Genomic DNA, 46741 nt, shown 5'->3' with positions numbered 1-46741 from the left:
TCAATCTGGTAAAAGCCTTAGGGACCATTCCGGATTTCATGAGAGACTTTGAAACCGGGGAGGGGCTGATCCACTCCACCTATATTTATACGGATAAAGGGAGCTTTGATAATTTTGTCCGCATGAGAAACTGGGAATTTGATTTTAAAGAGTCTGTTTATTACAAAAGCTATCAGGCAGGCGGAGGCGATGCCATCCGCTGGTTCCCGATATGGAAAGATGAGATATTTCAGGACAATGACCAGGTGATTCCCTGTGTCTGGCAGTTCAGCGTTCAGGGCTATGTGGGAAAGGAATATCTGGTGATCCAGTTAAAGAAAACCGAACTGGAACGTCTTTTAGAAGGAAAATATGAATTTTTTGACAAAATACTTATTCTGGATGGGGCAGGAAATGTAATGATAGGTTCCCCTGATATGGATCCGGGAGAACTAAGGAAGCTTTCGGAGTCCAGGGAAGGGGGAAGCAATGTCATTACCAGCGACTTTCAGTATGAAGGAGATTCCTATCTGGTCACCTATGAACGTCTTAAGGAAAACGGCTGGCAGATCTATGGGCTGAAATCAAGGCAGAGCCTGCTGGGAAGTCTGATAATTCTCAGAAACATGATTTTTGAGATCATGGGCGTTGTTTTCCTGCTCGGAGTAGCGGTCATCCTGTTGTTGTCCCACCAGCTGACCAATTCTTTAAGGCGGTTGGAAAAGCGTATGAGCTGCGTGGAAAAAGGTGACCTGGGAGTTCGGTTTTTCTACCCCTATAAAGATGAAGTAGGCAGCCTTGCAAAATCTTTTAACTATATGATCGGAGAGATCCAGAGCCTGGTCCGGAAACAGGAGGAGACCATTGAGGAGCTGAAACGGGAGCGGGATTATGTGGCCGAGGTTCAGAAGCAGAAGCGGAAAGCGGAATTAAAGGCCCTGCAGGCTCAGATCAATCCTCATTTCCTCTATAATACCTTAAATGCCATCACCTGGCAGGCCGCCGATCAGGGAGCAGAAGAAATCAGCATCCTTTCTAATTCTCTTGGTAAGTTTTTCCGGATCGGCCTAAGCAAGGGAGCAGAGGTGATCACCCTTCGGGAAGAACTGGAACATGTGTCAAGCTATTTAGACATCCAGAGCATCCGCTATCATTCCCGTTTAAGCTATGAAATCCACGGGGATGACAAATGCCTGGATTTCCGGATGATCAAACTGATTCTGCAGCCTCTGGCTGAAAATTCCATTTATCATGGAATCAAAGAGAAACAGGGGGCAGGTATCATAAAGATCTCCGTCAGGGAAGATGGATCCGGCAAAGAAAAGATCACGGAGCTTGCAGTGTGGGATAATGGGGCAGGGATTCCAAAAGAAAAGCTTGCATTCATCAATGAAACCTTAAAAAAGGGCGGAACGGACTGTGAAGCAGGCTATGGCATTTACAATGTCAATGAACGGATCCGGCTGTTTTACGGAAAAGAATATGGGCTGTATTATGAAAGCAGCTTCGGCCATTGGACAAAAGCGGTTCTTAGGATTCCGGCAATGACAGAGGAGGTGGAATGATGTACCGCATATTGATCGTAGATGACGAAGACTATGTAAGAGACTTACTGGTCAGAAATATCCAAAATTCCGCCCTGGAAGTGGATGTGGTTGCGGTGGCAGGCGACGGAGAAGAAGGGCTTAGAGAAGCTCTGTTAAATAAGCCGGATATCATCATTACGGACATTGCCATGCCCTTTATGAATGGCCTGGAATTGATCCGCAGGATTCAGGAAGCCGGGCTTTGCAGTAAAAATGTGGTTATAAGCGGTTACGATGAATTTGACTATGCAAAGCAGGCCATTTCACTTGGAGTCAAGGATTATTTACTAAAGCCCTTTTTGCCCAGGGAAATGATTGATGTTTTAACAAAGGTGATACAGGAGCTGGACAGCCAGAAGGCGCTTTTGCAGAATATGAGCCTGTTAAAGGAACAGGCCGTGAGCAGAGCCGGACTTGCCAGGGAAAAGGCACTGAAGGCTCTCATAAGAGGGAAGGAGTGGGGAGAGGAACCGGACTTCATACTGGAAGGCAGTTTTTACGCGGCAGGAGTGATCCGCATGGAAGGCGGAGCTTGGGATTTTGGCAAGCAGGAGCATGTGGAGGAGTTTCTGATGCTGGTACGGAACGGTTATCTTTCTGCCGGGATCTGCCTGTATGCGGTCAGCTTTGACGGGATCCAGCTGGCGTCCATCTGGTGCGGTGACGGGGAAAACGAGGAAAACTTTCTTAAAAAGATTGGGGAAAGCCTGGAAAAAGTCAGCATGAGCCTGGAGAAATATTACCATATTCAGATGAACAGCGCCCTTGGCCGTGCTTACCCGAGTCAGACAAAGCTGGTGGATTCCTACCGGGAAGCTATGGCTGTGTGGCGGGGAAACTTAGACGCAGAAAAGCGATTCCTGATTTATGGAGAGGAAAGCAGCCGGAAAGAGGAAATCAGCAGCAGCCAGATCAGGGAGTGGAAAAACCAGATCCGGCTTTCTGTGCGTGCAGGACAGGAGGCAGGGGCTCTTGCTGGGCTGTCGGGCCTGATGAAGTGCTATGCCTCCATGTCCAACAGGAAGAATGATTATGTGGGCGTATCTGTGGGGGAACTGGTTTATGCCATTCAGAATGATATGGAGCAGGATGGATATGACCGGGCGGATACGGAGCCTCTATCCTTCATGCAGGATCGGATCAATTACGGAAGCCTGATGGATATGAACCATATGCTGGCTGCCTATATTGAAAAGTGCTGCCGGGTGGTACGGGAAAATTCAGAGGAAACCAGGGCAGATGCAGTGGTGAAGCAAATGAAACAGATCATTGAAAATGATCTGCATAAGACGGAGCTGGACTTAGAGGGAGTGGCTTTAAAGGTGCATTTCAGCTCCAGCTATGTCAGGCAGATTTTCAAACAGTACACAGGTGAGTGTTTTGGTGAATATTTAATCCGAAAGCGCATGGAAAGGGCCGGGAGCCTGCTCCAGAAAACAAGCATGAAAATCCAGGAGGTGGCAGACCAATGCGGGTATGAAAACCAGCGATACTTTGCCAGCAGCTTTAAGAAATTTTATGGCTGCACTCCCACGGAATTTAAAAAATTGGTGGAAGAAGAGAATTTATATTAGGAGGGTTAGGAGAAATGATTCAATTTACAGAACAGGAAGTCCGGCGTTTGAGAGAAAAATTCCAAAGGCAGCCGGGAGCTGTTAATCGTATCATGGAAGATGTGAAAGAAATCATGGCAGAGCCTGTTTTGGTTCCGCAAACAGGGATCGCCAACTGGGCCCTTTATTATTACTGCCCGGATTGTTCTGTGCGGCTTACTTTTGACAGGAGCGATAAGTATCATCACAGCTGCCCCTCCTGTGGCCGGGTGTATTCCGGTGAGCCATATGACAGTACCTGGTGGGGGCTTATTAACAGCAGAAATTACACGGCGGCATTTCAGATGGGACTGATCCATCTGATCACTGGGGAAACAGACTATGCCAGAAAGGCCGTAGATATCATGATGGAATATTCCAGATACTATAAGGGCTATGAGGTCCACGGCAATATTCCTTATAATGGTCCCGGTAAGTCAGGCGCTCAGACTCTTGATGAGGCGAATTTCCTCAGAAGCTTTGCCATGAGCTATGATCTTCTGTCTGATTTCATGACGGAGGAGGAAAAAGAGTTTATTGGAAAGGAAATGCTCATCCCCGGAGCTGAATTTTTGATGGAACACCGCCATAACCAGCTGCACAATCATGAAGTGATCATAAGCTCAGCCATTGCGGTCATTGGACTGATCTTTGGCATTGACCGGTATATCCAGTTTGCCGTTTATGAGCCTTATGGGATTCTATATCAGCTGGAGAATGGGGTACTCCCGGATCACATGTGGTTCGAAGGAGCACTGGGCTATCACTTTTATGCCCTTACCAGTTTCTTTGCCTATGAAAAGTTTGCCCTTCATACGCCTCACAGCCATATGAAGTCTCCAAATTATAAAGCCATGATGGAGCTGCTGGCATCCTATCTGGAACCGGGATTCCGTATTCCCATGTTAAACGATACCAATTACGGCCATACATCCTCAAGCCTTTATTTATATGAATTTGCTTACCGGGAACTGGGAGGAGAAAAGCTTCTTTTTATACTGAACCAGCTGTATGAAGAAGAAAAGAGAGACAATCTGGAAGCCTTTATTTATGGGGCTGATGAGCTGCCTGAGTGCAGCATGGAGCCAGGGAATTACCATGTGGAAGCAGGACAGTCAGGGAGCACGGTCTTAAGAGGGAAGGATGAAAGATATCTGCTGATAAAGCATGACCGTTATGGAGGGGAGCATGATCATTATGATCGTCTTGGCATCAGTTATCTGGCTTATGGAAAAAGGATTTCTCCCGATCTTGGAACTACCGGATACGGTGCGGTAATGCACTATGATTTTTATAAGAATACAGGTTCCCACAATACAGTGAACATCGGAGGAGATAATCAGGCGCCGGTCAATGCAAGGCTTACCCGTTACGAAGAAAGAGATGGGGGCATCTATGTGGAAACGGAAGCGGACTGGACCGTACCCTATGAAATGCCGGACAGCTTTACCATCGTTCAGTGGAAGGAAGAAACTTACCGGCCTGTAAAGATGGTGAGAAAGATCGCATGGGAGGAAGATTATTTTGCGGAAGTATTCCAGGTAAAGGGGGCAGGGAAGGATCTGCCTGTGGACTGGGTCATGCATTTTTCCGGAAACCGGATCATACAGCCTGAAGGAATGGAAATAGAAAAGTTTTCTGACAGAAAGCCATATAGCTATCTTCATCATATGAAAAAGGCGGTTCTGTCAGAAGATCAAACCAGTGTGATCCATGATTATGAGGATGGAGGCATACATACGCGGGTATTTACCTGGAACCAGGGGCTGGAATTGTATGATGGAATGGGGCCGGATAACCCCTCAATATCCGATATCAATTACCAGATCGAACGCGGGTATGGACCGGATCTTATATTTGCCCATGTGATTGCCAGCAGCAATGGGCCTTGCCTGATCAGGAATGTAAACTTTTCTGCAGATGGGGACTGCATCGTGATTGAGGTGGAAGGAGAAAAGGACGCAAGGAAATGGAGCAAGATCCATAAGATGTAAAGGATAGAAACAGGGAGGCCCAAAAGTTGGCAATCGACTTTTGGGCCTCCCTGTTTAGAAGGACAAAAACATTGTAAAAAGTGGAACCTGATATTTATTTCCTGCATATGTTAGGATATGGAAACTTTTAAAGATGAATGGAGGCAGAAGTATGTCAGAAAATATTTTTTTAGCAGATTTAAAGAGGGGTCAGAAAGCAGTGATTGCAAAGCTGGCTGCCTATGATGATATGAGAAGGCGTTTACAGGATATCGGCATTATAGAGGGGACTACTGTGGAGTGCCTGGGAAAGAGCCCTTTGGGAGATCCTACGGCATTTTTAATACGGGGTGCGGTGATCGCTCTTAGAAGCGAGGATTCCGGCCGCGTTCTGGTGCAGTCAAATATAGAGGAAAAAGCAAACCGCCATTATGGTGAAGAAATGGTGGCTGCTAACTTTTCGCTGGAGGATTAGGTATGGGATTAAGCAGGGAATCAATGGGAATTAAGTCTGTGGACTGCGGTCTGGAAATTAAGAAACGGAAGGAAGAAGATAAGGTCATTGCACTGGCCGGAAATCCCAATGTAGGTAAGAGTACGGTATTTAATCAGCTTACTGGGATGAATCAGCATACTGGAAATTGGCCGGGAAAAACCGTAGCCAACGCCCAGGGCTGGTGTACGGATGGTCAGCAGGGATATGTTATGGTGGATATTCCCGGCTGCTATTCCCTGATGGCCCATTCCACGGAAGAAGAGGTTGCCAGAGACTTTATTTGCTTTGAAAACCCGGATGCAGTAGTCGTAGTCTGTGATGCCACATGCTTGGAGAGAAACTTAAACCTGGTGCTGCAGATCATGGAGGCCACGACCAATGTGGTGGTATGTGTAAACCTTATGGATGAGGCTAAAAAGAAGAAGATCTTCTTACACCTTGATAAGCTGGAACAGCGCCTTGGGGTCCCGGTTGCAGGAACTGCAGCAAGGAGCAATAAGGGGCTGGATCAGATCTACGCCGGCTTAAAACGCTGCCTGGAACAAATAGAGGAGGAAGAGGAAAAGCCTGTTCTCATCCAATACCCCCAATATATTGAAGATGCCATTGCCAGGCTCCTTCCTGCAGTGGAACAATTGGCTAAGGGAAAAGCAGAGGCCCGCTGGCTGTGTGCCAGACTGTTGGATGCCAATGAGAATTTGATGGAAGCCGTAAGAAAATACCGAAAGCCGGTGGCTGATTCCGAAGTAGTGGCCTCCTGCCTTGCTGAAATCTGGGAAGAATGGAAGACTGCCGGGATCAGCCAGGAGCAGGTAAGTGACGATATGGCTACTGTTTTCATTAATAAGGCGGAAAATTTATGCATGGATATCGTGGAATATGAAAACCAGACCTATAATCGGAAGGACCGGAAGCTGGATTGGGTTTTTACCAGTAAGGCTACGGGTTTTCCCATTATGTTCCTGGTTTTACTTGGAATCTTCTGGATTACCATAACAGGAGCCAATTATCCGTCAGAGTTAATAAGCACCGTGCTGTTTAAAATAGAAGCGTGGCTGATCGGGCTGGCTGATGCCGCCGGTGTGCCGGTGATCATCACTGAACTGCTGTTTCATGGCGTTTACCGGGTTCTGGCCTGGGTAGTAGCGGTTATGCTGCCTCCTATGGCAATATTTTTCCCATTGTTCACTCTTCTGGAGGATTTTGGATACCTTCCCAGAGTGGCTTTTAATTTAGACCGATGCTTTAAAAAGTGTTCTGCCTGCGGAAAGCAGGCGCTTACCATGTGACAAAGGAAATCTATGCTTTTTTTGATACTTACCTATGCAAATTGCAGATTTTCTGATCAGTTCAGAGTTATAAGCCTGGCTAGACAATTTAAAACAACGAAAGTTTGAAAGTGTGCCAATAGTTAGTCATAATAACATTTTTGCCCCTTATCATGTTGAAAATTTTAGCATTTATGAATATAGATAAAAAAGAATTTGTCAGTTATTATATTAGTATACCTGCGAAGGCGCAAATCAAATTGATTTGCGCCTGTTTTTTGTACATTTTATCAGAGGAGGATACAATTATGAGAAAATCAGTGACAGTAATTTTAGCAATGGCAGCAGCAGCGATCATGACAGGCTGCTCCGGCGCAGCACCGAAAGACACGCAGACAGTTGCAGCCACAACTGTCCAGGAAGCGTCAGCAGATGGAAAGACATCATCAGCTGAAGAAGTTTCAGGCATCGGTAATTTGGCGGAAGCTTCTGAGGACGGCCCTGCAATCCGGGCGATTAAGGAGAAGGGTGTTATTACAGTGGCTACAGGTACATATGTACCCTTTGAGTACAGAGATGAAAACAACAATATTGTAGGTTTTGACATTGATTTTGCGCAGTACATTGCAGATAAGCTGGGTGTTAAACTTCAGGTAACAGATATGGAATTCCAGTCTATTGTACCAGCCATCCAGAATGGGGAATATGACTTTTCCATTGCGGCCATGTATAAGACAGAGGCAAGAAGCGAAGTGGTGGACATGTCAAAATCCTACTGCGATTCAGGTATGATTCTGGCGGTAAAGGAAGGCAGTGAATATGAGAAAAGTGTGAAGGGCCTGGCAGACTGCAATGGCCTTAAGGTGGCAGTTAAGGAAGGGGCTACCTCATATAATGAAGCCCAGAAATTTTTGGATGAAAATCCTGATGTAAAATATGAAATTGTACAGTATAAGGATACGGTGGGCTGTGTATCCGATCTGCTGGCGGGCCGTGTGAACGTAGTTGTGAATGACCTTTTAAACCAGAAGGAGCTTTCAAAGGAGTATAAAGGCACACTTATTGTGGGTGAACCTTTTACCCATGCGGAAAATGCAATTGCGGTACAAAAGGGGAAAGATGATCTGCTGGAGTTCATCAACGGCTGCATTGACGATTATTTTGAAGACGGAACCTATGATGAGCTCTGGAATAAGTGGATTGAAGGATAAAATGAACAGGTAAATTTATTCTGAGAAAGGACTGGACACCAATGACTCTAAAATGGTCCCTTGTATTTGACAAAATACCGGCCCTTCTTTATGGCTGTTTTGTCACCATGGAAATATCGGTATTAACCCTGATTTTTGGCACGGTTCTTGGAGTGATCCTTGCACTGATGAGAGACAGCAGGTTTAAGGCAGTTGCCTGGACCGCTCAATTTTACATTTGGATATGGCGTGGAACTCCTCTGTTGGTCCAGGCTTTCCTGATTTACTTTGGCCTGCCTAATCTTGGAATAACCCTTGGAGCCATGACCGCAGGTGTTCTCTCCATGTCCTTAAATACCGGAGCCTATATAGCCGAAATCGTGCGTTCCGGCATTCATGCAATTGATCCGGGACAGAGGGAAGCCGCAAAAGCCTTGGGAATGAGCTTTTTTCTGGAAATGCGCAGAATCGTGGCTCCCCAGGCTATGAAGATCTGTATCCTGCCCTTGGTTAACCAATTTATTGCTACCATAAAAAACACATCTATCCTTTCCGCCATAACACTGACAGAGCTTACCAGACAGGGAACACTGATTGCATATAATTCTTTCCACTATTTTGAACCTTATATTGCAGTGGCAGTACTGTATTTGTTTCTGACTACTATTTTCACATTTCTTGCTGGAGTATTGGAAAGGAGGCTGGCCTGATGTCTGAGCCAATTTTGTCCATTAAGGATATACATAAAAAATTTGGGGATCTGGAAGTGCTAAAGGGAATTTCCTTTGATATCCACAAGGGAGAGAAGATCGCTATTCTGGGTCCCAGCGGTTCGGGAAAATCAACGGTTTTGCGTTGTATCAATCAATTGGAAAAGTATGACAGGGGAGAGATTGCATATATGGGGAAACCTGTAGATTCCGGACATCGTCTCCATGAACTGCGCCAGCATATTGGCATGGTATTTCAGCGGTTTAATGTATTTAATCATATGAATGTGCTGGAGAATATAATTGAAGCTCCTGTTCACGTTAAGAAACTTTCCAGAACAGAGGCCGTCAAAAAAGCAAGGGATTTATTAAACTTGGTAGGCTTATCTGACAAGGAGACAGTTATGGCCAGAAACCTTTCCGGAGGGCAGCAGCAGCGCGTGGCCATTGCCAGAGCCATGGCCATGGACCCTGATGTTATTCTTTTTGATGAACCTACCAGCGCTCTTGATCCTGAGTTGGTGGGAGAGGTGCTGAATGTAATCCGTAAGGTGGCGGAGGATGGCGTTTCCATGGTAATTGTTACTCATGAGATGGATTTTGCCAGAGAAGTGTCAGACAGAATTCTGTTCATGGATGGAGGAGTGATCTTGGAAGACGCACCTCCCCGTGAGTTTTTTGAACAACCCAGAAATGACAGAATCCGGCAGTTTATCCGGAAAATTGAACGCAAGGATTAGATCGCTGCTATTGATTGAGAAAATAAGTATAGAGAATAGGAATTGCGTATGCGTTCCTGTTCTTTTTTTGCTTCAGCTGGTTCTTTTCCATTGCAGTCATGGCATGATTCTTTCATCAGCCAAATCACAACCAATCTATTTTCAGTGATTCTTCCATTTTGACTTGACACTTTTTCTTAGAAATGGTATATTACTTACACGTAAACTGTAACTGAAAATGATACAGAATCACAACTAAAAATGCCGGAAATCAGTAACATATGGCACAACCAAAAAGGAGGTACAGTATTTGGGCTTTTCTATCGACGTAAGCATTCCAGTTATGACCGTGTTTCTTCAGGGGATTATCAGCTTCTTTTCTCCCTGTGTGCTGCCTCTCATCCCGCTTTACATAGGGTATCTGTCGGGAGGGACAGGAGTCCGCGGGGAAGACGGGCGGATTTATTATAAACGCAGCAAGGTTATGGTTCACACTGTCTGCTTTGTTATCGGGGTCAGCTTCGCATTTTTCCTGCTGGGGCTGGGATTCTCAGCTCTTGGAAGCTTTTTTAAATCAAACCAGCTTCTTTTTGCAAGAGTGGGAGGTATCCTGGTAGTTTTATTCGGTTTATACCAGCTGGGAGTTTTTGGAACCTCTTCTGTATTGGGAAGGGAACGCAGACTGCCATTTTCCCTTAATACCCTTGCCATGTCTCCCTTAACTGCATTAATCATGGGCTTCACCTTCAGCTTTGCCTGGACGCCCTGTGTGGGACCGGCCCTTGCCAGTGTCCTGCTTATGGCTGCCTCAGCCTCCACAAAGTCAATGGGTTTTGTCCTGATCGGAGTATATACACTGGGGTTTGTTCTGCCGTTTCTGGCGGTGGGATTCTTTACCACCACAGTGCTTGAATTTTTTAAGGCTCACGGCAATATTGCAAAGAATGGGGTAAAAGCCGGGGGAGTTCTCATGGTATTTATGGGAATTTTAATGTTCACCGGGAAGATGAATGCGGTGACCGGATACCTTTCAGCCATTCCGTCTCCTACAGTCACAGAATCAAGAGAGACGCCGCAGCCGGAAACGACTGCAGATGTATCAGAAGAAGAACCTGCATCGGTAGAAGAATCTGCATCGGAGCCGGGGAATACTGGTGAGTCAGATGAAGCGAATCAGCCTCTTCCGGCAGTTGATTTTACTTTAACCGATCAGTACGGCAATACCCATTCTCTTTCTGATTATAAGGGAAAGACGATCTTTTTAAACTTCTGGGCGACCTGGTGTCCCCCATGCAGGGCAGAGATGCCGGACATCCAGAAAATATATGAAACCGCCGATACAGAAGGGGATAATGCACTGATCGTTCTGGGTGTGGCAGCACCTAATTATGGAAATGAAAAAGACGAAGAGGGAATTAAACAATTCCTGAATGAAAACGGATACACCTATCCGGTTCTGATGGACATGAATGCGGATCTGTTTGAAGCTTATGGCGTATTCTCTTATCCGACTACATTTATGATTGATAAGGATGGCAATGTATTTGGTTATGCAAGCGGCCAGCTTTCGGAAGATACGATGCGCAGTATTATAGAACAGACCATGAAGGGGCAGCGGAAATAATCCGCCGATATCGTTAATAATAAACAGAGCAATTATGGCATTCCAAAGGGAAAAAGGGTCTTTGGAATGCCATTTTTATTGGTTGGAATTACTGGAGTTCTTTTTTTCATGAGCCTTGCGCAAACGATCCCGGTTGTAAATGAGATGAAGAGTCATGGCATCCTGTGCGGCAATGGCATCGTTTCTCTGTATGGCATTTACAATTGCCATATGTGTTCTTATGGTTTCTTCTTTTAACTCGGAATGGGTTATGTCAATAAGCATATCAATAGCATGCATAATAAGAGGCTCAAGCTGGGGTACGATGACATTGCCGCTGATCTCTGCAATCTTAGCATGGAAATTGGCGTCGGCTTCTGAGTGGGATTTTCCTAAGTCGTAGCATTCCGTCACCCGTTCCGCCAGGTGGAGAAGCTCCCCGGCCTGTTCCGGGGTAGCCTTTGAGGCAGCCATAGCGGCGACCCTTGGCTCGATCATCATACGGAATTCTAAAAGATCAGTCACCAGTTTTTCTTTATTTTCTATAAATGTGAATCCAAGTGGATCATCAGCCACACCTGTATTGTGGCAGACGTAGATTCCGGACCCCTGCTGAACTGTCAGAATATTACGTGAAACAAGAGCCCGTATGGCTTCCCGCAGAGTGCTCCGCCCAACGCCCATAAGAGAGGAAAGCGTGGTTTCGTTGGGGAGTTGTGCACCTTCTTTTAATTTATTATCAATGATATATTTAATGATTCCTTCCGCTGTTGTATCGGCAAGAGATTTATGTGATGGTGTCATGGTAAATTCCTTTCAGGTGAACAATAGTCTTATCTGATTATAAATGCAATTTCTGATTCCTTCAAGTGCAAATGAATCGGATGTGTCATGAGTACATGAAAATTGGTCTGATGAATATACAAAGGAAATAGATAACATATGATAGTATGTATGAAAAAATTAGGAAAATACATGAAATAATGAAATGAATCATGAAGAATAGTTGACAATCATATGATGAATTATTATAATCAAGATATAAATACAAAATAAAAAATTCAAGATAAATAGGAAAGGAGCATTATTATGGTTAGTCAGGAAATTCGGAAATTGGCTCCGGAAATGGACCCGCTTCGGATGGGTATGGGCTGGAAGGTAGAGGACCTTTCTAAAATGCAGATCATGGTGGAGAGCACCTTTGGAGACAGCCATCCGGGAAGCGCACATCTGATGGAGCTGGTAGATAAGACAGTGGATGGGGTAAGAGAAAAGGGAGGAAAGGCGGCCAGATATTTCACAACGGATATTTGTGATGGAATGGCCCAGGGCCACGACGGCATTAACTATTCTCTGGTTTCCCGTGACACGATCTGCAATATGATTGAAATTCATGCGGGCGCAACTCCATTTGACGGCGGTGTATATATTTCAAGCTGTGATAAAGCGGTGCCTGCTCATCTTATGGCAATCGGCCGGGTGAATATGCCTTCCATCCTGGTAACCGGCGGTGTTATGGATGCCGGCCCGGATCTTCTTACCCTGGAACAGATTGGTAAGTACAGCGCCATGTGCCAGAGAGGGGAACTGGAACCGGAAAAGCTGGAATATTATAAGCAGCATGCCTGTCCATCCTGCGGAGCCTGTTCTTTTATGGGAACGGCATCAACCATGCAGGTCATGGGCGAGGCCCTTGGCCTTATGCTCCCAGGATCCGCTCTTATGCCGGCAACCTGCCCGGATTTAAAGGATATGGCTGAAAGAGCCGGACATCAGATCATAGAGCTTGTAAAAAAAGGATTAAAACCAAGAGATTTTGTTACCATGGAATCCTTTGAAAATGCGATCATGGTGCATGCTGCCATATCAGGATCAACCAATTCCCTGATCCATATGCCTGCTATTGCCCATGAATTTGGTCTGGAAATAGATTCTGAGATGTTTGACCGGCTGCACAGAGGCGCCCATTATCTTCTTGATATCCGGCCCGCAGGAAAATGGCCGGCCCAGTACTTCTACTATGCAGGCGGAGTGCCCAGGATCATGGAAGAGATCAGATCCGTGCTTCACTTGGATGCAATGACAGTGACAGGAAAAACTCTGGGTGAAAATCTCGATATGCTGAGACAAAATGGCTTTTATGATAAATGCGATGAATATTGTGCAAACGTCGGTGTGAAAAAAGAAGAGATAATCCGGCCGTTTCATGATGCCATCGGAACAGATGGGGCAATTGCCATCTTAAAAGGAAATCTGGCACCGGAAGGCGCGGTCATTAAGCATACGGCATGTCCAAAGGAGATGTTTGAGGCGGTGTTAAATGCACGCCCCTTCGACAGCGAGGAAGAGGCGATTGATGCGGTTTTAAAACACCGTGTAAAACCTGGAGATGCTGTATTCATCCGGTATGAAGGTCCTAAGGGAAGCGGAATGCCGGAAATGTTCTACACCTCTGAGGCGATCTCATCGGATAAAGAGCTTGGAAGCACCATTGCCCTGATCACAGACGGACGTTTTTCCGGAGCTTCTACCGGTCCTTCCATCGGACATGTTTCACCGGAAGCGGCGGAAGGCGGACCGATTGCACTGGTGGAGGAAGGGGATATGATCCAAATTGATATTCCTAACCGGATCCTTGCAATTGTAGGCGTAAAGGGCCAGCGAAAGACAGAAGATGAGATGGAAAAGATTCTTAAGGAACGGCGGGAGCAATGGCAGCCAAGACCTTCAAAATACCAGTCGGGAGTATTGAAAATATTCAGTGAACGTGCAGTATCGCCAATGAAGGGCGGATATATGGAGTAATGAAAGGATAAGGAAAAAGGTATGGCAGGGGAGCTGCCATACCTTTTTCTATTTCTGTGATACAGTTTGAGATTAACATGTGGCGGAGGGGCGCTGCATATGGTACAAACCTGCCTGAATAGGATTTCTCAGGAGGTGGTTGAAATGGATTTATCAGATCAGGTAACTTATGAGGAAAAAAACATGACCATAAAGGTGGAGAGGGTTTTTATTGGTGAAAAAGCAGTGAAGGAGCTGGTCTTGGAATTATTGAAAAAACGTCGGGATGCCGGGGAGTTTCGGACATGAGAAAAGCCAGTCATGATCGCTTCGGAGCCTGGCTCAGGAGGCTTTGCACCTCTGAAAGGGAAAGCCGCTTTGAATATTACTGGAAGTATGTGTGTGATGGTGTTAAACAGGACTTAATCAGCCCCATAATAGAGGAGGGGGACTGGTTAAGTCCTGTTTTGTATTCCCGATCTTGCATACAAAGTCTAAATCATCTTTAATATTTAAGAAGATTTTTTGATGGATTGTTCCGTTGGGTTTTCAATGAAAAAAACTTATGCTAATAAGAAACAAATGAAAACGAAAAAGAAAGGAATCAGAACATGGGATATGAACCGGTAAAGGTGAAAGGAGAGCGGGTCTGGAGAACCTACAATGGAGGGGGAATGATCGGCTGTCTGCATGGGAAGGAAATGACGGAAGACGGCCATTTTCCGGAAGAATGGATGTATTCGGTGACAAGGGCCATAAACGCAGGAAGAGAGGAGCTGACAGAGGGCTTATGCCTGATTGATGATGATTCAGGAACCGCATTGAAACAGCTGATAGAAAAAGAGCCAAGGGCTATGCTGGGAAAGGATCATGTGGAGAAATGGGGTATGACTCCCGGTGTTCTGATAAAAATTATAGACAGTCTGGAGCGGCTTACAGTACAGGTTCATCCGGATAAGCAGATGGCTGAAAAGTTGTTTCACAGCCGGTTTGGAAAAACAGAATGCTGGCATATCCTGGGAACCAGAAAAGGATTAAAAGATACGCCCTGCATTTATCTGGGATTTAAGGAGGGAATCACGAAGCAGGACTGGATTTCCTGCTTTGAGTCCCAGGATTATGACCGGATGCTGTCCTTGTTAAACCGCATCGAGGTGGAGGAAGGGGAAACCTACCTGGTAAGGGGCGGAGTGCCTCATGCCATTGGTCCGGGCTGTATGATGATTGAGATACAGGAACCTACGGATTTTACAATCCGTGTGGAAAAGGTGACGCCATCCGGTTTTGAAATTGATGACAGGATGTGCCACCAGGGCCTTGGCTTTCAGAAGATGTTCGACTGCTTCACCTATACGGGCAAAAATGAGGAACAGATGCGCAAGGAGTCCTGTATCCGGGCAGAGGAGCTGGCGTGGAGCGGCGGGAAACGGTACAGGCTTGTGGGGTATAAAAATACTCCGTGTTTTCAGATGGAAAAGCTGGAGATTGATTCCTCCTGTGAAATGGAAGGAGAAGGAGTTTTCTGCTGTCTTTATGTGCTTTCCGGTAAGGGAACCTTAAGAACAGATACCGGGAATTACCGGATCGGAGCAGGGGCCCAGTTCTTTGTTCCGGCAGAATCCGGTAAGTATCGGATCGGTACAGAGGATTTTAGGCCTGTGATACTGTTAAAATTATATGGGCCGGAATGAATCAAACGAGATTGTGCCATATGTACATAAAAAGTTAAAAATGAAGAGTAAAACTGGAAAAATTGTTGAAAAAGAAGAAAAAGTGTGGTTTTGTTATGTTGAGAGAAAGCGGAATTTCCAATAAGATAAATATAGAAAGAAACAAGAGAGGGATGAAGGTATATGAGCAAAAAAAGGATTAAATCCAGAGAAAACTTAATCGGTTACACCCTTATTGCACCCTGGATTGTGGGAATTTTATGCTTTCAGCTATGGCCCATATTACATAGCTTTCTGATGTCCTTTACCAATTATAATCTTCTAAACACGCCGGTATTCATTGGTATGGAAAATTATCAGAAGATGTTTGAGGACGAGGTGTTTTACCAGGCTGTAAAGGTGACTTTCAAATATGTATTTATTGCAGTACCGGCTAAAATCGTTTTTGCGCTGTGTATTGCCATGATACTGAATATGAAGATCAGGGGGATCGGTATCTTCCGTACGATTTATTATATCCCGTCGATCTTAGGTTCCAGTATTGCTGTTGCGATTCTGTGGAAGGCCCTTTTTGTAAAAGACGGTGTGATTAATGCGCTGCTGTCGGTAATAGGAATCGAAGGAGTTTCATGGCTTGGCAATCCCAAGTACACATTGTTTACCATTTCGCTGCTGACGGTCTGGCAGTTTGGGTCCTCCATGGTAGTATTCTTAGCCGGCTTAAAACAGATACCCTCATCCCTTTATGAAGCAGCCAGCGTGGATGGGGCGGGAAAAGTGGCAAAGTTTATCCACATCACAATCCCAGGCATCATGCCTATGATGTCATTTAATATCCTGATGCAGACCATTAATGCATTCCAGATGTTTGCCGCACCTTATACCATATTTAATGGAAAGGGAGGTCCTTTAAACTCATGCATGCTTTATGTAATCTATTTATACCAGAACGCTTTTAAGTATTTTAAGGTGGGATATGCTTCCTCCTTATCCTGGGCCCTGTTAATCATGATTGCAGGAACAGCGCTGATTCTGCATCTTTTGGAGAAGAAATTCTTGAATTTCGACGATTAAGGAGGACGGAACGTGAAAGGGAATAAAACCGTAAGCAGCCTTATCATCTATCTCTTAATCAGCCTTCTGGGGCTTGTGATGCTGTATCCTCTGATATGGATGATATTTGCTGCATTGAAGCCATCGAAAGAAGTGCTGTCAAGCCCTAGCCTGCTTCCAAGCGAGTTTCGGTTTGATAACTTCGCAGCGGGCTGGAAGTTGGTCAGGCCTTATACCTTTGATAAATTCTTTATGAATACCTTTGTCCTGGTCATCACCTGCGTGATCTGCAGCCTGGTCATCAGCCTGTTTGTGGGCTATGCGTTTGCCAGGGTGAATTTTCGTTTCAAAGCTATTTGGTATAGTGTGTTATTCTTAACCATCATGCTTCCGGCTACTGCCACCCTGGTATCCAGATATGTTATTTTCAGCAAGATCGGCTGGCTGAACACCTATCTGCCATTTATCATTCCAACCGCCTTGGGCGTTGGAAATGGAGGTGGATTTTTCACCTATCTGGTCGCCCAGTTCATACGCGGAATTCCAAAGGAACTGGATGAGGCGGCGAAAATTGATGGCTGTCCTACCTTGGGCATCATCCTGAGAATCATATTTCCGCTTTGCAAGCCGTCCCTGTTTTCCGTCGCCATCTTTTCGTTTATGTGGAATTGGGATGATTTCCAGAACCAGCTGATTTATCTTACAAAGGTTGATTTGTATACGGTTGCACTGGCCATGAGAACTACCATTGATGCCACCGGCGCGGATAACTGGGGCGCAGTGATGGCTATGGCGTTATGTTCAGTATTACCTGCCATCGTGATGTTTTTCTGTCTGCAGAAATATTTTGTAGATGGGGTCAGCACGTCAGGTCTGAAAGGATAAAAGGAGGGGGATTTTATGTTAACGATTGAAAAAAAGATTCAGTCAGAATTAAACCGTCTGGAGGGGCTTCTGTATTATCACAGGACACCGGTGGAGTGCTGGCTGGCGAAACGGGGGTTTTATAAGGGGCCAGGCGAGTATGAAATGCTTGATGAGGAGTGGTTTTCTCTTCCAAAAGGGGAGCATATTGGGGGAAAGGATTACACAGTATTCTTAAAGAACCGGGTGCTCCTCGATAAGAGCTATGAAGGGCAGACGGCGGTACTGTTGCTGAAGGTGGGAGGCGAGGGCTGTATCTCTGTCAATGGAAAGCATTATAACGGCCTTGACTTCAACCGGAATATGGTCATGTTAAGCCCCTGCGCCCAAGGAAGCGAGGAATATGAGCTGGAAATTGAAAGCTACTGCAAGGACTTGATTTTAGACAGTGACAATGTGTTTAAAAGCGATGTGGCTATCACCCAGTCCGAAATAGCAGCTGTCAACCGTCCTGCCTGGGAGTATTATTTTGAGATAAAAACAGGTTTTGAATTCATCTTGGGATGTACGGAGGAATATACAAGGCAGCGAACCCTTCATGTGCTGTATGATTCCCTGCTGAAGCTGGACTATTCGGATGAGGAAGCGCTGTCGGCCAGCCTATTAAAGGCCATGGATGCCTATCTGGATGGAATTGCTGAATATAAAGACTTAAAAATGCCTGTGAAAATGCTTTTTGCAGGCCATTCCCACATTGATGTGGCATGGCACTGGCCGTTAAAGGAAACTGTCAGAAAGGTAAGCCGGACATTTTCCAGCATGCTGCGGCTGATGGAACAGTATGAGGATTTCAAATTCTGCCAGAGCATGCCCGTTCTTTATGAAATGGCTAAGGAATATTACCCGGAATTGTTTGACCAGGTGAAAAAAAGGGTGGAAGAAGGCAGATGGGAAACCCTGGGAAGCATGTATTTAGAGCCTGACTGCAACTTAATAAACGGGGAATCTTTTGTCAGACAGATTATGTACGGAAAAAAATTCTATAACGAGGAGCTGGGTTCTGATTCCAATATCTGTTTCCTTCCTGATGTATTCGGATATTCCTCTGCCATGCCTCAGATTTTAAAGAAGGCGGGCACTGATTATTTCTTTACTACGAAGCTGACCTGGAATGAAACCAATGAGTTCCCTTACAGTGTGTTTAAGTGGAGAGGATTGGATGGAACAGAAATCTTATCCGGCATGATGTCCATGTGCACGGACAAAGGTCTGGGCCTTTACAATGGGGATTTGTCCGCCTCCGGCGTCCGGTTATCCATGGACCATTTCAAGAATAAAGGAAACGGCGACCCGCTCCTTTATCTCTATGGACATGGAGACGGGGGCGGCGGCGTTACAAAGGAGATGTTAGAAGCAGTTACAAGGCTTCAAAAGGTACCCATGACGCCCAAGGTGGAAATCGGAACCGTGAAGCAGTATTTTGAGGAGCTGGATAAAGAAAAGGATTATCCGGTATGGGCTGGAGAACTGTACTTTGAAAAACACAGAGGCACTTACACAACCGCGGCCAGGAATAAAAAGAACAACAGGAAGAGTGAATTTTTATTCCGGGATGCGGAAATCGTTTCCGTATTCCAGTACCTGGAAAATGGAGGCTTTCAGGGAACGGATTTGGAGAAGGGCTGGAAATTGATTTTGCTGAACCAGTTCCATGACATCCTTCCAGGCACCTGCATCGGAGAGGTTTACGAGGAATGTGACCGGGATTATGAGGAAATAAGCAGGATCGGACAGCAAAGCATCCGTCAGAATCTGGATTCCATGGCCTGTCTGCCGGAAGAAGGGGTAACTGTTTATAATTCTCTGTCATGGAGCCGGAGCCAGGTGGTATCCATAGACGGGCGGGGAAAGCAGGGGGTTAGGGATTTAAACGGAAACTACCCCAAGCAGTCTAAAAAAGCGGATGGAACCATTGTGTTCCTGGCGGAAGATGTGCCGGCTTTGGGATACCGGACTTATGAACGGACGGATGAGTTGCAGGAGATCTGTGAACCCATGGCTGCATTCTGCGAAGCAGGGGAAAACAGCGTAAAAATAAGCAATGAATGGCTGGATGTGGCTCTGGATGGGGACGGAACCGTGATTTCCCTATATGATAAGACTGCCCGCCGCCAGATATTAAAGGAAGGCCGGAGGGGAAATTTCTTAAAGCTTTTGGAGGATATTCCGGTGGAATGGGGATCGGCGTGGGAAACCACCAGAAAACGGGAGGATAAGCCTTCCATGCCTTTCCATATTGTGAGTCAAAAGGTGACGGAGCATAATTGTCTCTACACAGAGATTTCCATAGAATCCGAGGTGCATCATTCCAGGGTGAAGCAGGAGATCATCGTGTACCACCATGGACCTTATATTGAATTTAAGACAGAAGTTGACTGGGATGAAAAGCATAAGATGCTCCGGGTGGAGTTCCCCGTGGATGTCCATGCGCTGAACGCCAGATATGATGTGGCATTCGGCAATGCAGAGCATCCAAATCATTTCACTACCAGCCAGGATGAAGCCAGATTTGAGGTGTGCGGACATAAATGGGGAGATATTTCCGACGGCGGCTTCGGCGTGTCATTGCTAAATGATTGTAAATATGGTTATTCCATCCAGGATTCCAATATGGAGCTGAGCCTGTTAAGAAGCGCTGACCATCCTTCCGATACCTGTGACAAAGGCATTCACAGCTTTTCTTACTGGATTTATCCCCATAGGGGCGGCGTCAAAGAGGGAAAAGTGGCCCAGGCCGGTTATGAGGTGAATGTTCCCCTGATTGTAACAGAAGGAAAGAAGAAAGCGAAAGAAGGTTCTTACCTGTATACGGATTGTGACAACATCATCATTGACACGGTTAAGAAATCAGAAGACGGAGAAGACATTATCATCCGAATCTTTGAAACCTATAATACGGTAAGTGAGGCAGGGCTTTACTTTAATTTCCCGGTGGAAGCATGTGAGGAAGCAGACTTGCTGGAAAGGCACATGACAGATGTTCCGGTTACAGAGCAAAGGGTATCATTTAAAATAAATCCTTATGAGATCAAAACGTTTAGAATTCATTGTAAAAAATAAAAAGGAGGAAGCGAAAATGAAAAAAATGTCCAGGTTACAGGCAGCAGTTGCGGCGGCAGGTACGGTTTTCTTTCTGGCGGCGTGCAGCTCCGGTGGGGGAGGAACCGCCGTACCAAGCGCGCAGGCGGACTCAGCAGGCGCGGATGCGAAAGGCGCAGAGTCTTCCGGCGCTGAAACGGAAAAGGCAGGGGACGGGAAACAGGTGGAGCTTCGTATTTCCTGGTGGGGAAGCGATGCCAGACATGAGGCAACCTTAAAAGCCCTGGATTTATTTATGGAAAAGCATCCCAATATTAAAGTCACCGCGGAATATCAGGGCTGGGATGGCTACCATGATAAGCTGATGACCCAGATTTCATCGGGAACAGAGCCGGATGTGTACCAGCTGGACAACAATGTGTATTTTGCCAGCCTTGCAGCAAATGACAAACTGGGGGATTTAACCCCATACATTGGAAAACAGCTGAAGCTGGACGATTATCCGGACAGCGCATTGACATGGGCCCGTTACAATGGCGTTCAGTACGGCGTGCCCAGCGGACTTAACGGCCCCCTGTTCATCTGGAACAAAAAGATATTTGACGAAGCAGGTGTGGCGTATCCCACCAATGAATGGTCCTGGGAGGATTTTGAAAAGGCCTGTCAGGAAATCTATGATAAGACAGGAAAATATGGCATGAAGGAACCTTCCTACTTCCTGACCATGACCATGGTAAGGCAGGCGGGACAGTGGTTTGCATCAGAAGATGGAGAGCTTTTAGACTTTACACAGGCTCTTTCCGGAGTTTATGAGCAGTATAATAAATGGAGGGAAACAGGAGTATTTCCGCCTCTGGACTTAACTGTGGGACAGGAATCCCAGCAGGACAATCTGTTTTTAAGCTGTGATGCGGCCTGTGAAGTAAACCACATCGCAACCATGCCTCAGGACCATGCGGCCATGGCAGAGGAAGTGGAACTGGGTGTTTCCTTAGTGCCGGGCACAGCCCAGAACGGCGGAGCTTACATGCTGGCTTCTATGCCATGGACCCTGGGAAAGGGCTCCAAGCATCCGGAGGAAGCGGCAACCCTGATTGATTTCCTGATCAATGACAAAGAAGCGGCCAAGATTTTAATGACTGTCCGCGGAGTACCGGCTCCGGAATCCATCCGTGAAATCATTTCCCCAATGCTGGAAGGAGATGCGCTTCTGGTAGTGGATGGAGTGAACTTACTGGTGGAGAACACAGAGCGGATTGATTATGAATGGCTGGTGCCAGGAAGCGCAGTGATCGAAAACACCATTATGGATGAACAGTACGCCACAGGATATGGACAGAAAACGCCCCTTGAGGCAGCTGCCAATGCCTTTAAAATTATTTCTGAATCAGTGGATAATTCAAAATAATGGGGTTGGTACGGATTTATAAAATATGATATAATGAGTGAAACAGGGCTGTTGTAAAATGAATGAACCATAGTTTATTTTGCAGCGGCCCTTACTCGATAAAGAACCTTTGGATCCGGAGGGAGGCTGCCATGAAAGGTCAGGGCCAGGTGTTTAAAATTTCGATCAGCAAATTACTGATACTCAGCAACTGTCTGATTATGGCGGCCTTTTTCTGTATCAGTTCATTTTTCAGCCAGAGAAGTTATCAGAAGGTTTTAGACCAGGAATTTGAGGTGAAGCAGTACCAGATGCTGGTCTATATCAGCGATACTCTGGATAAAAGCATGAATTCCATTGAACTGCTGGCCAGGTCAACGGCCAACAATTATAATATCATCAATAATATCCTAAACTATAAGAAAAACAGCAATTCCTACGAACAGATGATATTTCAGAACAACATGAACCAGAATCTTTCCTCCCTGGCTTATACCATGGGGGATATTGTGTCTGTGAATATCCTGATGGAGGATGAGACTTTAAAGACAACCAGAATCAACGGCGTCTATCATTATGAAAATTATACTGGCGAAGAAAGCTGTGAGAGGATACAGAATATGTCCTCCGGCTGGATTACCACCCGGGAAAACGACTTGTTAAACCAGGCCAATACCCCGTATATCAATACATATGTCATGAGGATTTATTCAGGGCTTTACTATGGGGAGGGGATCGGCCATCTTGTCATTAATCTCAATGAAAACCTGTTTTATAATCAGATGAAGGAATACTGCCAGGATGAGGAATCAATTATCTTGTTTATGGATGACCAGGACAACATCATAAGCAGCACCGACAGAAGCGTGATCGGAAGGCGCCTGCCGGAAACCGTCTATAACAAATACCAGAAGATTTTAACAGGAGAACAGAATCCCGATGCGGATTCTGGGCTTAAGATTTTTAACAAAAAGCAGTTGAAAGAGCACAAGTATTATGTCATGGCAGTGACTGACTATGACAAAACCGTGGCGGCATTTAAGCAGACCCAGAAGATGGTATTTGTATCCTCCATCGGCCTTCTCTGCCTGTTTGTGGCCTTCAGTGCCCTTCTGGCTTATAAGATATCAAAACCCATTCTGATGCTGTCCAAAGAAGTTACCAATTTTAAGGGCCGGGGCTGGAGCCGCAGGACAGGAAAGAGCAGCAGGATTTATGAGATTGATGTGCTGTGCACTGAGTTTGACCATATGACCACACAGATCGACGATCTGATAAAAAGCCTGTTAAAGCAGGAAAAACTGAAACAGAAAAAAGAGCTGGAGATCCTACAAGCTCAGATCAACCCCCATTTTTTATACAATACCCTGGAAGCCATTAACTGGATGGCCCTCAGCATGAAACAGAAGGAAATCAGCAATATGGTGATTCTTTTAGGAAATTTCTTAAGACTCAGCTTAAATAAGGGGAAGAATGTTTATTTTGTAAGCGATGAGCTGAACCATTTAAAAAGCTACATGGACATCCAAAACATTCGTTGCAAAGGAAAAATTGAGTTTTCCCTGGATGCGGATTCCCAGGTGTTAAAATTTCGTATGATCAAGCTGTTGCTTCAGCCTTTGGTGGAGAATTCCATCCTACATGGCTTTGATTTCCGGGGAGGCGCCGGGCAGATATGGGTGAAGGCCTTTACGGAAGAAGACTATATCTATTTCACGGTTACTGATGATGGCTGCGGCATGGAGCCGGAGCTAGTAGAGGCTGTCTGCGATATGAAATCCGACGTGGGGCATGGACTGAAAAATGTGATGAAGCGGATTGGCCTTTACTACGGGGAGGGGTGCGGGCTCACCATTCAATCCACCGTGGAAATCGGCACGACCATAGAGATAAAAATTTTAAACGAAGTACCGAATCAGCAGACATAATTACAACAAGGAGGGGACATCTATGTTGTACAATCTGGTTTTGGTGGATGATGAAGATTGGATTTTAGCGGGGATACAGAACGCGATCAAATGGGAGGAAATAGGATTTCGGATAGCAGGGACTTATACCAATGGAAGGGAAGCCATGGCAGCCATGAAGAACCAGCCGCCGGAGGCTATACTTACTGATATCAAGATGCCCATTCAGGATGGAATTTCCCTGGTACGGGAGCTTAGGGAGGCCGGGTTCAGCCAGATCGAGGTGGTGTTTCTCAGCGGTTATGATGATTTTGAACTGGCCCAATCTTCACTTCGTTTAGGAGCGGTGGATTATGTCTTAAAACCCTCCGCCCCGGAACAGATCATAGAAGTATTTAACAGGATTAAGAAACGGCTGGATGAACGGCGGATAAACGAAGAGGAACGGAAAGCGGATGCGGAGCTGGTCATGGCTGGCATGAAGGTTTTTAAAGACGCGGTTTATAACAGCATCATGAGCGGAAACAGGCCTTTATATGACAGGCTGCTGGAACTGTACGCGGAGCTTGTGGAACGGGAAAGGGGCTGTTCCTTTTCCGTAGTATCGGTGGCCTTGAGGAGTACGGTTGAAGAGCAGCCGCCTTCAGAAGAAGAGGTTCAGGGAATCGAATGCTTAAAGGAGCTGGCAAGGGAACTTGGGGAAGTCCGGAAATACAGCCTGCGGCTGCTTGAAAACCAGTTTTCCTTTTCCTTTGTTTTTTCAGGTTCTAATGAAGCTGAGATAGATGCAGCCATGGAAGATTTAAAGCGGAAACTCAGAAAACAGACCGGAAAGGAGCTGTTTCGTTCCAAAATCAAGGCGTATAAGGAGTTTGGCATGATACAAACGGCTTACGAAACTTCTCTGGAAAGCTTGTTTTCCCTGGATATGCCCGCCTCGGCCCAGCACTTATACAGGACCCTTGGCAATGATACTGTGTTAAAGGCCGCTGTTAAGGACAGGGATCAGCAGATTGTGCTGTGGAGTTTAAAAAATTGGATGTTAAAGATTGATAAAACAGAAGCGGAGTACCGTCTGAGGCTCATGAAGCGCCTGGTTTACAGCCTGGGAATCTATTTTCTGCGCTATGGCATTGCAGCCCGGACTGTGGCAAGTCTTTATGAGCCCCTGAAGGCAGGGGATTACCAGGGAGGGAAGGAAGTCGTCATATCCTTTGTGAAGTCAGAACTTTGGCAGGAAAGCAAAGGAGGGGGAAAAAACGCCAATCTCTGCAAAGAGGTGTCAAAGTATATCAGTGAAAATTATACAGACGATATTACGTTAAATGAGCTGGCGGATAAGTTCTACATTTCCCCTAATTATCTGGGAACTCTCTTTAAAAAAAATCTGGGCATCGGGGTCAGGGAATATCAGACCACCATACGCTTAGAGCAGGCAGACTCCCTGATTACCAGCGGAAAGTTTAAATTGTATCAGGTCGCCCAGATGGTAGGGTATCCGAATTATGAGTATTTCAGGAAAATTTATTGTAAATACAGGGGAAAAAATCCGTCAGAGTAAAAGGGAATTCTTCTAATATAAAAATTAAATGGTGCAAAATAGGAGGACACGCAGAGAGATTTCGGATATATTAGTAATAGAAAAGGAGGCAAACCTTATGAAACATACAGCATATATTAAAACTGCCTTAGGTCCGATTGAAATATCCGAAGTGGATGGTTTTATTACTGAGTTGCTTTTTATAAAAGATACCCCTGAAATCCCAGAAGAGCAGAAAACTCCTTTATTGGAGAAGGCGGAAAAACAGATAAAGGAATATCTGGATGGGACGAGCAAGGGATTTGATTTGCCGATTGCTGCAAAAGGGACGGAGTTTCAAAGGACCGTATGGGAAGTTCTGCATAAAATTCCTTATGGAGAAACGCGAAGCTACAAGCAGGTTGCGGAAATGATAGGAAGACCGGAAGCATCCCGGGCGGTTGGTATGGCAAATGGTAAAAATCCCATACTGATCCTGACACCGTGTCACCGTGTAGTGGGTTCAGATGGCAAGCTGACAGGCTATGCGGCAGGCCTGGAAATCAAGGAACAACTACTGGAATTGGAACTGACATATGGCGGCCGTTGAGACGAAGTTCTTTGATTACGGCAGAAAGGAGATCGAATACCTCTCCAATTCAGACCCGGTGCTTGGTGATGCGATGGCACGGTTCGGACGGGTGGAAAGGGAAGTGATTCCTGATCCCTTTGCTGCTCTGGTCAATGCGATTATAGGCCAGCTAATATCTGTAAGTTCTGCCAAAACCGTATGGAAGCGAATGCAGGAAAGTCTCGGTGATATTACCCCGGAAAACTTATCAGCCGTTTCAGCGGATGATATTCAGCGCTGCGGCATGATCATGAAAAAGGCTATAACCATCTCTGAACTTTCAAAGGACATTTTACAGGGCAAGGTTTGTCTGAATGATTTGCGGCAACTGCCGGACCAGGAGGTCATCCGGTACTTGACGACGATAAAAGGGGTTGGGCTTTGGACGGCTGAGATGCTTCTCATTAATTGCCTGGAACGTCCCGATGTGGTTAGCTGGGGGGACATCGCCATTCGCAGGGGAATGGAAAAACTGTATGGCATTCCTAAGCTGACAAAGGACCAATTTGAAGTGTGCAAGAGCCGGTATTCTCCCTATGGTTCGGTGGCTTCCATTTATTTGTGGAAGATTTCCTTTTTATAGGGTAGGATAACATGGCATTGAAACGGAAACATACCTATCGTGCGGGAAATAAATGAAAGGAGGTGTACTGCCATGCTGACAGAGGCGGAAAAATGGAAGGCGGCACTGGAATGTGATGCGTCCTATGACGGCAGATTTTATTATGGAGTAAAAACAACAGGAATTTTCTGCCGTCCTTCCTGTAAATCAAAAAGCCCTAAACGTGAAAACGTTGTATTCTTTGATACGGCGGAGCAGGCGCGTGAAAGCGGGCTTCGCCCCTGTAAGCGCTGCCGGCCTGATTTGCTGGAATTTCACCCGCAGAGAGAGAATGCGGAAAAGATTAAACTGGTTTATGACCTTTATTTTTCAGACAATGACCGCTTAAGGGAGGAATTGAAAAATCTTGGGCTCAGCAGAAACAGAATCCTCCAGCTGTTTCAAAATCAATATGAAAAGACCCCGGCGGAGTATTTAAATGGTTTACGCATAGACAATGCAAAAAAGCTTCTGGCAAATACCCCGGATAATATTCTGCAGATTGCTTTACAAAGCGGCTTTGGGAGTCTTTCATCTTTTTACACACAGTTTAAGCGCGTAACGGGTGTTTCTCCCAATGAATACCGGGAGAACCTCACAGGAAAGAATGCTGATTAGAAGCAAGGGGAACTGTAGGAAGCAGCTCCCGTAGTATATGGTACAAACCTGCTGGAATAAGATTTTCCAGGAGGTGTAAGAGATGGATCGATTAACTCAGGCAGCTTATGAGAAGAACGTCTATGCAAAGGCGCCAGCCTGCTGCAAGGCGGCGCTTTACATGCGCCTGTCAAAAGACGACGATGGTACAGGGGAAAGCTCCAGCATTGGCACTCAGCGGAAAATGCTTCGTTCCTATGCGGTAGAAAATGATTTTGAAATTTACGGGGAATATGTGGATGACGGCTACAGCGGAACCAATTTTGACCGTCCGGCCTGGAAAAGGCTGTTGAAAGATATAGAAGCAAGAAAGGTAAACCTTGTGATTACCAAGGATTTATCCCGCCTTGGAAGGGATTATATCATGACAGGGCAGCTTACTGAAATTTATTTCCCCTCCAGAGGGATCCGATACATAGCGGTCAATGACGGGTATGATTCCGATAGTCCGTGGAGTGATATTGCACCGTTTAAGAACATTGTAAATGAGATGTATGCCAGAGATACTTCAAAAAAGATCCGCAGTGCATTCCAGACCAAAATAAAAGAGGGGGCATTTATCGGAAATTTTGCCCCCTACGGCTACCAGAAGGATCCTCAAAATAAAAACCACCTTCTCGTTGATCCTGTGGCAGCTTCCATTGTCCGGAAGATATTTGAATGGGCGGAGCAGGGAGCGGCTCCAGCCCGGATCGCTGAGATTTTAAATGAGAGAAAGGTGCTGACACCGGCCATGTACCGATGCGCCGGGCGGCCTTATTTGAACCTGGATGATTATTCCAGGAGAAAGGAATGGACATCAGGCACGGTCTGCAAGCTGTTAAGCAATCCCGTGTATTTAGGCCACATCGTTCAGGGAAAGACCGTAAAGGTTTCCTTTAAAAGCAGTATGACCCTTCGGAAGCCCAGGAACGAGTGGGTGGTCGTTGAGGATAAGCATGAGCCGCTCATTTCCGGAGAGACTTATGAACGGGTAAGAAGGCGGAGCATTTCCCGCAAAAGTACAGCGGTAACCGGTTTTACCAATATTTTTTCCGGGCTTGCCAAGTGTGGGGACTGCAGCAGAAACATGTCGTCCACAGGAGCCGGTGGAAAAGTGGGATCCCGCAAGCTGGTATGCGGAGGGTATAAGCTTTACGGAAGGAAAGAGTGTACGAATCACTTTATGGATTACGAACTTCTTTATCATGTAGTGTTTCAGGAAATCCGCAGCCTGCTTTCATTTACGGAAAGGGAAAAGGAAGAAATTGAAGAAGCCCTTCGGGAGTCTGCGTGCCCTGGAGAAATGCAAGGGGAAGAAAAGGCAGTGTTTTCACTGAAAAAAAGGGAAAAAGAGCTTGGCTGCATAATCGAAAAGCTCTATGAAGACCGGGTAAATGAAAGGATCAGTGAGGACCGGTTTTATAAAATGCTGGATTCCTGTGAAAAAGAGGAAAAGAAGGTTGCAGAAAGCCTGGCTTTGATGGAAATGCCCTGTTCTTTGGATCAGGAAAGAGAGCCTGCTTTTGACCGCCTGCTATCCAGTCTGTTAGAGGATATAAACCAGGAAAAAGGGCTTTCCTCCGATTTGCTGGGAAAGTTTATAGACAGAATTGAGATTTTCCAAAGCTGTGAAGGGGAAGAAGGGAAAATAGGCTGTAAATGCCAGACGATCCGAATCTACTACAAGGTAATGGCTCCTGCTGAAGAAGGGAATGGTTTAGCATAAGTTTCCGCTGTCATGTGCATGGGGTTTGGATGCAATGCGGCAGGAATTATCGGCTGCAGGATCATCGATTCTCCGAGAGAGCGGCTGATTGCCATGATCACCAATAATTTTGTGCCGTGCAACGGACGATTCCCCACCATGATCGCCATTATAACCATGTTCTTCGTGGGAGGGGCCACGGGCGCTTTTTCCTCTATATTATCGGCGGCTATCCTGTCAGGTGTGATTATCCTTGGGATAATTATGACGCTCGTCATATCAAAGCTGTTATCAGCCACCATATTAAAGGGGGTTCCCTCCTCCTTTACCTTGGAGCTGCCGCCATACCGGAGGCCACAGATCGGCAAGGTTATCGTGCGTTCTATATTTGACCGTACCTTATTTGTATTAGGCCGTGCTGTTTCCGTAGCGGCTCCGGCCGGGCTGGTCATCTGGCTTCTGGCCAATATAACGGTTGGTAATGTGACCCTGCTGGCCCACTGTTCCGGCTTTCTGGATCCTTTAGCCAGGCTCATGGGCTTAGACGGTGTTATCCTTCTGGCTTTTATCCTGGGTTTCCCGGCCAATGAAATCGTGGTTCCCATCATCATCATGTCTTATATGGCAGAGGGAAGTATTCGGGATATCAGCGATCTGTCCGTCTTAAAAGAGCTTCTTGTAGCTAATGGCTGGACCTGGATTACTGCAATAAGTACCATGCTGTTCTCCCTGATGCACTGGCCTTGCTCCACCACCTGCCTTACCATCCGGAAAGAGACACAGAGCATAAAATGGACGGCTGTTTCCTGGTTAGTACCAACTCTAACCGGATTTGTGGTATGCTTTTTATTCACGACCGTTGCAAGGGTTTTCCTCTGATGTTTAAATTTCCCTGTGGTTGTCTACAATAGGAGTAGAATACCGAATGGGAAAGGAGGGCGAAGCGTGAGCAGGTTCTACCACGTTTACTCCCTGTCAGACCGGTTGAAAGCCAGAAAAATCGAGGGCGAGATTGCCAAGGTTGACGGGGTGAAAGATATCAGAATCTCGGAAGACTTAAAAGAAATGAAAATTGATGTGGACAAAGGAAAAATATCCGCTGTCATGGAGCGGGTGGTAAACATCTGCAGCCGGATATCCTACGGATGTGAAGTAAAATATAAGTTCATATAGGCGGTGTTTATTGTAATTTATCAAACGTCATGGTGTACTGAAATTCAGTATTTCCGTGGCGTTTTGTATTGTCTTAGGTTATTGCAGTTTATCTTTGTGTGGGTATAGAGTGGGTGCGGATTAAAGTATCCTATGAGTGGCAAGAGGCGCTAAAACGGATATTGGACAGGCTACTTTGAAAAGAAAAGCAATGCAACCTGGACGATTTTACAGCTAATGCTGGAAGTCAAATTTATTACCTGTTTTACCAGAGATTATATAGCACATATAGGTTATAACCTTTAGGGCCAGCGGCGTGATTAAAAACGACGGCGGTGTCTGCCAAAAGTCCTATAATTTGTCAGAGAGTAAAATCATGAGGTATGGGCGGCCAGATTGGAGCATTGTCCAAGCAATGAAGTCCGGCTGGCTCCAGGAGGATGGCGACTGGAGATATTATCTGGGGAGTACTGGTCAGACCGTCCGAAGTGATTGGATTCAGAAGTAGGACAAGTAGTACTGGTTTGATGACGCCGGAATGATGGTCACAAGCACATGGTATCAATACAAGGGTGGCTGGTATTACCTCAACGCAGATGGCGTCATGCTCAAAGGTACTCTGATCGCGGAGTCCGGAAAGGTTTACTGTCTGGACAGTGAAGGTAAAATGATTGTGGAGCCGGTGACGCTCACGCCAGATCAGGATGGAGCATTGCGGTATCCGGGATTAGTGGGATAATCCATATACTTTATAAATATGAACAACTGGTTATTGAAATAATTATATCATAAGACAGGTGGATATACGGTATTTTAGTCCGCCTGTCTTATAGAATATGGTAAGTTTGATAGCCTGAACAGTAAAAGCATATTAGACATAGATCAGGTAATGGTAGATTGTTGCACTTAAAATTATTTCACAATTGATATTTTCTTATATTGTCATTTAATTTAAGTATATTGGCTATATAAACAGTCGGTAAACATCAGTCCCTTATTAATCTTCTGTTTTTTCATAACGCAGGTCAACAACATCTTTATCATTAATTTCATATAAGCTAATATTTTCTAACAATCTTTCTCCGTTTATGTAACAAGTCCAATATTGTCCATAATCATAAGAGATATCCATAATTGAAACGATAAACTTACCCCCCTCACTGTCTTCCGTTTTAATCTTTAGGGTGTCAATATTACTCATTATTTCAAGCAAATTTGTCTTTTCGGTATTTACTTTCTCGTTGTAAATAACTTCTTCATTTATGTTATAAATACTCAATGTTATTTCAATGCCATCATCTTTCTGTTTTTCAGAAGAATTTGAAGTAGCTTGCCCCACAGTCTGAGAGGTGGCTGGTTCACTTGTTTTATCAGGAATTGATTGTACATTGTTACAAGCAATAAGGCTAAATAAACTAAAGATTAATACAATTAATAGTAATAAACTCTTTATACTTTTTTTCATGGTATTTCCCTCCAAATTTTCTAATGCGGATTAACGGGGGTTAACATTGGGTTCAAGTTCTCTTTGAAAAGAACAAGCATTCAATAATTTGAAATTTACTCTTTTTTCATTTTACCAAACAAGTAAGCATTTGTCTTCTGTGTTTCTTCTTACCCTGCTTTTTGCCTGAATTTTTCAAATGCTTGGATTTTTGAAGCACCCTCATCATTACTTCAAACTTAACATCTGTCAGCTTGGTATAGTCAATCCCCTGCCGACGACAATACGGGGCAACCTGTTTTTTCTGTGCGTTACCCTCAAGGTTGGAAACAAACTCAATGTCCTGCTACAATTCCCGCACGAAATCGGTTTCCGGGGCGCAGGTGCTGTCCTGCCTGTGGGCTTTCTTTATGTCCCTGATGATACTGGCAATTCCGTCCACATAAATCTCAATGTCAGCCAGTAGCTTCACAAAATCCCTGTGTGCCGCCATTTCAAATAGAAGCCGGGTATTGATTGCCCCGCTTTTTAATAGCTCTATCATAGTATCACTCAAATGCAGTTTCGCAAGGTCTGGGTTTGGGTGATTTTTTGATTCGGTCAGGCCCAGCAGATAATCAGCGGACACGTCATAGAATTTCATCAGCGTCAGGTCCCGTTCCACCTGCAAATCCTTTAACCGTTCCTGTTTGGTCAAGGCCACATTCATAGCCATATCCCCTTTTTCCGTTTCGGTTTTCTCCCTGTTCCCATTATACCATACCTTTCCACAAGCGTGGAATTTTTTCGTTTTCAGGCTGTTTTCCAACCTTGTGGATATATGGGAGGGGCGGTCAAAAAGTATACACTTGGAGTAGTTCATCGATGGACAGCCGCAAGCAAGCCCTTGTCAAAGAGATAGCGGAACTGACGGTGGACACTATATCCCCTGAACAGGTATAGCAGATTTCCGGCTACCTGGCTACATGGAAAATCTGACGGGCAGAACACCACCCGTCAGACCGTTACCCTGTGTAGTCCCTTGTAAACTGTAGTAAGCGCTGAAATGCTTGCGCCTGTTTCCAACTTGATTTCAGTTCCATCATTAAGAACCATTTTTCCTTGTTCATATAATTTTCCTGCCCGTTTCTAGGCAATAATAGAAAATCAACTTGAATCCGTATCGTATACCGCCGAAAACCGCATCACACCTATACTCATTAACCTGCTCACCGTCTTATCGTCTGTAAAATTCCGTCCTCTCCCTCAAACTTAAAAAGCAGCGGATACGGTAGACAGCCGGGCACATACCAAGCCATGCAGGCTATGGGGTATGGTTTGCCTCTTATTACACCGCTATTTATCTTTCGCACATTTGTGCCGATCCCAAATACTCCCATATAAATTCCTACCTATCATAGTATCGCTCAAACCATTTTGGCTGTATTTAAAGAATATATAAGTTTATTTAAACAGAACATTGAAAAAGGCGGCCAACGGAGCCGCCCTTTTTCATCTGAAAGGATTAGTGAGCATTCTTTGCATAATCACCAATTTTTTTATCCATGTTAGAAATATGTTTTGTGAGCCAATCCACTACCATTTGATTTGCGTTTAAAATCACCAAAAGATTGCCCCCGGAAGATTTATATTCATTCCTTAATTTCTCCAGTTGTGCAATAAAAGCGGTATGAGCCTGCTTTTGCTCCACATAACCGGGATAATGAATGCTCATCATGTATTTTTCTTCGTCTGCAAAATGCTTTTTTGTATAATCATCCAGAAAATCAAGAAGCTCTCCAACGTATTCCTTTGCGCGGTTGTTTTTTCCAGCTTCAAACAGCGCTTCTGCTTTTTCAAACCACATTTTATGCTGATCGTCAATCATTGATATCCCTACGGATAAATTCGGTGTCCACGGCATAACAATTCCTCCTAAAGTTTTTAGAAATTTACATCTTCTTCCATCTTATAACAAAATTTCCAAAAGTTCAACCGTAGATATAGGCAGAAAGGATATTTCAGATCAAATGCGGACATTTTTAATATAAAATAAGAATTCAAAGGCAGCAGGGGAAAACCATGTTCAAAATAAGCAGATGAATTGACGTACCTTCCTGGTAATGCTATAATTTTTATTTAGTAAGTAGTAAAAAAACAGAACCCTATGGGGATGCCATTATGTCCAAAAGTATGGGCAGGAAAGAGGAAACATGGAGACAGAAGGAATCCGTCTGAATAAATTTTTAAGTGAAGCCGGGGTATGTTCCCGAAGGGAGGCGGATCGCTTCATTGAGGCTGGGAAAGTCTGTATAAACGGACAGGCAGCAAAGCCTGGTCAGAGAGTTTTATCCGGTCAGTCAGTTATAGTAAACGGACGCACCATTCACGCAGGAAAAGGAGATAATAGCCATAAGGAAGAACCGGTCTTTCTTGCAGTTCATAAACCAAAAGGTATCGTATGCACCACATCGGATAAGGACCGTGCCCCCAACATTGTGGATATGGTGGATTATCCTGTAAGAATTTACCCCATCGGCCGCCTGGACAAGGATTCCGAGGGGCTGATCCTCATGACCAACCAGGGCACTCTGGTGAATAAGATGATGCGCAGCGGAAATGCTCATGAAAAAGAATATCTGGTGAAGGTCAACCGCCCGATAACCGATGAATTTATCCGGAAAATGAAAAAGGGAGTATTCCTGCCGGAGTTAAATGTGACCACCAGGCCCTGCGTTGTAAAGAAGGCCGGTGAAAAAGCGTTCCGAATCATCCTGACCCAGGGGTTAAACCGCCAGATCCGCCGGATGTGCGGACAGCTGGGATTTGAAGTACGGATGCTAAAACGATTGCGAATTATGAATGTTGAACTGGGAGAGTTAAAGCCCGGAGCTTACCGGAAGCTTTCGAAAAAGGAGTACCACCAGATGAAAGAGGCCTTAAAAGGCTCGACGAATCGTTCCTATAAAGAGCAGAAAAAGGAGATATCTGATGGACGCTAACATAAGCAGAATGAAAGAATTGATTGCCGTTCTGACGGCAGCAGGAAAGGCTTACTATCAGGAAAGCCGGGAAATCATGAGCAATTTTGAATATGACAGGCTCTATGATGAGTTAAAAGAGCTGGAAGAGGAGACTGGAATCATACTTTCCCAAAGCCCCACGCAGTATGTAGGGTACCAGGCTTTGAGCGAGCTTCCCAAAGAGGCCCACGAAACTCCAATGCTTTCCCTGGATAAGACCAAGAGCACGGAAAGCCTTAAGGAATGGCTGGGCGGCCAGACCGGAGTGCTGTCCTGGAAGCTTGACGGTCTGACGGTAGTTCTTTCCTATAACCACGGAACCCTTCAAAAGGCTGTGACCCGGGGAAACGGGGAGATCGGTGAAGTTATCACAAATAATGCAAAAGTATTTTCTAACATTCCTTTAAATATATCCCATCAGGGAGAGCTGGTGTTACGCGGAGAGGCAGTGATTAAGTATTCGGATTTTAACCGGATCAATGAAGAGATCGGAGAAGTTGCTGCCAAATACAAGAATCCAAGGAATTTATGCAGCGGATCCGTAAGGCAGCTGAACAACCAGATCACAGCTAAGAGAAATGTGAATTTTAAAGCATTTGGCCTTGTAACGGCTGAGGGCGTAGACTTTAAAAACTCCAGAAAAGAGCAGTTTGAATGGTTAAAGAGGCAGGGCTTTGATGTGGTGGATTTTAAAATGGTGACCGGAGATACTCTGCCTGAGGCGGTAGAAGAGTTTTCCAAAGCCATTTCCAGCTATGATATTCCTTCAGACGGTCTGGTACTTTTGTTAGACGATATCGCTTACGGAGAATCTCTTGGCCGCACATCCAAATTTCCCCGTAATGCCATTGCCTTTAAATGGGCCGTTGAAATCAAAGAGACAAAACTTGACCACATCGAATGGAGCCCATCAAGAACCGGGCTCATCAACCCGGTGGCAATCTTTGACCCGGTGGAACTGGAAGGAACTACGGTGAGCCGGGCCAGCGTTCACAATCTAAGCATTATGGAGGCATTGGAGCTGGGAGAGGGAGATGAAATTACGGTTTATAAGGCTAATATGATCATTCCCCAGATCGCCGATAATCTGACAAGAAGCAAAAAAATACAGATCCCCGAACAATGTCCAGTCTGCGGCGGAGAGACGGAGATCCGAAAGGTGAATGATGTCAAAAGCTTATACTGTACCAACCCGGACTGCCAGGCCAAACGGCTGAAAGGCTTTACCCTTTTTACGAGCAGGGATGCATTAAACATTGACGGATTATCAGAGGCGACCCTGGAAAAATTTATCGGAGCCGGGTTCATACGGGAATATGCGGATATTTTCCATCTGGAGCAGCATGAGGAAGTCATCACCCAGATGGAAGGCTTTGGAAAAAAGTCCTACGACAACCTGATAAAAGCGGTTGAAAAAGCTTCCCATACCACGCTTCCAAGGCTGATATATGGACTGGGGATCGCGGGAATCGGATTGGCAAATGCCAAGATGCTGTGTCAGGAATTTAAGTTTGATTTTGAGAAGATGCGTGCCGCAGGGGAAGAGGAACTGACTGCAGTCCCAGGAATCGGCAAGGTGTTAGCGGATGCCTGGATCACTTATTTTAAGGAAGAGAAGAATAATGAGATGGTGGACCGTCTGCTGTCTGAAGTAACCATCGAGAGCGATATGGGGGCCAGTGGGGATGGAATCTTTGAAGGTATGGTATTTGTCATTACCGGTTCTGTGAACCACTATGAAAACCGGAAAGCCCTTCAGGAGGCCATTGAAGCCCATGGAGGAAAGGCTACCGGTTCTGTGACCTCTAAGACCACCTATTTGATCAACAATGATACTACGTCCAATTCTTCCAAGAATAAAAAGGCAAAGGAACTTGGAGTGCCCATTATTTCAGAAGAGGATTTCATAAAAATGCTGGAGGAATAAAATATGCCGATTAAAGTACAAAAGGATTTACCTGCAAAAGTCATACTGGAAAAAGAGAACATTTTTATGATGGATGAGGACCGTGCTCTAAGCCAGGACATCCGTCCTCTTCAGATCTTGATCATTAATCTCATGCCTGTAAAGGAAGAGACCGAGACTCAGCTTCTCCGGGCCCTATCCAACACTCCGCTGCAGGTGGACTGTACCTTTTTGATGCTGGAGAGCCATACCTCCAAGAATACGTCTGCCAGCCACTTAAATAAATTTTACGTTTATTTCGAGGAGGTAAAGAAAAGAAAATTCGACGGTATGATCATCACCGGTGCGCCGGTGGAGAACATGGAATTCGAAGAGGTGAACTACTGGGAAGAGTTAAAGAAGATCATGGAATGGAGCAAAAATCATGTGACCAGTACCCTCCACATCTGCTGGGGGGCCCAGGCAGGGCTTTATTACCATTATGGCATACAGAAATACAAGAGAGAGAGTAAGCTGTCAGGAATCTACCGGCATAAGGTTTTGGACCGGAAAGTCCCCCTTGTCCGCAGTCTGGATGATTATGTGATGGCTCCTCATTCCCGTTACACAGAGGTAAGAAGAGAGGATATTGAAAAGCAGCCGGAGCTGGTGATTCTTGCGGAATCAAAAGAGGCCGGAATTCTTCTGGTGATGAGCCGGGACGGAAAGCAGGTATTTGTCCAGGGTCATCCGGAATACGACCGTATGACTTTAGACGGGGAATATCACCGAGATTTGGATAAGGGATTGGAGCCTGAGATTCCATGCAATTATTATGAGGATGATGATCCCGATACGGTGCCTGTGCTTAATTGGAGGAATGGGGCGAACACCATGTATGGGAACTGGCTGAATTTCTATGTATATCAGATCACGCCTTATTTGCTGGAGGCCGAGGAATAAAAACCCTTTATTCTATAAGGTTTTCATTAAAAATTAGTAAATGATGATGTATCGTAAACTATCGCATAATAGCGCCCTTTATTGTGGAAATGGGAGTAGATTCCCATGTAAAATGGGGGTAGATTTTCAAGACCAATTCAGTAATGTTTTTATCATATAAATAGACCCTTTATTAATTGTAATGGCACAATTGATGGAGGGTTTATTTATATGATAATGGAATACAGCTATGATGTGGATGGGAACATTCTAAGTAAGATTAACAAAGCTGGTTCTTCCCCAGTCACCATATCCTATCAATATGACCGACTGGGTCGTCTGACAGAAGAAGATTATTCCGGCTGGAAGCGGACTCTTTATACTTATGACGCCTATTCTAACTGTATGAAAATGATGGTGGAAGGAAGAACAAAGGATGAACTGGTCAGTGTTACTAGCTATGAGTATGGTTTGAACAATAGGCTGGAAAAGGAGACAAAAAAGCAGGGGAATACAACGGAAACGTATAGGTACCGCTATGATGATAATGGGAATGAAACCTTCCGGATTTGGGAGAAAACAGCGCCAACCCCAGACTATCCGGGAAATGTCAAGTTATCGGGGCATTATCAAAGGGAGACACCGACTGTTTATTAGTGGAGAAATTATGATGGATTCAACCAATTGATCCAGATCAATCAGGACGAGAAAGAGATTACATATCAGTACCGTGGAGATGGCCTGCGTCACAGTGCCCAGGTTAGGAAACTGATCGAAAGCCAGGGGAAAACGAACTTGTATTGCTGGACTGGAACCGATATCGTAGCGGAACAGACTGATGGAGAAAAGATTAAAACCTATTTAAGAGGAATCAATTTGATTGCCAGAGAAATAGATGGTATATTACTATATATTGAATGAACATGGGGATGTAATCCAACTGTGGGGCCAAAGTGGAACGTGCAAAGCCTCGTATGAGTATGATGCTTTTGGAGTTGAGAGAAATCCAGATAAGGAGGATGTGAATCCGTTCCGGTATTGTGGGGAGTATCTGGATTTGAGCAGTAATGTGTATTACTTGCGAGCCAGAAACTATCGATCAACAACAGGCCGTTTCTTGACAGAAGATACTCACTGGAATCCACAAAATATGCTTTACGGGGATAACCCTATAAAATGGAATGAGCGAGAGCCGGACGAAAAAGACCCGCTTGGTTTGAATGTCTACACATAAAAACCGGATATAAACGCCATTATGCAGAGTGGAAACCTTTATGTATATTGTATGGGCAATCCGCTTATGTACTTGGATTCAAATGGTAATATGGCTGAACTCGCACTTGCTGGAGCTCATGTGGGAAATCTCGGCGCAGGAGCAGCTTTTGGAGTAGTGAATTTTTGGAACCCTGTAGGATGGGTAGTCTTGGTAGTAGTTGGAGTTGCCGCAATAGCAGGGATATACTATGGAGTTCAATACGCTAATGACAAAGCAACGCAAAAAGCTGTGTCAATGCTTAATTTTGCTTCAACAGCAGCCACCCCACCACCTCCAAATGACCCTAATGGCAAAGGTACTCAAACAAGTTCAAAAACGCTCTACAACAAGAATGGCACTCGTATTGATGTAGAAAACCCCGGTAATAGACCTGGACAAATTCATGTTCAGCAAGGAAATAGCAAATATATCTATGATGTTGCAAATAAAAATTTCCTCACGACAAACGGACAAATGGCACCAAAAGCAATACAGGAATTGCTTAAATCGCCAGACATCATAAAAGTTATTGTTAAAGGGCTTACCTATCTGGGATATTAAAAGGAGGGAACAGTATGAACATTTACGCAACAATGCTTAACTTAATGCCAATAGTATATCCACAATTTTATACATTACATGATACAGCAAAAAATGAACTAGTTTTTCTAAAAACTGGAGAAACGGAAGCCGGTGAACTCAATGTTACTGACAAAACGCAATGTGAGGCGGTAAACAACCACTTTCATCTATTTGAAAAAGTGGGTGAAAGAAATTACGAAAGTGTTGTTGAGATTGGGAAGAATATTGCAAATAATCTCTTTATTTCACTCAACCAATCATTTCCAACCAAAAGTTTTGTTGTATACTTGGAGGTGAATGTAAAGGATTCGGTAATAATTCGCTTTCATCAAAAGTGGGAAAATGAACCGCCCTACTTTGATATGACGCAAAGCTATAAAGATGTTAAAATATTTGAGTTAAAGAACTAAGTCAAATATCGCAGCAACAGCCGCCTTGAGGATTATCCTCTTAGCGGCTGTTGTTCATTCCTGTTTCCACGGGTAAGGGTGAAGCCACATACCGACAGTGGGAATGTTCACACGAAGCCCGAAGCGTCCAGACGGAGAAGTCGCTGATGGCGGCGATTGCCCGCGATAGCGCCCCTCAGAAAGCCCGCTACTGTAGGTTGCTTGCGGTATTATTGAAACGCAAAACATTCCCCTTTTGAAAATTATACTGTAAAATAAAACAGCAATATAACGAAAAACAATGTTTAGTGTAAATGGAATAACCACTCAATGATCTGTTGATGATTTTGTTGTAGCATCATTTGGGCAACGCTGAGGAGTGCGCCATAGTCAGCAGCCATAGTACTTAAATGCCGATAAAAGAGTACTTTTATAGTAAAAAATAGGGAATAGTTGAGTTTAATACTCTTCTATTCCCTTAATTTTATATACGCATATTATGCTTTCTTATATTTATTCCCGGTAATATCCAGGTATTCTTTTTCGGTGATCCAGCGATCCACGGCGTTCCACACCATTTTTTCTGACCATAATTTTGCATTGTAAAATCCTTTGACTGTTTTAAGTTTATTCATGACCTACCACCATTTCAATGCCGGACATCATGGACAGATGGAGAATTAGAACAGTGCAAGGACTTTGACAAACTGAAGGCGGTATTTGATGAAGATATGCTTAACTACTTAAAAAAACAGCTAGAGGACTATTCAAATAGTTCAGAAGATAGGCTAGCGGTTGCTTGTTGGTGGGAGGGTGCCATGAGTACAGATGAGTTTATAGAGCAATGCACATGAATGTGTGCTTTCATTTGATGAGGAGAATTAGAAATGAGTAAAGGAATTAATAAAGCTATAGATATATTAAAAGAAAGAATAGAAGAGTTAAATGATGAGTATCTTAAAACTAGTAATAAAGATAAAAGAAAAGAACTTGATATCAAAATAAAGGAGATTTGGGTACCTGTTGACAAGTGAGAAAATGGAATTGAAATAAAATGCTGATTTTATAAGGATTTCCCCATCTTTTTCTATGTAAATTTTGTTGTCCCGGTTGACTGTAAAGGGGCGTAAACTGGATGATAAGGGTTCTTGCTTGATTTTTTTAATATATGGCTTGGCGACTAGCACTTATCCACGACACTTGATTTAATTGGATAAATATGGTAATGTTTACGGGAGTTTAGGGGGTAAGTAAGGATATTAATTCTACTGTATGAAAGAGAGGAAAAAGTATATGAAAAGAATAATATCATCATTATTAATCACGATTTCTATTTTAATGGTATTTTCAATGACTGTTTTTGCGGCAGATAATGCTTTGGAAACGAAACAGCAGAGGGCGCCGCTACAACCGGTCACAAGTGTGAGTATTATAGAAAAAGGAGTTTGGAATAGGAACTTTGGAAGTCCTGCTCTAGATTCTATGAATGGTCATGTATATTTTGCAGTAAGAACAATGGGTCATGGGAGTGCGGTTGCTACATACGATAATGTTAATACAAAGGAATTTTGGTACGATGTAATAAAAAATTATGCTGGTACACCGATTGGTTTTGAACGCTATTATGACTGTGGACCTGTTACATCGGGAAAACATACATTTAGAATTAAAACTACTTCTTATAGTTCTCCATTTAATACTATAGAGACATCTAGCACAGTTACATACTAATCAATATATTGATATTGGAGGTTTTTAAATGAGCTTAACTATTGGCAATAACTATGTAACAAAACCCCTAAGTTATCCAACTGCCAGAAAGGTTGAAGATAATATTTTTCAATTGAATACTTCTTCGGAAATAAAAGAGATAAGACCAGAGGAAAACGTGGATAATCTAAGACCTGATTATTTGTATAGCGTGGTTCATTGTCTAACAAATCAGCCTCTGCATATGAAGTATGATGATACTTCTACAAAAGAGAATCCTGTCATTCTGGCTATAGGAAGGGATAAGCAAGGGAATAATTTTACGAGTAAAATTTATGTGAATAATGTAAATCCAGAAAATGCCTCTCCGGTTGAAATGATTGCGCTGAGTGTGCATTTAAGGGAACAAAATGCCCCAGGGAAGGAACCGTCTTACGTCCGGAGAATCTCTTCTCGGATACTCGAAACTGAGGATGTCCATGAAAAGCAGAATTTTAAAACCCTTATGGAAAAGGAATCCGACCAGCAAAAAAGGTGGGGATTTGACCAGATAGCTGACCAATATATAATGGATTTAGAGTATTGTCTTTCTTGGTATCTCTCTAAAAAAGACAATGTAATGGATACATTAATAAATTGGTAACTTTATTTTTCGTAATAGTAATGAAATTCTAAGGTATATTAATGTGACAATGTTAGGATTTATAACAAATGATATATCTTTATTTACGGATCTACTAAACTTAAATATTTTAGGAATGCTCGTTTTAACTAGGAAGCTATGTGCTGATTTAAAAGTCAGTACATAGCTTCTTCAATTTGATAAAATAATATAACTTGAAAAATACTAATTTACAAGCGGTTCGCCTTATTCCATTCCATCTTTGCATCAACAAAATTGTGGATCGGCTTGACAGCTCCATCTACCCCAAGACGTTTTGGTTCGAATAAAAAGAATAAAACTAAATGCAAGTTCTCAGTATGGTGGTCAGACTATCACATTATCACACCTCGCACCATTTGTTGATGTAAGTAGACAGAAGTTAAGAAAAGAAGTTATTACCGAAAGAACAGAAAACAATGATCCAATGGATGAAAATGCTATCAATAATATTGTTAACAAAAGATTAAAAAATGAAATTAAGCGTGGAGTACAGACTATTCAAGATCAGGTAATCACGCTTATGACAACAAATGGAAAGGCTCCGTTTTTATCGATTAACATGTACTTGAATGGAATCAAAGATAAACAGACTAAAGAAGACTTAGCGCTTATCATTGAGGAAGTACTAAAACAAAGGTTGCAGGGAGTTAAAAATAAAGTTGGTGCCTGGATTACACCGGCATTCCCCAAATTACTATATGCTCTTGAAGAAGATAATATGTACGAAGATAGTCCATATTGGCATCTAACTGAATTAGCAGGAAAATGTACTGCAAAAAGAATGGTTCCTGATTATATATCTGAAAAGAAGATGTTGGAATATAAGATTGACAAAAATGGTTTTGGAAATTGCTACCCATGTATGGGATGCAGAAGCTTCTTAACTCCACTTATTGATGAGAATCGATCTCCAAAATATTATGGCAGATTTAATCAGGGCGTTGTAATGGTTTCGCTTCCAGATATTGCTTTGTCCTCCGACGGTAATATTGATACTTTCTGGACGATTTTTGATGAAAGAATGGAGTTATGTCATAAAGCTTTACAGTGCAGACATGAGAGACTTGAAGGAACATCTTCAGATGTTGCCCCCATATTATGGCAAAATGGTGCACTAACAAGATTAGAAAAAGGAGAAAAGATTGATAAATTACTTCACTATGGTTATTCAATTCTTTCTCTTGGATATGCAGGGCTATATGAATGCGTAAAATATATGACCGGACATTCTCATACAGATGGTGGCAGTGGTACAGCATTTGCATTAGAGGTAATGCAGAAACTCAGTCCAGGTGGAGCAATTAGCTATGTTGAATGTGCCGACTTGACAAAAAACACAGAAATTGTATTAGAGGTCATGAAGTTTATTTATGACCACATTATGTATGCAGAATTAAATACAAAAAGTGATTACTGTCAGATGTGTGGATATGACGGTGAAATAAAGATTATTGAAAAACGGAGAACTTATTTGGGAATGTCCAAACTGCCATAATCGCGACAAGTCAAAAATGAATGTATCTAGGAGAACCTGTGGATATAGTGAGTAACTTCTGGAATCCAGGACGAACAGGAGAAATGGCAGAAAGATGTGTCCATTTAGACGATCATGTTCTGAAGGGCAGTCACTTTCACTGTAAAAATTGTTTCAACTCTGAGACATGGGACTTTAGTGCTGGTAGAGAGTGGACAGAAGAAGTGAAAAAAGACTTTTTAAGACTGGCTGCAAACCCACATATAAAAAGAATCTCACTCTTAGGCGGAGAGCCGTTGGCTGACGAAAACCTTAATGATATACTTGATTTGCTCAATAAAATTCGCCTTTCATTTCCACAGAAAAGTATACGGTTATATAGTGGATTTACTTGGGACGAAGTGTTTAATGGGGATAACGAAATCCGCAAAGAAATTATATCTAAATGCGATGTAATGATTGATGGAAGATATGTAGATGACCTGAGAAATATTAGCCTGAAATTGAAGCGTAGCACTAACCAAAATGTGATAGATGTTCAAGAATCTATTAAGCAAAAAAGATTAGCTTTGTATTGTAATTAAAGGAGAACATATTGAAAGAAGCTATTAAATTTTTTGAAGATGAAATTTATCAGCTCAATGTAGAACTTGGTGGAATGCTAAAGAAAGACTACAGAGAGTATATGGAAAATAAGAAGTTATATTATGAGATAGCAGCTATAACAATTAAAGAACTTATGGAGGTATATTTGGAGAACAGGATTGCAAAGTTTGATAAGGTATCATTTGAACGATTTAAAAATGATTGGAAAACACAACAGTATATTATAACGAATATGCCTTGACTGATATCTATAACATTATAAAAGCCCCACAGAGAGCTACATCTGGAAGTGCAGGATATGATATTTTTGCACCCATTGTAATTATACTCAAACCAGGAGAAATATTTACCTTACCAACCGAATTAAGATGCAAAATTGATTCAAGTTGGTTCATGGGCATATTTCCAAGATCAGGATTGGGATTTAAATATGCTGTTAGGCTAAGTAATACAGTGGGTATAATTGACAGTGATTACTATTTCTCTGACAATGAAGGTCACATATCTATTAAACTAATCAACGATTCAAGTATTAATAAAACAGTAGAGATTAACCAAGGTGAAGGCATTGCACAAGCGATTTTTATGTCATTTGGTGTGACAACAGACGATAAGTGTAATAGCATTAGAAATGGTGGGCTTGGAAGTACTACAATTTAATAGCTACTCTGTGTTTGCGCAGACACAGTTTTACATAGATAGGTAAGGATACCGGTATCCTTCAAATCAATTATTTGGAGGATTGTAATGAGAAAATTAATAACAGTAGGCATGACATCATTCTGTCTCGCCTTTACGATGCCTATGGCAACATGGGCGGATAATATAGAAAAAACCGTAACGACGGCACAGTTTGAGAATGCATTACCTTATGTAACTGATATAGCCATGAAATATGCTAATGCTCCTGGAGTAAATATCATTTCGATGCAAATTGGTTCCAAATGGTATGCACATAAGATTAGATCGGATCAGTGGCTTTTGAAACAATGTGATAAGTATTAGTCTATATGATGTTGTAAAAGAGACCGTTTGGTAATATAATAATACTTATATTACTGAATTGGTCTTTTCTTAATGGATTGGTTTGAAAGGAGAATTAGTAGAAATGGGAAAAGGACTAAGACAAAAACCTGACGGCATATATTCTGGAAGATACTATGACAGATTTGGTAAAAGACATGAATTGTATAATCGTAATCTTACAGAATTAAATAGATAGTTAAAAGCAGCTAAGTTTGATGATGAACATGGTAATACTGTAGTGGACAACAGCATAACGCTTTCAAAATGGTTTCAGCTATGGCTTGATATTCATAAATATAAGGTGATTCGCAACAATACTGTATCGCACTATAAAATGATATTTAAAAAACATATAGAGCCGATATTGGGGAAGATGAAGCTAAAGAATATCACTCAGTTAGATATAAGGTCATTATTGAAAGATCTTGATGAACAAGGAGCGGGGGTTGAAACGCAAAATAGAGTTAAGATTATGTTATCTGATATGTTGGATAAAGCAATGATTGATAATTATGTCTAAAAAAAACCATGTAAAGGAATCCGCGTGATTCGAGATGAGAAAAAAGATATAAGAGTTTATACTAGAGAAGAGAAGGTGGAGTTTTTTGACTGTTGCAAAGGAACGTTTTATGATAATCTTTTCAATGTTGCAATTTCAACCGGGCTAAGACAAGGTGAAATATGTGCCTTGACATGGGATGATATAGATTTAAAGAAAAAAGAGATTATCATAAACAAAACATTGCTTTATCAAAAATTAGAAGGTGACGTAGGTAAGACTTTCCATATCAATCCACCAAAAACAAAAACTAGTAATAGGGTAGTGCCAATTAACAAACCTTGTGAAATTGCATTGAAGAAGCAGTTTATACAGAGAATCAACGTGATGTCTAAACCATCCGCCAAGCTCTACAAAGGGTTTGAAGATTTACTTTTTACTACAAAATTTGGAACACCAATTTGCGATCAGATTTTAATCGACGCCATTACAAAAGTTATCGGTGAGTTAAATCTATGCAGAGATGAACTAGAACAATTTGAAATGTTTTCTCCACACTGCTTTCGTCATACCTTTGCTACTCGCTGTTTTGAGGCCGGTATTTCGTCAAAGACGGTACAACAGTATTTGGGGCACGCCTCGCTACAAATGACCATGGATTTATACACCCATGTACTTGCCGACCAAAAGAAAGAAGATATGTTTAATAACTCAGATAATATAGCAGAAGAACGATATAACGATGTGCAAGAGAAAGAAAATTCGGTTATAGATTTGGGGGTAAAAAGGGGGTATGCTTAAAAAAATTATATAGCAGAACCCATGAAACCCTTGTAAATACGTGGTTTAGAAGCGTAGAAAAGTAAACTAGTATTCCTTCTATGTATATCAGATCACGCCTTATTTGCTGGAGGCCGAGGAATAAAAGCCTTACAGAGAAACAGGCATATCAATATCTTGATATGCCTGTTTGGCTATCATTTATGATGGAAAGAAAAAAGAGAGAATCCGGTGGGAAATGAAAAAGGTATTTTTAGCTGACAGTTTTAAAAGAAAGCTGATGGTTGCCCTTATGTCTGTTGGGCTTGTGCCGTTAATCATAATTTGTATTTTATATCAGAACATTCTAAGCAACC

The 46741-nt window shown here is 43.5% G+C and carries 45 protein-coding genes and 4 pseudogenes (1 of these 49 only partly in view); 44 read left to right on the top strand and 5 right to left on the bottom strand.

Annotation, left to right across the window (positions count from 1 at the left end; all coding sequences use genetic code 11):
* The 9 genes and pseudogenes from RT269_RS01045 to RT269_RS01005 all read left to right on the top strand — a co-directional run.
* A partial coding sequence (locus RT269_RS01045; RefSeq protein ID WP_313180151.1) for a sensor histidine kinase occupies window positions 1-1544 on the top strand: 1544 nt, incomplete at its 5' end.
* Entirely contained in the window at window positions 1541-3139 is a 1599-nt protein-coding gene (locus RT269_RS01040; RefSeq protein WP_313180150.1) for a response regulator transcription factor, read from the top strand. The genes RT269_RS01045 and RT269_RS01040, both read left to right, overlap by 4 nt.
* A gap of 14 nt (window positions 3140-3153) precedes the next feature.
* Window positions 3154-5151 (top strand): heparinase II/III domain-containing protein, encoded by a 1998-nt coding sequence (locus tag RT269_RS01035; RefSeq protein WP_313180149.1) that lies wholly within the window; start codon window positions 3154-3156, stop codon window positions 5149-5151.
* A 151-nt stretch (window positions 5152-5302) separates the two neighbouring features.
* Window positions 5303-5605 carry a FeoA family protein gene (locus RT269_RS01030; RefSeq protein WP_313180148.1) on the top strand — a complete coding sequence of 101 codons (303 nt, stop codon included), beginning with the start codon at window positions 5303-5305 and terminating at the stop codon, window positions 5603-5605.
* A 2-nt stretch (window positions 5606-5607) separates the two neighbouring features.
* Window positions 5608-6912 (top strand): annotated as a pseudogene (locus tag RT269_RS01025) (FeoB small GTPase domain-containing protein); the annotation flags it as partial.
* 290 nt (window positions 6913-7202) lie between these two features.
* Window positions 7203-8105, top strand: a complete 903-nt coding sequence (locus RT269_RS01020) for an ABC transporter substrate-binding protein (protein WP_313180146.1) — start codon at window positions 7203-7205, stop codon at window positions 8103-8105.
* Between the two features lie 41 nt (window positions 8106-8146).
* Window positions 8147-8794 carry an amino acid ABC transporter permease gene (locus tag RT269_RS01015; protein WP_313180145.1) on the top strand — a complete coding sequence of 216 codons (648 nt, stop codon included), beginning with the start codon at window positions 8147-8149 and terminating at the stop codon, window positions 8792-8794.
* The gene (locus RT269_RS01010; RefSeq protein WP_313180144.1) at window positions 8794-9534 is read left to right on the top strand and encodes an amino acid ABC transporter ATP-binding protein; all 741 of its coding nucleotides are present in this window, start codon (window positions 8794-8796) and stop codon (window positions 9532-9534) included. The genes RT269_RS01015 and RT269_RS01010 overlap by 1 nt, the downstream gene beginning before the upstream one ends.
* A 289-nt stretch (window positions 9535-9823) precedes the next feature.
* Window positions 9824-11137 (top strand): redoxin family protein, encoded by a 1314-nt coding sequence (locus RT269_RS01005; protein WP_313180143.1) that lies wholly within the window; start codon window positions 9824-9826, stop codon window positions 11135-11137.
* 75 nt (window positions 11138-11212) lie between these two features.
* Here the strand turns inward: RT269_RS01005 and RT269_RS01000 are convergent, their stop codons facing one another.
* The gene (locus RT269_RS01000; RefSeq protein ID WP_313180142.1) at window positions 11213-11920 is read right to left on the bottom strand and encodes a FadR/GntR family transcriptional regulator; all 708 of its coding nucleotides are present in this window, start codon (window positions 11918-11920) and stop codon (window positions 11213-11215) included.
* A 285-nt stretch (window positions 11921-12205) separates the two neighbouring features.
* On the opposite strand from RT269_RS01000, the gene ilvD reads away from it, so the two are divergent.
* The 17 genes and pseudogenes from ilvD (at window position 12206) to RT269_RS00915 (ending at window position 30866) form a co-directional block, all read left to right on the top strand.
* Window positions 12206-13921 carry a dihydroxy-acid dehydratase gene (gene ilvD, locus RT269_RS00995; RefSeq protein ID WP_313180141.1) on the top strand — a complete coding sequence of 572 codons (1716 nt, stop codon included), beginning with the start codon at window positions 12206-12208 and terminating at the stop codon, window positions 13919-13921.
* Window positions 13922-14065: 144 nt separating this feature from the next.
* Window positions 14066-14209, top strand: coding sequence for a hypothetical protein (locus RT269_RS00990; RefSeq protein WP_313180140.1), 144 nt, complete (start codon window positions 14066-14068; stop codon window positions 14207-14209).
* Window positions 14210-14511: 302 nt separating this feature from the next.
* Complete coding sequence (locus tag RT269_RS00985) at window positions 14512-15591, top strand: type I phosphomannose isomerase catalytic subunit (protein WP_313180139.1); 1080 nt, start codon at window positions 14512-14514, stop codon at window positions 15589-15591.
* Window positions 15592-15753: 162 nt separating this feature from the next.
* Window positions 15754-16644, top strand: a complete 891-nt coding sequence (locus RT269_RS00980) for a carbohydrate ABC transporter permease (RefSeq protein WP_313180138.1) — start codon at window positions 15754-15756, stop codon at window positions 16642-16644.
* Window positions 16645-16656: 12 nt separating this feature from the next.
* A complete protein-coding gene (locus RT269_RS00975) occupies window positions 16657-17508 on the top strand; it encodes a carbohydrate ABC transporter permease (RefSeq protein WP_313180137.1) in 852 nt (283 codons plus the stop codon).
* Between the two features lie 15 nt (window positions 17509-17523).
* Complete coding sequence (locus RT269_RS00970; RefSeq protein ID WP_313180136.1) at window positions 17524-20607, top strand: alpha-mannosidase; 3084 nt, start codon at window positions 17524-17526, stop codon at window positions 20605-20607.
* A 16-nt stretch (window positions 20608-20623) separates the two neighbouring features.
* On the top strand, window positions 20624-21994 hold the full coding sequence (locus tag RT269_RS00965; protein WP_313180135.1) for an ABC transporter substrate-binding protein: 1371 nt from the start codon (window positions 20624-20626) through the stop codon (window positions 21992-21994).
* 131 nt (window positions 21995-22125) lie between these two features.
* On the top strand, window positions 22126-23901 hold the full coding sequence (locus RT269_RS00960; RefSeq protein WP_313180134.1) for a sensor histidine kinase: 1776 nt from the start codon (window positions 22126-22128) through the stop codon (window positions 23899-23901).
* Window positions 23902-23923: 22 nt separating this feature from the next.
* The gene (locus RT269_RS00955; RefSeq protein WP_313180133.1) at window positions 23924-25441 is read left to right on the top strand and encodes a response regulator transcription factor; all 1518 of its coding nucleotides are present in this window, start codon (window positions 23924-23926) and stop codon (window positions 25439-25441) included.
* A gap of 97 nt (window positions 25442-25538) precedes the next feature.
* Window positions 25539-26009, top strand: a complete 471-nt coding sequence (locus tag RT269_RS00950; RefSeq protein ID WP_313180132.1) for a methylated-DNA--[protein]-cysteine S-methyltransferase — start codon at window positions 25539-25541, stop codon at window positions 26007-26009.
* Complete coding sequence (locus RT269_RS00945) at window positions 25996-26613, top strand: DNA-3-methyladenine glycosylase family protein (RefSeq protein WP_313180131.1); 618 nt, start codon at window positions 25996-25998, stop codon at window positions 26611-26613. Before RT269_RS00950 ends, RT269_RS00945 begins: the two co-directional genes overlap by 14 nt.
* A gap of 72 nt (window positions 26614-26685) precedes the next feature.
* On the top strand, window positions 26686-27249 hold the full coding sequence (locus RT269_RS00940; protein ID WP_313180130.1) for a bifunctional transcriptional activator/DNA repair enzyme AdaA: 564 nt from the start codon (window positions 26686-26688) through the stop codon (window positions 27247-27249).
* A gap of 82 nt (window positions 27250-27331) precedes the next feature.
* The gene (locus RT269_RS00935) at window positions 27332-28996 is read left to right on the top strand and encodes a recombinase family protein (protein WP_313180129.1); all 1665 of its coding nucleotides are present in this window, start codon (window positions 27332-27334) and stop codon (window positions 28994-28996) included.
* Window positions 28997-29008: 12 nt separating this feature from the next.
* A pseudogene (locus RT269_RS00930) lies at window positions 29009-29854 on the top strand (nucleoside recognition domain-containing protein); the annotation flags it as partial.
* Window positions 29855-29920: 66 nt separating this feature from the next.
* Complete coding sequence (locus tag RT269_RS00925) at window positions 29921-30148, top strand: hypothetical protein (protein WP_313180128.1); 228 nt, start codon at window positions 29921-29923, stop codon at window positions 30146-30148.
* 295 nt (window positions 30149-30443) lie between these two features.
* A complete protein-coding gene (locus tag RT269_RS00920; protein WP_313180127.1) occupies window positions 30444-30635 on the top strand; it encodes a hypothetical protein in 192 nt (63 codons plus the stop codon).
* Between the two features lie 30 nt (window positions 30636-30665).
* Window positions 30666-30866: a hypothetical protein gene (locus tag RT269_RS00915; RefSeq protein ID WP_313180126.1), complete on the top strand. Its 201-nt coding sequence runs from the start codon at window positions 30666-30668 to the stop codon at window positions 30864-30866.
* A gap of 258 nt (window positions 30867-31124) precedes the next feature.
* Here the strand turns inward: RT269_RS00915 and RT269_RS00910 are convergent, their stop codons facing one another.
* The 3 genes from RT269_RS00910 to RT269_RS00900 all read right to left on the bottom strand — a co-directional run bounded on the left by RT269_RS00910 (window position 31125) and on the right by RT269_RS00900 (window position 33474).
* Entirely contained in the window at window positions 31125-31592 is a 468-nt protein-coding gene (locus RT269_RS00910) for a DUF4430 domain-containing protein (RefSeq protein ID WP_313180125.1), read from the bottom strand.
* Between the two features lie 325 nt (window positions 31593-31917).
* Window positions 31918-32280 (bottom strand): hypothetical protein, encoded by a 363-nt coding sequence (locus RT269_RS30315; protein ID WP_442913808.1) that lies wholly within the window; start codon window positions 32278-32280, stop codon window positions 31918-31920.
* A gap of 795 nt (window positions 32281-33075) precedes the next feature.
* Window positions 33076-33474, bottom strand: a complete 399-nt coding sequence (locus RT269_RS00900; protein ID WP_313180124.1) for a bacteriohemerythrin — start codon at window positions 33472-33474, stop codon at window positions 33076-33078.
* Window positions 33475-33763: 289 nt separating this feature from the next.
* Between RT269_RS00900 and RT269_RS00895 the strand changes: the two genes are divergently transcribed.
* The 8 genes from RT269_RS00895 (at window position 33764) to RT269_RS00860 (ending at window position 39647) form a co-directional block, all read left to right on the top strand.
* The gene (locus RT269_RS00895) at window positions 33764-34552 is read left to right on the top strand and encodes a pseudouridine synthase (RefSeq protein WP_313180123.1); all 789 of its coding nucleotides are present in this window, start codon (window positions 33764-33766) and stop codon (window positions 34550-34552) included.
* Window positions 34542-36500, top strand: a complete 1959-nt coding sequence (ligA, locus tag RT269_RS00890) for an NAD-dependent DNA ligase LigA (RefSeq protein WP_313180122.1) — start codon at window positions 34542-34544, stop codon at window positions 36498-36500. The genes RT269_RS00895 and ligA overlap by 11 nt, the downstream gene beginning before the upstream one ends.
* A gap of 3 nt (window positions 36501-36503) precedes the next feature.
* A complete protein-coding gene (gene metA, locus RT269_RS00885) occupies window positions 36504-37421 on the top strand; it encodes a homoserine O-acetyltransferase MetA (RefSeq protein ID WP_313180121.1) in 918 nt (305 codons plus the stop codon).
* A 210-nt stretch (window positions 37422-37631) separates the two neighbouring features.
* The gene (locus RT269_RS00880; protein WP_313180120.1) at window positions 37632-38057 is read left to right on the top strand and encodes a hypothetical protein; all 426 of its coding nucleotides are present in this window, start codon (window positions 37632-37634) and stop codon (window positions 38055-38057) included.
* A gap of 27 nt (window positions 38058-38084) precedes the next feature.
* A complete protein-coding gene (locus tag RT269_RS00875) occupies window positions 38085-38321 on the top strand; it encodes a hypothetical protein (RefSeq protein ID WP_313180119.1) in 237 nt (78 codons plus the stop codon).
* The gene (locus RT269_RS00870) at window positions 38296-38634 is read left to right on the top strand and encodes an RHS repeat-associated core domain-containing protein (protein WP_313180118.1); all 339 of its coding nucleotides are present in this window, start codon (window positions 38296-38298) and stop codon (window positions 38632-38634) included. Before RT269_RS00875 ends, RT269_RS00870 begins: the two co-directional genes overlap by 26 nt.
* Window positions 38635-38700: 66 nt before the next feature.
* Entirely contained in the window at window positions 38701-39216 is a 516-nt protein-coding gene (locus RT269_RS00865) for a hypothetical protein (protein WP_313180117.1), read from the top strand.
* A 14-nt stretch (window positions 39217-39230) separates the two neighbouring features.
* Entirely contained in the window at window positions 39231-39647 is a 417-nt protein-coding gene (locus tag RT269_RS00860) for a hypothetical protein (RefSeq protein WP_313180116.1), read from the top strand.
* A 476-nt stretch (window positions 39648-40123) separates the two neighbouring features.
* On the opposite strand, the gene RT269_RS00855 is transcribed toward RT269_RS00860, so the two are convergent.
* The gene (locus tag RT269_RS00855) at window positions 40124-40261 is read right to left on the bottom strand and encodes an XkdX family protein (RefSeq protein WP_313180115.1); all 138 of its coding nucleotides are present in this window, start codon (window positions 40259-40261) and stop codon (window positions 40124-40126) included.
* A 252-nt stretch (window positions 40262-40513) separates the two neighbouring features.
* Between RT269_RS00855 and RT269_RS00850 the strand changes: the two genes are divergently transcribed.
* From RT269_RS00850 to RT269_RS00805, 10 genes and pseudogenes are all read left to right on the top strand, one after another.
* Window positions 40514-40660 (top strand): hypothetical protein, encoded by a 147-nt coding sequence (locus RT269_RS00850; RefSeq protein ID WP_313180114.1) that lies wholly within the window; start codon window positions 40514-40516, stop codon window positions 40658-40660.
* A gap of 259 nt (window positions 40661-40919) precedes the next feature.
* Window positions 40920-41357 (top strand): hypothetical protein, encoded by a 438-nt coding sequence (locus RT269_RS00845; protein WP_313180113.1) that lies wholly within the window; start codon window positions 40920-40922, stop codon window positions 41355-41357.
* Window positions 41358-41385: 28 nt separating this feature from the next.
* On the top strand, window positions 41386-41979 hold the full coding sequence (locus RT269_RS00840; RefSeq protein ID WP_313180112.1) for a hypothetical protein: 594 nt from the start codon (window positions 41386-41388) through the stop codon (window positions 41977-41979).
* Window positions 41980-42304: 325 nt separating this feature from the next.
* Window positions 42305-43602, top strand: a pseudogene (gene nrdD / locus RT269_RS00835) (anaerobic ribonucleoside-triphosphate reductase); the annotation flags it as partial.
* Window positions 43579-44058, top strand: a complete 480-nt coding sequence (gene nrdG / locus RT269_RS00830) for an anaerobic ribonucleoside-triphosphate reductase activating protein (RefSeq protein WP_313180164.1) — start codon at window positions 43579-43581, stop codon at window positions 44056-44058. The pseudogene nrdD and the gene nrdG, both read left to right, overlap by 24 nt.
* 155 nt (window positions 44059-44213) lie before the next feature.
* Window positions 44214-44740, top strand: a pseudogene (locus RT269_RS00825) (dUTP diphosphatase).
* A gap of 87 nt (window positions 44741-44827) precedes the next feature.
* Window positions 44828-45085 carry a hypothetical protein gene (locus tag RT269_RS00820; RefSeq protein WP_313180111.1) on the top strand — a complete coding sequence of 86 codons (258 nt, stop codon included), beginning with the start codon at window positions 44828-44830 and terminating at the stop codon, window positions 45083-45085.
* A 259-nt stretch (window positions 45086-45344) separates the two neighbouring features.
* Window positions 45345-45626 carry a phage integrase central domain-containing protein gene (locus tag RT269_RS00815; RefSeq protein ID WP_313180110.1) on the top strand — a complete coding sequence of 94 codons (282 nt, stop codon included), beginning with the start codon at window positions 45345-45347 and terminating at the stop codon, window positions 45624-45626.
* A gap of 24 nt (window positions 45627-45650) precedes the next feature.
* Entirely contained in the window at window positions 45651-46406 is a 756-nt protein-coding gene (locus RT269_RS00810) for a site-specific integrase (protein ID WP_313180109.1), read from the top strand.
* A 217-nt stretch (window positions 46407-46623) separates the two neighbouring features.
* A protein-coding gene (locus RT269_RS00805) for a sensor histidine kinase (protein WP_313180108.1) crosses the window boundary here: on the top strand, window positions 46624-46741 show its 5' portion. 1670 nt of this gene lie beyond the right edge of the window; the window shows 118 of its 1788 coding nt (coding positions 1-118); it begins with the start codon at window positions 46624-46626; the stop codon falls past the right edge of the window.

This window comes from Lacrimispora sp. (genome assembly GCF_032078915.1).
In the GTDB taxonomy this organism is placed as follows: Bacteria; Bacillota; Clostridia; order Lachnospirales; family Lachnospiraceae; genus Lacrimispora.
This window is presented reverse-complemented; position numbering and strand designations above follow the sequence as displayed.

Excerpts from the sequence above, each read along its gene's own strand:
- RT269_RS01040 (WP_313180150.1), top strand. The coding sequence starts at position 1,541 with ATGATGTACCGCATATTGATCGTAGATGACGAAGACTATGTAAGAGAC.
- RT269_RS01035 (WP_313180149.1), top strand. The coding sequence starts at position 3,154 with ATGATTCAATTTACAGAACAGGAAGTCCGGCGTTTGAGAGAAAAATTC.
- RT269_RS01030 (WP_313180148.1), top strand. The coding sequence starts at position 5,303 with ATGTCAGAAAATATTTTTTTAGCAGATTTAAAGAGGGGTCAGAAAGCA.
- RT269_RS01020 (WP_313180146.1), top strand. The coding sequence starts at position 7,203 with ATGAGAAAATCAGTGACAGTAATTTTAGCAATGGCAGCAGCAGCGATC.
- RT269_RS01015 (WP_313180145.1), top strand. The coding sequence starts at position 8,147 with ATGACTCTAAAATGGTCCCTTGTATTTGACAAAATACCGGCCCTTCTT.
- RT269_RS01010 (WP_313180144.1), top strand. The coding sequence starts at position 8,794 with ATGTCTGAGCCAATTTTGTCCATTAAGGATATACATAAAAAATTTGGG.
- RT269_RS01000 (WP_313180142.1), bottom strand. The coding sequence starts at position 11,920 with ATGACACCATCACATAAATCTCTTGCCGATACAACAGCGGAAGGAATC.
- ilvD (WP_313180141.1), top strand. The coding sequence starts at position 12,206 with ATGGTTAGTCAGGAAATTCGGAAATTGGCTCCGGAAATGGACCCGCTT.
- RT269_RS00990 (WP_313180140.1), top strand. The coding sequence starts at position 14,066 with ATGGATTTATCAGATCAGGTAACTTATGAGGAAAAAAACATGACCATA.
- RT269_RS00985 (WP_313180139.1), top strand. The coding sequence starts at position 14,512 with ATGGGATATGAACCGGTAAAGGTGAAAGGAGAGCGGGTCTGGAGAACC.
- RT269_RS00980 (WP_313180138.1), top strand. The coding sequence starts at position 15,754 with ATGAGCAAAAAAAGGATTAAATCCAGAGAAAACTTAATCGGTTACACC.
- RT269_RS00970 (WP_313180136.1), top strand. The coding sequence starts at position 17,524 with ATGTTAACGATTGAAAAAAAGATTCAGTCAGAATTAAACCGTCTGGAG.
- RT269_RS00965 (WP_313180135.1), top strand. The coding sequence starts at position 20,624 with ATGAAAAAAATGTCCAGGTTACAGGCAGCAGTTGCGGCGGCAGGTACG.
- RT269_RS00960 (WP_313180134.1), top strand. The coding sequence starts at position 22,126 with ATGAAAGGTCAGGGCCAGGTGTTTAAAATTTCGATCAGCAAATTACTG.
- RT269_RS00955 (WP_313180133.1), top strand. The coding sequence starts at position 23,924 with ATGTTGTACAATCTGGTTTTGGTGGATGATGAAGATTGGATTTTAGCG.
- RT269_RS00950 (WP_313180132.1), top strand. The coding sequence starts at position 25,539 with ATGAAACATACAGCATATATTAAAACTGCCTTAGGTCCGATTGAAATA.
- RT269_RS00945 (WP_313180131.1), top strand. The coding sequence starts at position 25,996 with ATGGCGGCCGTTGAGACGAAGTTCTTTGATTACGGCAGAAAGGAGATC.
- RT269_RS00940 (WP_313180130.1), top strand. The coding sequence starts at position 26,686 with ATGCTGACAGAGGCGGAAAAATGGAAGGCGGCACTGGAATGTGATGCG.
- RT269_RS00935 (WP_313180129.1), top strand. The coding sequence starts at position 27,332 with ATGGATCGATTAACTCAGGCAGCTTATGAGAAGAACGTCTATGCAAAG.
- RT269_RS00915 (WP_313180126.1), top strand. The coding sequence starts at position 30,666 with ATGATGGTCACAAGCACATGGTATCAATACAAGGGTGGCTGGTATTAC.
- RT269_RS00910 (WP_313180125.1), bottom strand. The coding sequence starts at position 31,592 with ATGAAAAAAAGTATAAAGAGTTTATTACTATTAATTGTATTAATCTTT.
- RT269_RS30315 (WP_442913808.1), bottom strand. The coding sequence starts at position 32,280 with ATGAATGTGGCCTTGACCAAACAGGAACGGTTAAAGGATTTGCAGGTG.
- RT269_RS00900 (WP_313180124.1), bottom strand. The coding sequence starts at position 33,474 with ATGCCGTGGACACCGAATTTATCCGTAGGGATATCAATGATTGACGAT.
- RT269_RS00895 (WP_313180123.1), top strand. The coding sequence starts at position 33,764 with ATGGAGACAGAAGGAATCCGTCTGAATAAATTTTTAAGTGAAGCCGGG.
- ligA (WP_313180122.1), top strand. The coding sequence starts at position 34,542 with ATGGACGCTAACATAAGCAGAATGAAAGAATTGATTGCCGTTCTGACG.
- metA (WP_313180121.1), top strand. The coding sequence starts at position 36,504 with ATGCCGATTAAAGTACAAAAGGATTTACCTGCAAAAGTCATACTGGAA.
- RT269_RS00880 (WP_313180120.1), top strand. The coding sequence starts at position 37,632 with ATGATAATGGAATACAGCTATGATGTGGATGGGAACATTCTAAGTAAG.
- RT269_RS00870 (WP_313180118.1), top strand. The coding sequence starts at position 38,296 with ATGGTATATTACTATATATTGAATGAACATGGGGATGTAATCCAACTG.
- RT269_RS00865 (WP_313180117.1), top strand. The coding sequence starts at position 38,701 with ATGTACTTGGATTCAAATGGTAATATGGCTGAACTCGCACTTGCTGGA.
- RT269_RS00860 (WP_313180116.1), top strand. The coding sequence starts at position 39,231 with ATGAACATTTACGCAACAATGCTTAACTTAATGCCAATAGTATATCCA.
- RT269_RS00855 (WP_313180115.1), bottom strand. The coding sequence starts at position 40,261 with ATGAATAAACTTAAAACAGTCAAAGGATTTTACAATGCAAAATTATGG.
- RT269_RS00850 (WP_313180114.1), top strand. The coding sequence starts at position 40,514 with ATGAGTAAAGGAATTAATAAAGCTATAGATATATTAAAAGAAAGAATA.
- RT269_RS00845 (WP_313180113.1), top strand. The coding sequence starts at position 40,920 with ATGAAAAGAATAATATCATCATTATTAATCACGATTTCTATTTTAATG.
- RT269_RS00840 (WP_313180112.1), top strand. The coding sequence starts at position 41,386 with ATGAGCTTAACTATTGGCAATAACTATGTAACAAAACCCCTAAGTTAT.
- nrdG (WP_313180164.1), top strand. The coding sequence starts at position 43,579 with ATGGCAGAAAGATGTGTCCATTTAGACGATCATGTTCTGAAGGGCAGT.
- RT269_RS00820 (WP_313180111.1), top strand. The coding sequence starts at position 44,828 with ATGAGAAAATTAATAACAGTAGGCATGACATCATTCTGTCTCGCCTTT.